45 protein-coding genes, 4 tRNA genes, 1 pseudogene and 1 riboswitch are annotated in these 46,641 nt (G+C 59.5%); of the genes and pseudogenes, 33 read left to right on the forward strand and 17 right to left on the reverse strand.

The features are described from left to right. Together INT12_RS25160 and INT12_RS25165 are read right to left on the reverse strand one after the other, a co-directional pair. Positions 1-180: pseudogene (locus INT12_RS25160) on the reverse strand (ribonucleotide-diphosphate reductase subunit beta); the annotation flags it as partial. Between the two features lie 509 nt (positions 181-689). Then, positions 690-959 carry a DUF2790 domain-containing protein gene (locus tag INT12_RS25165; RefSeq protein WP_017849219.1) on the reverse strand — a complete coding sequence of 90 codons (270 nt, stop codon included), beginning with the start codon at positions 957-959 and terminating at the stop codon, positions 690-692. A gap of 395 nt (positions 960-1,354) precedes the next feature. On the opposite strand from INT12_RS25165, the gene acs reads away from it, so the two are divergent. The 14 genes from acs to astE all read left to right on the forward strand — a co-directional run bounded on the left by acs (position 1,355) and on the right by astE (position 17,443). Continuing rightward, the gene (acs, locus tag INT12_RS25170) at positions 1,355-3,310 is read left to right on the forward strand and encodes an acetate--CoA ligase (RefSeq protein ID WP_017849218.1); all 1,956 of its coding nucleotides are present in this window, start codon (positions 1,355-1,357) and stop codon (positions 3,308-3,310) included. Between the two features lie 688 nt (positions 3,311-3,998). After that, positions 3,999-4,784, forward strand: a complete 786-nt coding sequence (locus INT12_RS25175; RefSeq protein WP_017849217.1) for an ABC transporter substrate-binding protein — start codon at positions 3,999-4,001, stop codon at positions 4,782-4,784. A 91-nt stretch (positions 4,785-4,875) separates the two neighbouring features. Then, on the forward strand, positions 4,876-5,565 hold the full coding sequence (locus tag INT12_RS25180) for an ABC transporter permease (RefSeq protein WP_010566615.1): 690 nt from the start codon (positions 4,876-4,878) through the stop codon (positions 5,563-5,565). Next, entirely contained in the window at positions 5,562-6,260 is a 699-nt protein-coding gene (locus INT12_RS25185) for an ABC transporter permease (RefSeq protein WP_017849216.1), read from the forward strand. Before INT12_RS25180 ends, INT12_RS25185 begins: the two co-directional genes overlap by 4 nt. A 1-nt stretch (position 6,261) precedes the next feature. After that, positions 6,262-7,374: a succinylglutamate desuccinylase/aspartoacylase family protein gene (locus tag INT12_RS25190; RefSeq protein ID WP_193039956.1), complete on the forward strand. Its 1,113-nt coding sequence runs from the start codon at positions 6,262-6,264 to the stop codon at positions 7,372-7,374. A 27-nt stretch (positions 7,375-7,401) separates the two neighbouring features. Beyond that, the gene (locus tag INT12_RS25195; protein ID WP_017849214.1) at positions 7,402-8,166 is read left to right on the forward strand and encodes an ABC transporter ATP-binding protein; all 765 of its coding nucleotides are present in this window, start codon (positions 7,402-7,404) and stop codon (positions 8,164-8,166) included. A gap of 209 nt (positions 8,167-8,375) precedes the next feature. Continuing rightward, entirely contained in the window at positions 8,376-9,356 is a 981-nt protein-coding gene (gene argR / locus INT12_RS25200; protein ID WP_193059063.1) for a transcriptional regulator ArgR, read from the forward strand. A gap of 267 nt (positions 9,357-9,623) precedes the next feature. Then, the gene (locus INT12_RS25205) at positions 9,624-10,844 is read left to right on the forward strand and encodes an aspartate aminotransferase family protein (protein WP_046382325.1); all 1,221 of its coding nucleotides are present in this window, start codon (positions 9,624-9,626) and stop codon (positions 10,842-10,844) included. A gap of 204 nt (positions 10,845-11,048) precedes the next feature. Continuing rightward, the gene (aruF, locus tag INT12_RS25210) at positions 11,049-12,068 is read left to right on the forward strand and encodes an arginine/ornithine succinyltransferase subunit alpha (RefSeq protein WP_017849211.1); all 1,020 of its coding nucleotides are present in this window, start codon (positions 11,049-11,051) and stop codon (positions 12,066-12,068) included. 50 nt (positions 12,069-12,118) lie between these two features. After that, positions 12,119-13,144 carry an arginine N-succinyltransferase gene (astA, locus tag INT12_RS25215; protein WP_193059064.1) on the forward strand — a complete coding sequence of 342 codons (1,026 nt, stop codon included), beginning with the start codon at positions 12,119-12,121 and terminating at the stop codon, positions 13,142-13,144. Continuing rightward, complete coding sequence (gene astD, locus INT12_RS25220) at positions 13,141-14,610, forward strand: succinylglutamate-semialdehyde dehydrogenase (RefSeq protein WP_193039958.1); 1,470 nt, start codon at positions 13,141-13,143, stop codon at positions 14,608-14,610. The genes astA and astD overlap by 4 nt, the downstream gene beginning before the upstream one ends. A 156-nt stretch (positions 14,611-14,766) precedes the next feature. Beyond that, entirely contained in the window at positions 14,767-16,113 is a 1,347-nt protein-coding gene (astB, locus tag INT12_RS25225) for an N-succinylarginine dihydrolase (RefSeq protein ID WP_193039953.1), read from the forward strand. Between the two features lie 23 nt (positions 16,114-16,136). Continuing rightward, the gene (locus tag INT12_RS25230) at positions 16,137-16,427 is read left to right on the forward strand and encodes a hypothetical protein (protein WP_017849207.1); all 291 of its coding nucleotides are present in this window, start codon (positions 16,137-16,139) and stop codon (positions 16,425-16,427) included. Positions 16,428-16,438: 11 nt separating this feature from the next. Beyond that, complete coding sequence (astE, locus tag INT12_RS25235; RefSeq protein WP_017849206.1) at positions 16,439-17,443, forward strand: succinylglutamate desuccinylase; 1,005 nt, start codon at positions 16,439-16,441, stop codon at positions 17,441-17,443. A 132-nt stretch (positions 17,444-17,575) separates the two neighbouring features. On the opposite strand, the gene INT12_RS25240 is transcribed toward astE, so the two are convergent. Beyond that, positions 17,576-18,085, reverse strand: a complete 510-nt coding sequence (locus INT12_RS25240; protein ID WP_017849205.1) for a 6,7-dimethyl-8-ribityllumazine synthase — start codon at positions 18,083-18,085, stop codon at positions 17,576-17,578. A 113-nt stretch (positions 18,086-18,198) separates the two neighbouring features. After that, positions 18,199-18,368, reverse strand: a riboswitch (FMN riboswitch). A gap of 190 nt (positions 18,369-18,558) precedes the next feature. Here INT12_RS25240 and ltaE point away from each other — a divergent pair. The 8 genes from ltaE to mgtE all read left to right on the forward strand — a co-directional run bounded on the left by ltaE (position 18,559) and on the right by mgtE (position 26,295). Further along, complete coding sequence (ltaE, locus tag INT12_RS25245; RefSeq protein ID WP_079444548.1) at positions 18,559-19,563, forward strand: low-specificity L-threonine aldolase; 1,005 nt, start codon at positions 18,559-18,561, stop codon at positions 19,561-19,563. Between the two features lie 146 nt (positions 19,564-19,709). Continuing rightward, positions 19,710-22,328 (forward strand): alanine--tRNA ligase, encoded by a 2,619-nt coding sequence (gene alaS / locus INT12_RS25250; protein WP_193059065.1) that lies wholly within the window; start codon positions 19,710-19,712, stop codon positions 22,326-22,328. 97 nt (positions 22,329-22,425) lie between these two features. After that, positions 22,426-23,667, forward strand: coding sequence for an aspartate kinase (locus tag INT12_RS25255; protein ID WP_017849202.1), 1,242 nt, complete (start codon positions 22,426-22,428; stop codon positions 23,665-23,667). 173 nt (positions 23,668-23,840) lie between these two features. Continuing rightward, positions 23,841-24,029 carry a carbon storage regulator CsrA gene (gene csrA / locus INT12_RS25260; RefSeq protein ID WP_003175645.1) on the forward strand — a complete coding sequence of 63 codons (189 nt, stop codon included), beginning with the start codon at positions 23,841-23,843 and terminating at the stop codon, positions 24,027-24,029. 62 nt (positions 24,030-24,091) lie between these two features. After that, positions 24,092-24,182: transfer RNA gene (locus INT12_RS25265), tRNA-Ser, on the forward strand. A 108-nt stretch (positions 24,183-24,290) separates the two neighbouring features. Next, positions 24,291-24,367 (forward strand) — tRNA-Arg (locus INT12_RS25270). 72 nt (positions 24,368-24,439) lie between these two features. Then, positions 24,440-24,516: transfer RNA gene (locus tag INT12_RS25275), tRNA-Arg, on the forward strand. Between the two features lie 336 nt (positions 24,517-24,852). Continuing rightward, complete coding sequence (mgtE, locus tag INT12_RS25280) at positions 24,853-26,295, forward strand: magnesium transporter (RefSeq protein WP_193039951.1); 1,443 nt, start codon at positions 24,853-24,855, stop codon at positions 26,293-26,295. A gap of 102 nt (positions 26,296-26,397) precedes the next feature. Here mgtE and INT12_RS25285 read toward each other — a convergent pair whose 3' ends face one another. The 3 genes from INT12_RS25285 to INT12_RS25295 form a co-directional block, all read right to left on the reverse strand. Next, a complete protein-coding gene (locus INT12_RS25285; RefSeq protein WP_017849200.1) occupies positions 26,398-26,724 on the reverse strand; it encodes an Arc family DNA-binding protein in 327 nt (108 codons plus the stop codon). A 389-nt stretch (positions 26,725-27,113) separates the two neighbouring features. Then, entirely contained in the window at positions 27,114-27,293 is a 180-nt protein-coding gene (locus INT12_RS25290) for a PA3371 family protein (protein WP_126587263.1), read from the reverse strand. An 11-nt stretch (positions 27,294-27,304) separates the two neighbouring features. Next, complete coding sequence (locus INT12_RS25295; RefSeq protein ID WP_017849198.1) at positions 27,305-27,532, reverse strand: hypothetical protein; 228 nt, start codon at positions 27,530-27,532, stop codon at positions 27,305-27,307. Positions 27,533-27,856: 324 nt separating this feature from the next. On the opposite strand from INT12_RS25295, the gene INT12_RS25300 reads away from it, so the two are divergent. Then, positions 27,857-27,933 (forward strand) — tRNA-Arg (locus INT12_RS25300). 263 nt (positions 27,934-28,196) lie between these two features. On the opposite strand, the gene INT12_RS25305 is transcribed toward INT12_RS25300, so the two are convergent. The 5 genes from INT12_RS25305 to INT12_RS25325 form a co-directional block, all read right to left on the reverse strand. After that, on the reverse strand, positions 28,197-28,562 hold the full coding sequence (locus INT12_RS25305; protein WP_017849188.1) for a YidH family protein: 366 nt from the start codon (positions 28,560-28,562) through the stop codon (positions 28,197-28,199). Positions 28,563-28,762: 200 nt separating this feature from the next. Next, entirely contained in the window at positions 28,763-28,951 is a 189-nt protein-coding gene (locus INT12_RS25310) for a DUF2892 domain-containing protein (protein ID WP_017849187.1), read from the reverse strand. A 13-nt stretch (positions 28,952-28,964) separates the two neighbouring features. Further along, on the reverse strand, positions 28,965-29,384 hold the full coding sequence (locus tag INT12_RS25315; RefSeq protein ID WP_017849186.1) for a DUF6691 family protein: 420 nt from the start codon (positions 29,382-29,384) through the stop codon (positions 28,965-28,967). Further along, a complete protein-coding gene (locus INT12_RS25320) occupies positions 29,381-29,821 on the reverse strand; it encodes a YeeE/YedE family protein (RefSeq protein ID WP_017849185.1) in 441 nt (146 codons plus the stop codon). Before INT12_RS25320 ends, INT12_RS25315 begins: the two co-directional genes overlap by 4 nt. Continuing rightward, on the reverse strand, positions 29,818-30,132 hold the full coding sequence (locus INT12_RS25325; protein ID WP_017849184.1) for an ArsR/SmtB family transcription factor: 315 nt from the start codon (positions 30,130-30,132) through the stop codon (positions 29,818-29,820). Before INT12_RS25325 ends, INT12_RS25320 begins: the two co-directional genes overlap by 4 nt. Positions 30,133-30,477: 345 nt before the next feature. On the opposite strand from INT12_RS25325, the gene INT12_RS25330 reads away from it, so the two are divergent. Together INT12_RS25330 and INT12_RS25335 are read left to right on the forward strand one after the other, a co-directional pair. Continuing rightward, on the forward strand, positions 30,478-31,608 hold the full coding sequence (locus INT12_RS25330; protein ID WP_017849183.1) for a DNA-methyltransferase: 1,131 nt from the start codon (positions 30,478-30,480) through the stop codon (positions 31,606-31,608). Continuing rightward, positions 31,605-32,477, forward strand: a complete 873-nt coding sequence (locus INT12_RS25335) for a NotI family restriction endonuclease (RefSeq protein ID WP_017849182.1) — start codon at positions 31,605-31,607, stop codon at positions 32,475-32,477. Before INT12_RS25330 ends, INT12_RS25335 begins: the two co-directional genes overlap by 4 nt. A gap of 63 nt (positions 32,478-32,540) precedes the next feature. On the opposite strand, the gene INT12_RS25340 is transcribed toward INT12_RS25335, so the two are convergent. Together INT12_RS25340 and INT12_RS25345 are read right to left on the reverse strand one after the other, a co-directional pair. Beyond that, complete coding sequence (locus INT12_RS25340) at positions 32,541-33,827, reverse strand: carbohydrate porin (protein ID WP_193059066.1); 1,287 nt, start codon at positions 33,825-33,827, stop codon at positions 32,541-32,543. Between the two features lie 138 nt (positions 33,828-33,965). Continuing rightward, positions 33,966-36,362 (reverse strand): membrane-bound PQQ-dependent dehydrogenase, glucose/quinate/shikimate family, encoded by a 2,397-nt coding sequence (locus INT12_RS25345; RefSeq protein WP_264294548.1) that lies wholly within the window; start codon positions 36,360-36,362, stop codon positions 33,966-33,968. A gap of 144 nt (positions 36,363-36,506) precedes the next feature. On the opposite strand from INT12_RS25345, the gene INT12_RS25350 reads away from it, so the two are divergent. Then, positions 36,507-36,659: a hypothetical protein gene (locus INT12_RS25350; RefSeq protein ID WP_193039948.1), complete on the forward strand. Its 153-nt coding sequence runs from the start codon at positions 36,507-36,509 to the stop codon at positions 36,657-36,659. A 571-nt stretch (positions 36,660-37,230) separates the two neighbouring features. Then, positions 37,231-38,616: an MFS transporter gene (locus INT12_RS25355; protein ID WP_046382338.1), complete on the forward strand. Its 1,386-nt coding sequence runs from the start codon at positions 37,231-37,233 to the stop codon at positions 38,614-38,616. A gap of 58 nt (positions 38,617-38,674) precedes the next feature. On the opposite strand, the gene INT12_RS25360 is transcribed toward INT12_RS25355, so the two are convergent. The 4 genes from INT12_RS25360 to flgA form a co-directional block, all read right to left on the reverse strand. Beyond that, positions 38,675-39,424, reverse strand: coding sequence for a flagellar brake protein (locus tag INT12_RS25360; protein ID WP_017849177.1), 750 nt, complete (start codon positions 39,422-39,424; stop codon positions 38,675-38,677). A 96-nt stretch (positions 39,425-39,520) separates the two neighbouring features. Continuing rightward, positions 39,521-39,991 (reverse strand): flagella synthesis protein FlgN, encoded by a 471-nt coding sequence (locus tag INT12_RS25365; protein ID WP_017849176.1) that lies wholly within the window; start codon positions 39,989-39,991, stop codon positions 39,521-39,523. 48 nt (positions 39,992-40,039) lie between these two features. Next, positions 40,040-40,363, reverse strand: a complete 324-nt coding sequence (gene flgM / locus INT12_RS25370; protein WP_017849175.1) for a flagellar biosynthesis anti-sigma factor FlgM — start codon at positions 40,361-40,363, stop codon at positions 40,040-40,042. A 142-nt stretch (positions 40,364-40,505) separates the two neighbouring features. Next, complete coding sequence (gene flgA, locus INT12_RS25375; RefSeq protein WP_032804943.1) at positions 40,506-41,270, reverse strand: flagellar basal body P-ring formation chaperone FlgA; 765 nt, start codon at positions 41,268-41,270, stop codon at positions 40,506-40,508. Positions 41,271-41,351: 81 nt separating this feature from the next. Between flgA and INT12_RS25380 the strand changes: the two genes are divergently transcribed. The 6 genes from INT12_RS25380 to flgE all read left to right on the forward strand — a co-directional run bounded on the left by INT12_RS25380 (position 41,352) and on the right by flgE (position 46,402). After that, positions 41,352-42,284, forward strand: coding sequence for a chemotaxis protein CheV (locus tag INT12_RS25380; RefSeq protein WP_026140310.1), 933 nt, complete (start codon positions 41,352-41,354; stop codon positions 42,282-42,284). A gap of 42 nt (positions 42,285-42,326) precedes the next feature. Further along, the gene (gene cheR, locus INT12_RS25385) at positions 42,327-43,154 is read left to right on the forward strand and encodes a protein-glutamate O-methyltransferase CheR (RefSeq protein ID WP_026140309.1); all 828 of its coding nucleotides are present in this window, start codon (positions 42,327-42,329) and stop codon (positions 43,152-43,154) included. 303 nt (positions 43,155-43,457) lie between these two features. Continuing rightward, positions 43,458-43,865 carry a flagellar basal body rod protein FlgB gene (gene flgB / locus INT12_RS25390; protein ID WP_003175633.1) on the forward strand — a complete coding sequence of 136 codons (408 nt, stop codon included), beginning with the start codon at positions 43,458-43,460 and terminating at the stop codon, positions 43,863-43,865. Between the two features lie 3 nt (positions 43,866-43,868). After that, on the forward strand, positions 43,869-44,312 hold the full coding sequence (gene flgC, locus INT12_RS25395; RefSeq protein ID WP_046382341.1) for a flagellar basal body rod protein FlgC: 444 nt from the start codon (positions 43,869-43,871) through the stop codon (positions 44,310-44,312). A 16-nt stretch (positions 44,313-44,328) separates the two neighbouring features. Then, positions 44,329-45,054, forward strand: coding sequence for a flagellar hook assembly protein FlgD (gene flgD, locus INT12_RS25400; protein ID WP_046482146.1), 726 nt, complete (start codon positions 44,329-44,331; stop codon positions 45,052-45,054). A 31-nt stretch (positions 45,055-45,085) separates the two neighbouring features. Beyond that, on the forward strand, positions 45,086-46,402 hold the full coding sequence (gene flgE / locus INT12_RS25405) for a flagellar hook protein FlgE (protein ID WP_193039947.1): 1,317 nt from the start codon (positions 45,086-45,088) through the stop codon (positions 46,400-46,402). The last annotated feature ends 239 nt before the right edge of the window (positions 46,403-46,641 follow it).

Consider the following 46,641-nt stretch of genomic DNA (forward strand, 5'->3'; position numbering starts at 1 on the left):
AGCCTTGGCGCGGATGATCGCGGCGGAGTCGTTGGCGGTGACGGCGCGGGCTTCGATGGCGGCAGCGGCGCCGGCACCGTCGAGGCGGTCCATGTTGGCTTCGGTGGCGTGGCCGGCGTTGGCGCCTTTGACGGCGACTTCGCCGTCTTCTTCTTTGTCGAATTCGTCCCAGCTCAGCATGACGTGTCGTCTCCTGCGTGAGGGCTCGAAGGTGCCCGTGTGAAACCGGATGGTTGGGGGTTCACACGGCCCTCGGGCCGCGGTGGATCTTAAGGAATCGTTTGTTGCAACAGCTAGCGCAGGCATTAAACGCAATGGGGTGAACGGGTGCTCTGCGTGAGGCTTGAGGGGCGGAGCGATAGATGCATGCTCCTGCGGAGGCCTCAGGTCGGCTCTTCATCCCAGTGTAAAGGGATATTGCAGGCCCGATTTACCCGCGCATTATAGGGAAAAAAACGGCTTTGTGTTGTGGCAGATGCGCTCGGATTGCTGACAAAACGCCTGGTATTCGAGCCAGAGCGAGGGTTTACAGGGGGTTGGTGCAGGAGGATTTTTTTGACGGACGGTGGGCTATTTATTGCGGGGGCTGGCGAGGTTTTTTGAGCGGGGGAGCGGGAGGCGGGTTTTTGGCCGCAAGAACAATTTCTTGCGGCGAATAAGATCACGGTCAATGTGAACTAACGAAGTTGTTATCCGTTAGAGCAACCGTTACCCATCACATGGTAGTTAAGAATGTGGCGCTGACCTTTGGAGTCTTCATATTCCATTTTTACCGGTACGACTTCGCATACATCTGGAATGGTGCTCATGGAGACTACTTTGGCGACGTCCAGGTGAGTGCTGTAGGTGTAGTCTTCAACAATCGGAGCGTTCTGGCCGGCTACGTCAGTCGGGGCTTCCTCGGCCAGGGCGGCGGTGGCGCACAAGCTGCTGAGGGCCATAACTAATAAAGCTTTCATTTCTCTTTTTACCTTCTTCAGTGCGAAAGGGGTCACGGGGCCCTTTGGAGGCCTCGTGTGTAACTTAGGGGTGTTTACTTCGGATTAACGTGCCTTCGTGGGGGCTGTTACGTTGTTAATCTGGTTGCCTTGTTGGCGGAGTCGATTTTAGGCCTGCGGGTTATATTCATATACCCGTGCTTTTGATAAACACTATTGGTGGTTTTTGTAATAATCCCCCCTCGCAGGTTTTTTTACGTGTCCGCCAAGCGCCGTAGGCTACGGGCTAGAGGGGGGAAGGAGATAACAGGGCAATTTGTAGGGTCTTGTTACTACCATCGTCGAATGGTTCTATAGGCTGACCCCGGCTACAACTGGGGTCATACAAAAACAACTATTTCACCGAGGTAAGAAAGATGAGTGCGGCTTCCCTGTACCCCGTTCGCCCCGAAACAGTAGCCAACACGCTGACTGACGAGGCGACCTACAAGGCCATGTACCAGCAGTCGGTGGTCAACCCCGATGGTTTCTGGCGTGAGCAAGCCAAGCGTCTTGACTGGATCAAGCCTTTCACCACGGTGAAGCAGACCTCATTCGACGATCACCATGTCGACATCAAGTGGTTTGCCGATGGCACCTTGAACGTTTCCTACAACTGCCTGGACCGTCACCTCGCCGAGCGCGGCGACCAGGCGGCGATCATCTGGGAGGGCGATGACCCTGCCGACAGCCGCACCATCACCTACCGCGAGTTGCACGAACAAGTCTGCAAGTTCGCCAACGCCCTGCGTGGTCAGGACATACACCGCGGCGACGTGGTGACTATTTATATGCCGATGATCCCCGAAGCTGCGGTCGCCATGCTGGCCTGTGCCCGCATCGGTGCGATCCACTCGGTGGTGTTTGGCGGCTTCTCGCCGGAGGCCTTGGCCGGTCGCATCATCGACTGTAAGTCGAAAGTGGTGATCACCGCCGACGAAGGTGTGCGCGCCGGTAAGAAGATTCCGTTGAAGGCCAACGTCGACGACGCTCTGACCAACCCGGAAACCAACAGCGTCCAGAAAGTCATCGTGTGCAAGCGCACCAGTGGCAGCATCAAGTGGAACCAGCATCGTGACATCTGGTACGAAGACCTGATGAAAGTGGCGGGCACCGTGTGCGCGCCGAAAGAGATGGGCGCTGAAGAAGCGCTGTTCATCCTTTATACCTCCGGCTCCACCGGCAAGCCTAAAGGCGTGCAGCACACCACTGGCGGCTACTTGTTGTATGCGGCCCTGACCCATGAGCGCGTATTCGACTACCGCCCGGGTGAAATCTTCTGGTGTACCGCCGACGTCGGCTGGATCACCGGCCATACCTATATCGTCTACGGGCCACTGGCCAATGGCGCGACCACGCTGATGTTCGAAGGCGTGCCTAACTACCCGGACATCACTCGGGTGGGCAAGATCGTCGACAAGCACAAGGTCAATGTTCTCTACACCGCGCCGACGGCGATCCGCGCGATGATGGCTTCCGGCACCGCCGCCTGCGAAGGCGTTGATGGCAGCAGCTTGCGCCTACTGGGTTCGGTGGGTGAGCCGATCAACCCGGAAGCGTGGGACTGGTACTACAAGAACGTCGGCCAATCCCGTTGCCCGATCGTCGATACCTGGTGGCAGACCGAGACCGGCGCCACCCTGATGAGCCCGCTGCCGGGCGCCCATGCGCTCAAGCCAGGTTCGGCGGCACGGCCGTTCTTCGGTGTGGTGCCGGCCTTGGTGGATAACCTGGGCAACATCATCGAAGGCCCTGCCGAAGGCAACCTGGTGATCCTCGATTCGTGGCCAGGCCAGGCCCGTACCCTGTACGGCGACCATGACCGTTTCGTCGATACCTACTTCAAGACCTTCCGGGGCATGTACTTCACCGGTGACGGCGCCCGTCGCGATGAAGATGGCTACTGGTGGATCACCGGCCGTGTGGATGACGTGTTGAACGTGTCCGGCCACCGTATGGGGACCGCCGAGATCGAAAGCGCCATGGTCGCCCACCCGAAAGTCGCCGAAGCGGCGGTGGTGGGTGTGCCGCACGACATCAAAGGCCAGGGCATCTATGTGTATGTCACCCTGAAAAATGGTGAAGAGCCGACCGAAGCGCTGCGCCTGGAACTGAAGAACTGGGTGCGCAAGGAAATCGGGCCGATCGCTTCGCCGGACGTGATCCAGTGGGCACCGGGCTTGCCGAAGACGCGGTCGGGCAAAATCATGCGACGTATCCTGCGCAAGATTGCCACGGCTGAGTACGATGGCTTGGGCGATATCTCCACCCTGGCCGACCCAAGTGTGGTGGCGCATTTGATTGAGACCCACAAGACCATGAACGTCGCGTAAGACGGGTAGGTGGGACAGAGCCCCATTCGGCGTGAGCCGGGTGGGGCTTTTTTGTGGTCTCTCAAAACCACTGAAGATCCCATGTTTGTGGTCTCTCAAAGCCACTGAAGATCCCATGTGGGAGGGGGCTTGCCCCCGATAGCGGTCTTCAGCCAACTGATCAGTGACTGATCCACCGCCATCGGGGGCAAGCCCCCTCCCACATGGGTCTACACAACCCGCAGTCCAATAAATATCGGTTTATCGCAGAGGACGTTTCTGAATGTTACCGAGCGGCGCAAATGTGTAACCCTTCGCCCGAACATGAGGCAAAGTGCTACGGGTTTGCACCGAAAAGCCGCGTTTTAGACAGCTCCCAGTATTAGATTAAACGCCACACTTGCCGTGCTAGAAGGGTTTGCGAATAATAGGCCCGCTATTTGCAGTATCAACAGGTTTAATATCTTTTGTCTCTGCATAAAAAACAGGGGCTGTCAATGTGCTGGAACCGCTTTCTCGGTGCTTCTGTAAATTGTTGTCGCATTGAGGAAATATCGGCTTCCGGCCTGTCGTTAGAATGCCGATCACTCGCTCGTCGTCGCCGCTGTTGAATCGGCGTAGGACGCAGCACCGCTATTCGGTTTCACTCAGTCGCATCGTGGGCCATGGCTCATACTGCTGTTTTGCCCTATACCGATGGAGTCCCAAGATGAAGAAACTCGTGCTGTTGGGCGCCCTGGCGCTGTCCGTGCTGTCCATGCAGGCTTTCGCTGAAGGCAAGCCTCTGAAAATTGGTATCGAAGCGGCGTACCCTCCGTTTGCCTCGAAGGCGCCGGATGGCAACATCGTCGGTTTTGACTACGACATCGGCAACGCTCTGTGCGAAGAGATGAAGGTCAAGTGTACTTGGGTCGAGCAAGAGTTCGACGGCCTGATCCCCGCGCTGAAAGTGCGCAAGATCGACGCGATCCTGTCGTCCATGTCCATCACCGACGACCGCAAGAAGTCCGTGGACTTCACCAACCGCTACTACCTGACCCCGGCGCGCCTGGTGTTGAAGGAAGGCACGACCGTCAGCGACAGCCTGGATGAGTTGAAAGGCAAGAAAATCGGCGTGCAGCGCGGTTCGATCCATGACCGTTTCGCCAAGGAAGTACTGGCGCCTAAAGGTGCCACGGTTGTTCCTTACAGCTCGCAGAACGAAATCTACCTGGACGTGGAAGCCGGTCGCCTCGACGGCACCGTGGCTGACGCCACCCTGTTGCAGGAAGGTTTCCTCGATACGGCTGCGGGTAAAGGCTACGCGTTCACCGGCCCGGCCTTTACCGATAGCAAATACTTCGGCGATGGCATCGGTATCGCGGTACGTAAAGGCGACAAGGAAAACCTGGACCGCATCAACGCTGCGATCACTGCGATTCGTGCCAACGGCAAGTACAAGGCTATCCAGGACAAGTACTTCAACTTCGATATTTACGGCCCAGACGCCAAGTAAATCGTCGCAGCGGTCTGTCCAGAATGGCGCAAGCAACAGAATTCCTGAGGTTTGCGCCATTTTTTCATCCCCCTTTTCGAGGACCTGAATCATGTTGAAAGGCTACGGGGCCGTCATCCTCGATGGCGCATGGTTGACGCTTCAGCTCGCCTTGTCGTCCATGGCCTTGGCCATCGTTCTGGGTCTGATCGGGGTCGCGTTACGCCTGTCGCCGGTGCGCTGGTTGGCCTGGCTGGGTGACTTGTACTCCACGGTGATCCGTGGGATTCCCGACCTGGTGCTGATCCTGCTGATTTTCTACGGCGGTCAGGACCTGCTCAACCGCGTCGCGCCGATGCTTGGCTATGACGACTATATCGACTTGAACCCCTTGGCCGCCGGTATCGGCACCCTGGGTTTCATCTTTGGCGCCTACCTGTCGGAAACCTTCCGCGGCGCCTTCATGGCCATCCCCAAGGGTCAGGCCGAAGCCGGCCTGGCGTATGGCATGAGCCCTTTCCAGGTGTTTTTCCGGGTGATGGTGCCGCAGATGATCCGGCTGGCGATCCCCGGGTTTACCAACAACTGGCTGGTCCTGACCAAGGCCACCGCGCTGATTTCGGTGGTGGGCCTGCAAGACATGATGTTCAAGGCCAAGCAGGCGGCGGATGCCACCCGCGAGCCTTTTACCTTCTTCCTCGCAGTGGCGGCGATGTACCTGGTGATCACCAGCGTATCGTTGCTGGCGTTGCGTCATCTTGAGAAGCGCTACTCGGTAGGCGTAAGGGCGGCTGATCTATGATCTTCGACTACAACGTCATCTGGGACGCCATGCCGCTGTACCTCGGCGGCTTGCTGACCACCCTGAAACTGCTCGCCATTTCGCTGTTCTTCGGTCTGCTCGCCGCCTTGCCCCTGGGCTTGATGCGGGTGTCCAAGCAGCCGATCGTCAACGGCGCGGCCTGGCTCTACACCTATGTGATCCGCGGCACACCGATGCTGGTGCAGCTGTTCTTGATCTACTACGGCCTGGCCCAGTTCCAGGCGGTGCGCGAGAGCTTCCTGTGGCCGCTGTTGTCCAGCGCCACGTTCTGCGCGTGCCTGGCCTTTGCGATCAACACCAGCGCCTACACCGCCGAAATCATCGCCGGGAGCCTCAAGGCCACCCCCAACGGCGAGATCGAAGCGGCCAAGGCCATGGGTATGTCGCGCTACAAGCTGTACCGCCGCATCCTGCTGCCATCGGCCCTGCGCCGGGCGCTGCCGCAGTACAGCAACGAAGTGATCATGATGCTGCAGACCACCAGCCTGGCATCCATCGTCACCCTGATCGACATCACCGGTGCCGCGCGCACGGTGAACGCACAGTTCTACCTGCCGTTCGAAGCGTATATCACCGCTGGCGCGTTCTACCTGTGCTTGACCTTCATCCTGGTGCGCCTGTTCAAGTTGGCCGAGCGCCGCTGGCTGAGCTACCTGGCTCCACGGAAGCACTGATATGGAACGTATCGATCACCTGTTGCCCTGGGGCCACCTGGGTTGCGAGCGCCAACTGAGTGTGTTCCGTTTCGGCAGCGGCGAGCGCAAGGCCTACATCCAGGCCAGCCTGCACGCCGATGAACTGCCGGGGATGCGTGCCGCGTGGGAGCTGAAAAAGCGCCTGACCGAACTGGAACAGCAAGGCGCGCTCAACGGCGTGATCGAGCTGGTGCCGGTGGCCAACCCGATGGGCCTGGGCCAGCTGTTGCAAGGCAGCCATCAAGGGCGTTTCGAGATTGGCAGCGGCAAGAATTTCAACCGCGATTTCGTCGAGTTGAGCGAGCCGCTGATCGCACAACTGCACGGCAAGCTCGGCGATGATCCCCATGCCAACGTGCGCGTGATCCGCCAGGCGATGCGCGATACGCTCGACGCGCTGCCCGCGCCGGCCAGCCAGTTGCAAGGCATGCAGCGGGTGCTGCTGGGCCACGCCTGCAGCGCAGACATCGTCCTCGACCTGCATTGCGACGCCGAAGCCGCGCTGCACATGTACGCGCTGCCCCAGCATTGGCCGCAGTGGCGGTCGCTGTCGGCGCATTTGAACGTGAAAGTCGGGCTGCTGGCGGAAGACTCCGGCGGCAGCTCGTTCGATGAAGCCTGCTCGCTGCCCTGGCTGCGTGTGTCGCGGGCGTTCCCCGAGGCGCAGATTCCGCTGGCGTGCCTGGCGACCACCCTGGAACTGGGCGGCCAGGCCGATACCGGCCGCGACGAAGCGATCTTCCACGCCGAAGGCATCCTCGCGTTCCTCGCCGAGCAGGGCCTGATTAAAGGTGAGTGGCCGGCGCCACGTCACGAACCCTGCGAAGGCGTGCCCTTCGAAGGCACCGAATTGCTGTTTGCACCCCACGCTGGCGTGATCAGTTACCTGCGTAAAGCCGGTGACTGGGTGGACGCCGGCGAGCCGGTTTTTGAAGTGATCGACCCTCTGGAAGACCGCGTGAGCATCATCTGCGCCGGCACTTCGGGGGTGCTGTTTGCCGTTGAACGGCTACGTTATGCCCAAGCGGGTTTCTGGCTGGCCAAGGTGGCGGGGCGCGAAGCGCTGCGTCACGGGCGCTTGCTCAACGACTGACCACCTGTTTTTGTGAGAACCGACCGCATGTACAAGCTTGAAGTCCAAGACCTGCATAAACGCTATGGCAGTCATGAAGTGCTCAAAGGCGTGTCCCTGGCCGCGGCGGCCGGTGATGTGATCAGCATCATCGGTTCCAGCGGTTCGGGCAAAAGTACCTTTTTGCGCTGCATCAACCTGCTGGAGCAGCCCCACGCCGGCAAGATCCTGCTCAATAACGAAGAGCTGAAACTGGTGGCCGGCAAAGACGGCGCCCTGCGCGCCGCCGACCCGAAACAGCTGCAACGCATGCGTTCGCGCCTGTCCATGGTGTTCCAGCATTTCAACCTGTGGTCGCACATGACCGCGCTGGAAAACGTGATGGAAGCCCCGGTGCATGTGTTGGGCATGTCGAAAAAGGACGCGCGGGAAAAGGCCGAGCACTACCTGGCCAAAGTCGGCGTGGGCCATCGTAAGGATGCGTTCCCCGGCCATATGTCCGGTGGCGAGCAACAGCGCGTGGCGATTGCCCGTGCGCTGGCGATGGAGCCGGAGGTGATGCTGTTCGACGAACCCACCTCGGCGCTGGACCCGGAGTTGGTCGGCGAAGTGTTGAAAGTGATGCAGGACCTGGCCCAGGAAGGCCGCACCATGGTGGTGGTGACCCACGAAATGGGCTTTGCCCGTGAAGTGTCCAACCAGCTGGTATTCCTGCACAAAGGCATCGTCGAAGAACGCGGCAACCCGCGCGAAGTGCTGGTCAATCCCCAGTCCGAGCGGCTTCAGCAGTTCCTCTCCGGCAGCTTGAAGTAGCCACTCCTTTTATGTGGGAGGGGGCTTGCCCCCGATAGCAGTCTGTCAGTTGATACATCTGGTGACTGATACACCGCTATCGGGGGCAAGTCGAATCGTCGCACCGCCCCTCCCACATTGGATGTTCATCGTTTTTGAGATTTGTGTTCGTTTACGGGCTAGCATTGGCCCACGGCTTCTTTCACTGTTTTTGCTTCGGATAGCCCTCCATGACTGCCCATCGAATTGGTTTCCTGATTTGGCCCAGCACAAAAGCACTGACGCTTGCGCTGGCTGAGGAGGCCTTGCGCGTTGCTCAGCGGGTGCATCCGGAGGTGGTCTATGAACTGTCGTTTCTGCAGGCCGAACCGCAGACCGATGGCGCCTGGCAACTGCCCGGCGGGCCGTGGGCCGGCAAGCTCGAAGGCTTCCAGAAACTGTTCCTGCTGGCCGACGAACCGCCCGCCGCGATCGCTTCGCAGCTCAGCACCGCGCTCAAGCAACTGGTGCGCGCCGGGTGTGTGATCGGCGGCTTGTCGGCCGGTGTCTACCCGCTGGCTCATCTCGGCCTGCTCGACGGCTACCGCGCCGCCGTGCATTGGCGCTGGCAGGACGATTTTGCCGAGCGCTTCCCCAAGGTCATCGCCACCAGCCATCTGTTCGACTGGGACCGCGATCGCCTGACCGCCTGTGGCGGCATGTCGGTACTCGACCTGTTGCTGGCGGTGCTGGCCCGTGATCACGGCGCCGAGCTGGCCGGTGCGGTGTCCGAGGAACTGGTGGTGGAGCGCATCCGCGAAGGCGGCGAGCGCCAGCGCATCCCTCTGCAAAATCGCCTGGGCTCGAGCCATCCGAAGCTGACCCAGGCGGTGCTGTTGATGGAGGCCAACATCGAGGAACCGCTGACCACCGACGAAATCGCCCAGCATGTCTGCGTGTCGCGACGACAACTGGAACGCATCTTCAAGCAATACCTCAATCGCGTCCCCAGCCAGTATTACCTGGAACTGCGCCTGAACAAGGCCCGCCAGATGCTGATGCAAACCAGCAAGTCGATCATCCAGATCGGCCTGTCCTGCGGCTTCTCCTCGGGGCCGCACTTCTCCAGCGCCTACCGCAATTTCTTCGGCGCCACCCCCCGCGAAGACCGCAATCAGCGACGCAGCAGCAGCCCGTTCGAGTTGTCGTCGGTGCCGTCCGAACGCGGTTGATCTCACCCGCGCGATCCCGGCGGTAGATAGATAGCCGACCGCCGGCCAAGTTACGCCTATCCTGCTCGACCACCTGCCGCTGTGCCCCGGTAGCGTTTAAACTGCGCCATTGCGATGCTATTTGTCGCATTGGCGTAAACCCGCCAAAATCGCGGGTTGGCGCTATAAGAAGTTGTCGCTTGGCGGCAAGGCCGCGCTGAAAACTGTCCTTACAATCCCTGCATCGCCCGCCAGTTCCAGGCAGGCGTTCCTCTTCAGGAGACTCCGATGTCCGTTGAGCAAGCCCCGGTGCAACGTGCCGATTTCGACCAGGTCATGGTGCCCAATTACGCACCTGCCGCATTCATCCCCGTGCGCGGCGCAGGTTCGCGCGTGTGGGACCAGGCGGGTCGCGAGCTGATCGACTTTGCCGGCGGCATCGCGGTCAATGTTTTGGGCCATGCCCACCCGGCGCTGGTCGGTGCGTTGACCGAACAGGCCCACAAGCTGTGGCACGTCTCCAACGTCTTCACCAATGAGCCGGCCCTGCGCCTGGCCCACAAGTTGATCGACGCCACTTTTGCCGAGCGTGTGTTCTTCTGCAACTCCGGCGCCGAAGCCAACGAGGCTGCGTTCAAGCTGGCCCGTCGCGTGGCGTTCGACCGCTTCGGCAGCGAGAAATACGAGATCATCGCCGCCCTCAACAGCTTCCACGGCCGTACCCTGTTCACCGTCAACGTCGGTGGCCAGTCGAAGTACTCCGACGGCTTCGGGCCGAAGATCACTGGCATCACCCATGTGCCGTTCAATGACCTGGCCGCGCTGAAAGCTGCCGTGTCGGACAAGACCTGCGCCGTGGTGCTGGAACCGGTGCAAGGCGAGGGTGGCGTACTGCCGGCCGAGCTCGCCTACCTGCAAGGCGCCCGCGAACTGTGCGACGCCCACGACGCGCTGCTGGTGTTCGACGAAGTGCAGACCGGCATGGGCCGCAGCGGCCATCTGTTCGCCTACCAGCACTACGGTGTGGTGCCGGACATTCTCACCAGTGCCAAGAGCCTGGGCGGCGGTTTCCCGATTGCCGCGATGCTCACCACGGAAGCCTTGGCCAAGCACTTGGTGGTCGGCACCCACGGCACCACCTACGGCGGCAACCCGCTGGCGTGTGCGGTGGCGGGGGCGGTGATCGATGTGATCAACACGCCTGAAGTGCTGGCCGGCGTCAACGCCAAGCACGACCTGTTCAAGGCCCGCCTGGAGCAGATCGGCAAACAATACGGGATCTTCAGCGAAGTGCGCGGCCTCGGCCTGCTGCTCGGTTGCGTGTTGAGCGACGCCTGGAAAGGCAAGGCCAAGGACGTGTTCAACGCGGCCGAGAAAGAAAACCTGATGATCCTGCAAGCCGGCCCCGACGTGGTGCGTTTCGCGCCGAGCCTGGTGGTGGAGGATGCGGACATCAATGAAGGCCTGGACCGTTTTGAGCGTGCTGTTAAAACACTGACCCAAGCCTGATACACATTTATCTGTCGGACTGGGTCGAATGTGGGAGGGGACTTGCCCCCGATAGCAGTCTGTCAGTTGATACATCTGGTGACTGATACACCGCTATCGGGGGCAAGTCGAATCGTCGCACCGCCCCTCCCACATTGGATATGTGTTGTTCCTGACCTGTCCGGTACTTTTTCCTATGAGTTTTTCGAGTTAAGGAGTGACACCATGCTGGTGATGCGCCCCGCGCAAATGGCTGATCTGGGCGAGGTGCAGCGTCTGGCTGCGGACAGCCCGATTGGTGTCACCTCCTTGCCGGACGATGTGGAGCGCCTGAGCGACAAGATCGCCGCCAGCGAAGCGTCCTTCGCTGCCGAGGTCAGTTTCAACGGTGAAGAAAGCTATTTCTTCGTGCTCGAAGACACCGAGACCGGCAAGCTCGTCGGCTGCTCGGCCATCGTCGCCTCGGCCGGCTACTCGGAACCGTTCTACAGCTTCCGTAACGAGACCTTCGTCCACGCCTCCCGCGAGCTGAAGATCCACAACAAGATCCACGTGCTTTCCCAGTGCCACGACCTCACCGGCAACAGCCTGCTCACCAGCTTCTATGTGGTGCCGGAGCTGGTCGGTTCGCCGTGGTCGGAACTCAATTCCCGCGGCCGCCTGTTGTTCGTCGCCAGCCATCCCGAGCGCTTCGCCGACTCGGTGGTGACCGAGATTGTCGGCTACAGCGACGAGAACGGTGATTCGCCGTTCTGGGACGCCATCGGGCGCAACTTCTTCGACCTCAACTACGCCGCCGCCGAGCGCCTGTGCGGACTGAAAAGCCGCACGTTCCTCGCCGAGCTGATGCCGCACTACCCGATCTACGTGCCGCTGCTGCCGGACGAAGCCCAGGAAGCCATGGGCCAGGTGCATCCGCGTGCGCAGATCACCTTCGACATCCTCATGCGCGAAGGCTTCGAGACCGATCACTACATCGACATCTTCGACGGCGGCCCGACGCTGCACGCACGGGTCTCGGGCATTCGCTCGATCGCCCAGAGCCGCGTGGTGCCGGTGAAGATCGGCGAGAGGGTCAAGGGTGTCGGCCGCCAGTACCTGGTGAGCAACGCGCAGTTGCAGGATTACCGCGCGGTGCTGCTGGAGCTGGACTATGCGCCCGGCAAACCGGTGACCCTGGACCTGGAAGCGGCCGAAGCCCTGGGCGTCGGCGAAGGCGCCAGCGTGCGTTTGGTTGCGGTTTAACGCAGAGTTTTGCGGGTGGCCTGAACGGGCGGCCCGCCTGAGGAGATAGCATGATCGTTCGTCCCGTACGCAGCAGCGATTTACCGGCCCTGATTGATCTGGCGCGCAGCACTGGCACCGGCCTGACCACCTTGCCGGCCAACGAAGAGCGCCTGACCCACCGGGTCGGCTGGGCCGAAAAGACCTTCCGCGGCGAAGCCGGGCGCGGGGATGCCGACTACCTGTTCGTGCTGGAAAACGACGAAGGCCGCGTGGTGGGGATTTCCGCCATCGCCGGCGCCGTCGGCCTGCGCGAGCCCTGGTACAACTTCCGGGTCGGCCTGACCGTCAGCGCCTCCCAGGAGCTGAATATCTACCGTGAGATCCCGACGCTGTTCCTGGCCAACGACCTCACCGGCAACTCCGAACTGTGTTCGTTGTTCCTGCACGCCGATTACCGCAACGGCCTCAACGGCCGCATGCTGGCCAAGGCGCGCCTGCTGTTTATCGCGGAGTTCCCGCAGTTGTTCGGCAACAAGATCATCGCCGAGATGCGCGGCGTGTCCAATGAAGCCGGGCGCTCGCCGTTCTGGGAAAGCCTGGGCCGACACTTCTTCAAGATGGAATTCAGCCAGGCCGACTACCTCACCGGCGTGGGCAACAAAGCCTTTATCGCCGAGTTGATGCCGAAATTTCCGCTGTACAGCTGCTTCCTGTCCGAGGATGCGCGCAACGTGATCGGCAAGGTTCACCCGGATACCGAGCCGGCGCTGAGCATGCTCAAGAGCGAAGGGTTCAGCTACCAGGGCTATGTCGACATTTTCGACGCCGGCCCAGCGGTGGAATGTGAGACCAGCAAGATCCGTGCGGTGCGCGACAGCCAGTCGCTGGTGTTGGCCATCGGCACGCCAGGCGACGACGCCACGCCGTTCCTGATCCATACCCGCAAGCGCGAAGAGTGCCGCATCACCGCCGCACCGGCCCGCCTGGCGGCAGGCACACTGGTGGTCGATCCGTTGACCGCCAAGCGCCTGCAACTGGTGGTGGGCGATCAAGTGCGTGCCGTACCGTTGTCTGCTGCTCGGGAGTCGAAATAATGAATTCGCTGTATATCGCAGGTAGCTGGCTGGCTGGCCAGGGTGAGCTGTTCGAATCGCGCAACCCGGTGACCCAGCACGTGCTGTGGGCCGGCAATGGCGCCAGCGCCGAACAGGTCGAATCCGCCGTGCAGGCGGCGCGCCAGGCGTTTCCGGCATGGGCCCGGCGCTCGTTGGAAGAGCGCATCGGCGTGCTCGAAGCCTTCGCCAATACCTTGAAAAGCCGCGCCGATGAAATCGCCCGCTGCATCGGTGAAGAAACCGGCAAGCCCCTGTGGGAATCGGCCACCGAAGTCACCAGCATGGCCAACAAGATCGCGATCTCGGTGCAAAGCTACCGCGAGCGTACCGGCGAGAAGAGCGGCCCGCTGGGCGACGCCACCGCTGTGTTGCGCCACAAGCCCCACGGCGTGGTGGCGGTGTTTGGCCCTTACAACTTCCCCGGTCACCTGCCCAATGGGCATATCGTCCCGGCGTTGCTGGCGGGCAATACCGTGCTGTTCAAACCCAGCGAGTTGACCCCGAAAGTCGCCGAGCTGACCGTGCAATGCTGGATCGAAGCCGGCCTGCCGGTGGGCGTGTTGAACCTGCTGCAAGGTGCGCGGGAAACCGGGATCGCCCTGGCGGCCAACCCGGGTATCGACGGGTTGTTCTTCACCGGCTCCAGCCGCACCGGCAACCACCTGCACCAGCAGTTCTCCGGGCGCCCGGACAAGATCCTGGCCTTGGAAATGGGCGGTAACAACCCGTTGGTGGTGGATCAAGTGGCCGACGTGGATGCGGCGGTCTACACCATCATCCAATCGGCGTTTATCTCGGCCGGCCAGCGTTGCACCTGTGCCCGTCGCTTGCTGGTGCCCGAAGGCGCCTGGGGCGATGCACTGCTGGCGCGGCTGGTGGCGGTCAGCGCGACGATTGCGGTCGGTGCGTTCGACCAGCAACCGGCGCCGTTCATGGGCTCGGTGATTTCCCTGGCGGCCGCGAAGGCCTTGATGGACGCCCAGGAACTGCTGTTGGCCAACGGCGCCGTGGCGCTGCTGGAAATGACCCAGCCGCAGGCTCAGGCCGCGTTGTTGACCCCGGGCATCATTGACGTGACCGAAGTGAGCGAGCGCGCCGATGAGGAGCTGTTCGGCCCGCTGTTGCAGGTGATCCGCTACGCTGATTTCGCCGCGGCGATTGCCGAGGCCAACAACACCCAGTACGGCCTGGCCGCCGGTTTGTTGTCGGACTCCGAAGCGCGCTACCAGCAGTTCTGGCTGGAAAGCCGCGCCGGGATCGTCAACTGGAACAAACAACTGACCGGCGCCGCCAGTACCGCGCCGTTCGGTGGTGTCGGGGCTTCGGGCAACCATCGCGCCAGCGCCTATTACGCAGCGGATTATTGCGCGTACCCGGTGGCGTCCCTGGAGACCCCGAGCCTGGTGCTGCCAGCCACACTCACCCCCGGCATTACACTGATCTAAAGGTGGGAGGGGGCTTGCCCCCGATAGCGGTGGATCAGTCACCTGATTCATCAACTGGCAGACTGCTATCGGGGGCAAGCCCCCTCCCACATTAGGTCGGTGGTGTATTCAAGTCATTAGATGCCTATAAAAACAGATGTTCGTGGAGCCTCGCCGATGAAATCCTATGAAGTCAATTTTGACGGTCTAGTGGGGCCGACCCATAACTACGGCGGTTTGTCCTACGGCAACGTCGCGTCCCAGAGCAACAGCCAGCAAGCTTCCAACCCTAAGGAAGCGGCGTTGCAGGGCCTGCAGAAAATGAAAGCGCTGATGGACATGGGTTTTGTGCAAGGCGTGCTGGCACCGCAGGAACGCCCGGACGTGGCTGCCTTGCGCAACCTCGGCTTCAGCGGCAGCGATGCCCAGGTCATCCAGCACGCGGCCAAGCACGCCATGCCATTGCTGGTCGCCAGCTGCTCGGCGTCGAGCATGTGGGTGGCCAACGCTGCCACCGTCAGCCCGAGCGCCGACACGGCGGATGGCCGCGTGCATTTCACCGCCGCCAACCTCAACTGCAAATACCACCGCAGCATCGAACACCCGACCACCAGCCGCGTATTGGGGGCGATGTTTGCCGATGCGAAACACTTCGCCCACCACGCCGCGTTGCCGGCGGTGGCGCAGTTCGGCGACGAAGGCGCGGCCAACCACACACGTTTCTGCCGTGACTATGGCGAGGCCGGCGTGGAGTTTTTCGTGTTCGGCCGCAGCGCGTTCGACACCCGTTACCCGACACCGCAGAAGTACCCGGCGCGCCAGACCCTCGAAGCCTCCCAGGCCGTTGCCCGCCTGCACGGCCTGAAGGAAGCTGGTGTGGTCTTCGCCCAGCAGAACCCGGCGGTGATCGATGCCGGCGTGTTCCATAACGACGTGATCGCGGTGGGCAATGGCGAAATGCTGTTCTATCACGAGGATGCGTTCCTCAACACCGAGACGATGCTTGCCGAGTTGCAGGCCAAGTTGGGCAAACTGGGCGGCAACTTCCAGTCGGTGTGCGTGCCGCGTGCCCAGGTCAGCGTCGAAGACGCGGTGCGTTCCTACCTGTTCAACAGCCAATTGTTGACCCGCGCCGACGGCTCGATGCTGTTGATCGTGCCGGAAGAGTGCCGGGCCAACGCACGTGTCTGGCAGTATCTGCAAGGTCTGACCGCTGCCGGTGGTTTGATCCGCGAGGTCAAGGTCTTCGACCTCAAGCAAAGCATGCAGAACGGCGGCGGCCCGGCGTGCCTGCGTTTGCGCGTGGCGTTGAACGAAACCGAGCTGGCGGCGTTGAACCCAGGGGTTATCATGACCGCGCCGCTGTATGAAACGCTGACCCAGTGGGTCGACAAGCACTACCGCGACAGCCTGCGCGAAAGCGACCTGGCTGACCCGCAATTGCTGCTTGAATGCCGGACGGCATTGGATGAACTGACGCAAATCCTTAAACTGGGCGCGGTATATCCTTTCCAGATCAATTAACGCCACACGGCCGAGAGCTATTTATGAGCACCGATACCCTGCAACTGATCCTTGAAGACACCGACGGCACCCAGCTGCAAACCTCCTGCACCCGCGTTGCCGTGATCTGGCAGGGCAAGGAAGTCTGGATTCAGCACGACGGCCGTGGCCAACTGCTGATCGGTGTGGACGTGGAAGAAGGCGACGCCGAGTACGCCAACCTGCTGATGCGCCCACTGGCCACCAACCTGATGAGCCTGCAACTGGAAATGGAACCGGCCGACGTTGAGGGTGATGACGACGATCACGTCCACGGCCCAGGCTGCAACCACTAAGGAAGCTGCTTATGCTCGCCCTCGGCAAACTCCTTGAACTGACCCTCGCCGGTCGTGAACCGGCGCAAAAAATTCAACTGACTGTCGACGGCGTGCAGATGCGCTGGCTCAGCGAAGGCGCGCTTGAAGTGCGCCCGCCGCAAGCGCGGGACAACGGCAGCGACGTGCTGCTGTCGTCCGGCATCCACGGCAACGAGACCGCGCCGATCGAACTGCTCGACCGCCTGTTGCATGGCATCGCCCGTGGGCAGATCAAACCCCGCACCCGTATTCTGTTCCTGTTCGGCAACCCCGAGGCCATGCGCCGCGGCGAGCGTTACCTCGAACTGGACGTCAACCGGCTGTTCAACGGCCGTCACGAAAAAAATATCGGCCCTGAAGCCATGCGCGCCGCCGAGCTGGAACAATTGGCCCGCAGCTTCTTCAGCCTGCCTGGCCGCTCGCGCCTGCATTACGACCTGCACACCGCCATTCGCGGTTCGAAGGTCGAGCAGTTCGCCCTCTACCCGTGGAAGGACGGGCGCCAGCATTCGCGCCACGAACTGGCCCGCTTGCGCGCCGCCGGTATGCAGGCGGTGCTGCTGCAGAACAAAGCTTCGATCACCTTCTCCGCCTTTACCTATGAACAACTGGGCGCCGAGGCCTTTACCCTGGAATTGGGCAAGGCGCGGCCATTCGGGCAGAACCAGGATGTGGACGTGTCGCGCCTGGAAACCCGGCTGACGCAGATCATCGAAGGCACCGAGCCGGACACCGGCAGCCTGGATGGCCTGCAGCTGTTTGCCGTGTCCCGCGAAGTCATCAAGCACAGCGATGCATTCCTGTTGCACCTGCCGGCGGACGTGGAAAACTTTTCGCCGTTGGCCCAGGGCTATCTGCTCGCCGAAGACGTCGCCAAGACCCGCTGGGTGATCGAGGAGGAGGGCGCGCGCATCATCTTCCCGAACCCGAAGGTGAAGAATGGCTTGCGCGCAGGGATATTGATCGTGCCGACCACGGACGCCGGGCTGGCATAGATCTCAGCCTTAACCGGATCCAAATGTGGGAGGGGGCTTGCCCCCGATTGCGGTGTAACTGTCAGAAAATTTTTAACTGACAGACCGCCATCGGGGGCAAGCCCCCTCCCACATTTTGTTTTGCGGTGTTGCTTAAACTGCTACGGCACGCGGCTCGCTGCGGCGGATCGCACGCACCTTGTGCAAGGTGTCGGCACAGGTACGCGCCGCTTCCTGGCCTTTGTGTACGAAGTGATCATGGAAGAAGGCGTGGTGCTCGCTGCCGGCGTGGAAGTGGTGCGGGGTCAGAGACACCGAGAACACCGGCACTTCGGTTTCCAGCTGAACCTGCATCAGGCCGCTGACCACCGATTGGGCGACGAATTCATGGCGGTAGATGCCGCCGTCCACCACCAGGGCCGCGGCGACGATGCCGGCGTAACGGCCGGTCTTGGCCAGCAGTTTGGCGTGCAGGGGCATTTCAAAGGCGCCGCCGACTTCGAAGAAATCGATGTCCGATTCCTGGTAACCCAGGGCGATCATTTCGCTGAGGAAGCCTTTGCGCGATTGGTCGACAATATCCTTGTGCCAGCAGGCCTGGATAAACGCGACGCGCTCGCCGTGATGGTTTTTGCTTTTGCTGTCGATTGCGGTGGGTTGCATGTTCTGACTCCTGTTTAAGAAAAAAACAGGGCGTTATGAATCGAATGGGATTTAAGGGTACGAACAGCTGGGTCATGCAGGCATGAACTCAGCGCGCGGCCCTTTTGCGCCAATCCCGTTCTCTCTTCATCCGGACTATGACCGTCGGCCCCGGGATCACACCGGGTCTGCTGACCTTGTCGCCGTCCTGCCGGAGCAGTTCGAGGCGCCAAGCGCTCGCGGGCTATGCACATTGCGCGCAATTACCGCCGGTGGGGAATTGCACCCCGCCCTGAGAACGTTGCCGCCAGAACCCTGGCGGCGGAGAGTTTTTAACATGGTTTTTCAGAAACTGCACGATTGCCGTATCGATAGCCTATATCGGTTTGTTTGATTGATATTCGATTGACGCAGCATAGGGCTTGATATTCCGTGGCTTTACCCGCAGTAATCGTCAGTACGAAAAAACGCCCAACCCATCAGAGGCCAGTTTGATGACCGTGATAGACCTGCGCAGCGACACCGTGACCCAGCCCACCCCCGGCATGCTCGATGCGATGGCCAGCGCCGTCAGCGGCGATGACGTGTATGGCGAAGACCCCAGTGTCAACCGCCTGGAGGCCGAACTGGCCAAGCGCCTGGGGTTCGCCGCGGCGTTGTTCGTGCCCACCGGCACCATGAGCAACCTGCTGGCGTTGATGGCCCACTGTGAGCGCGGCGAGGAATACATCGTCGGTCAGCAGGCCCACACCTATAAGTACGAAGGCGGCGGCGCGGCGGTGTTGGGTTCGATCCAGCCGCAACCACTGGAAGTCCAGGCGGACGGTTCCCTGGACCTGGATCAGGTGCTGGAAGCGATCAAGCCCGATGATTTCCACTTCGCCCGCACCCGCCTGTTGGCGCTGGAGAACACCATGCAGGGCAAGGTGCTGCCGCTGGAGTACCTGGCCAGGGCACGTGCGTTTACCCGTGAACATGGCCTGGCCCTGCACCTGGACGGCGCGCGGCTCTACAACGCGGCGGTCAGGCTCGACGTGGACGCGCGGGAGATCACCCAGCATTTCGATTCGGTGTCGGTGTGCCTGTCCAAGGGCCTGGGCGCGCCGATTGGCTCGGTGTTGTGCGGCTCCACGGCGCTGATCGCCAAGGCGCGGCGTTTGCGCAAGATGGTCGGCGGCGGCATGCGCCAGGCCGGTTCCCTGGCGGCGGCGGGGCTGTACGCCCTTGACCATCAGGTGCAGCGCCTGGCCGACGACCACGCCAACGCCCAATGGCTGGGGGATGAACTGCGCAAGGCCGGGTATGCGGTGGAGCCGGTGCAGACCAACATGGTCTACGTGCAGCTCGGCGACCGGGCGCAGGCCCTGAAGACGTTTGCCGCCGAGCGCGGCATCAAGTTGAGCGCCGCACCGCGCCTGCGCATGGTCACGCACCTGGACGTGAGCCGTGCGCAGATCGAGCAAGTGGTGCAGGCATTCGTCGAGTTTTCTCGGAAATGACCGTGCAGACTGTCTAATTGACTGTTTCTATCACATAAACACGCTGTACCACCGGCAAAGGGCCGATATAATGCGGCCCTTTGCCGTCGCTCCGTCTGATGATGTTGCGCACTGGCCTTTGGCCTCAGACTCCGTGGAAGAACCTAATGAAAAGCGCAGAAATCCGTGAAGCCTTCCTTCGCTTCTTCGAAGAGCAAGGCCACACCCGTGTCGCCTCCAGCTCCTTGATCCCAGGCAATGACCCCACCCTGCTGTTCACCAACGCGGGGATGAACCAGTTCAAGGACTGCTTCCTGGGCCAGGAAAAGCGCGCCTATACCCGCGCGGTCAGCAGCCAGAAATGCGTGCGCGCCGGTGGCAAGCACAACGACCTGGAAAACGTCGGCTACACCGCCCGTCACCACACGTTTTTCGAAATGCTCGGCAACTTCAGCTTTGGCGACTATTTCAAGAAAGACGCGATCAACTTCGCCTGGACCTTCCTCACTGGCGTGCTGAAACTGCCGAAGGAAAAGCTCTGGGTCACCGTCTACGCCAGCGATGACGAGGCCTACGACATCTGGACCCAGCAAGTCGGCGTGCCGCCTGAGCGCATGGTGCGTATCGGCGACAACAAGGGCGCGCCTTACGCCTCCGACAACTTCTGGACCATGGGCGACACCGGCCCGTGCGGCCCATGCACCGAGATTTTCTACGATCACGGCGCCGATATCTGGGGCGGCCCACCGGGTTCGCCGGAAGAAGACGGCGACCGTTACATCGAGATCTGGAACAACGTGTTCATGCAGTTCAACCGCACCGCCGATGGCGTGTTGCACCCGCTGCCGGCACCGTCGGTGGATACCGGCATGGGCCTGGAGCGGATCAGTGCGGTGATGCAGCACGTTCACTCCAACTACGAGATCGACCTGTTCCAGAGCCTGCTGGCCGCTGCGGCCAAGGCCATCGGTTGTGCCAATGAAGACCAGGCATCGCTCAAAGTGGTGGCTGACCACATCCGTTCCTGCGGTTTCCTGATTGCCGACGGCGTGCTGCCGTCCAATGAAGGCCGCGGCTACGTGCTGCGCCGTATCATCCGTCGCGCCTGCCGCCACGGTAACAAGCTGGGCGCCAACGGCAGCTTCTTCTACCAGATCGTCGCGGCGCTGGTCGCCGAGATGGGCGCAGCTTTCCCGGAACTCACCCAGAACCAGGCGCACATCGAGCGCGTGCTCAAGGCCGAAGAAGAGCAGTTCGCCAAGACCCTGGAACAGGGCCTGAAAATCCTCGAGCAAGACCTCGCCGGCCTGCAGGGCAGCGTGGTGCCGGGCGATGTGGTGTTCAAACTCTACGACACCTACGGTTTCCCGATGGACCTGACCGGCGACATCGCCCGTGAGCGCAACCTGACCCTCGACGAGGAAGGTTTCGAACGCGAGATGGAAGCCCAGCGCGTGCGCGCCCGTTCCGCCAGTTCCTTCGGCATGGACTACAACAGCCTGGTCAAGGTTGACGTGGCCACCGAGTTCACCGGCTATAAGGCCACCCACGGTTCGGCCAAAGTGATCGCGCTGTATAAAGACGGCCAGTCGGTTGACGTCCTGAATGAAGGCGATGACGGTGTGGTGGTCCTGGATCGGACGCCGTTCTATGCCGAATCCGGTGGCCAGATCGGCGACTGCGGTTTCCTCAAGGCGTCTTCCGGTCGTTTCGATGTGCGTGATACCACCAAGACCGGCGGCGCGTTCCTGCACCACGGCGTATTGGCGTCGGGCAGCCTGATCGTCGGTTCGCCGGTGGACGCCCAGGTGGACGCCGACGTGCGCCACGCCACTGCGCTGAACCACTCGGCCACCCACTTGCTGCACGCGGCACTGCGCCAGGTGTTGGGCGAGCACGTCCAGCAGAAGGGTTCGTTGGTCGACAGCCAGCGCCTGCGTTTCGACTTCAGCCACTTCGAAGCGATCAAGCCTGCGCAGATCAAGGCCCTGGAAGACATCGTCAACGCCCAGGTGCGCAAGAACACCCCGGTGGAAACCGAGGAAACCGACATCGAGACCGCCAAGGCCAAGGGCGCCATGGCGCTGTTCGGCGAGAAATACGGCGACAACGTGCGCGTCCTGAGCATGGGCGGCAACTTCTCGGTGGAACTGTGCGGTGGGATCCACGCCAACCGTACCGGCGACATCGGCCTGCTGAAAATCATCAGCGAAGGCGGCGTGGCGTCCGGTGTGCGTCGTATTGAAGCGGTGACCGGTGCTGCGGCCCTGGCCTACCTCAATGCGGCCGAAGAGCAACTCAAGGAAGCGGCCAGCCTGGTCAAGGGCAGCCGTGACAACCTGATCGACAAACTGTCCGCCGTGCTGGAGCGCAACCGCGCCCTGGAGAAACAGCTGGAACAGTTGCAGGCCAAGGCGGCCAGCGCGGCAGGCGACGATCTGTCGGCTTCCGCCCAGGACGTCAAGGGCGTGAACGTCCTGGCGGCGCGCCTGGACGGCCAGGACGGCAAGGCGTTGTTGGCCTTGGTCGATCAGTTGAAGAACAAGCTCGGCCGCGCAGTGATCCTGCTCGGCAGTGTCCATGAGGATAAGGTCGTTCTGGTTGCCGGTGTACCCAAAGACCTGACTGGCCAACTCAAAGCCGGTGATTTGATGAAACAAGCCGCTGCGGCAGTGGGCGGGAAGGGCGGTGGTCGTCCGGACATGGCACAAGGCGGTGGTGTAGACGCCGGTGCCCTGGACGCGGCCCTGGCCCTGACCGTGCCGTTTGTCGAGGCTGGCATTTAAGGCGCTGTGAATGAGCCCGTGGTCTAGTCGCGGGCTCGCTCGGTTGCTGGAAGATTGGTTTATTGGGCGCCCCTTTACGGGCTGAGGCGGCTTAGAAATGGCTTTGATCGTACAGAAATTTGGAGGCACCTCGGTCGGCTCTGTCGAAAGAATCGAGCAGGTCGCCGACAAGGTTAAGAAATTCCGCGATGCCGGCGACGACCTCGTCGTGGTGCTGTCGGCCATGAGCGGCGAAACCAATCGCCTGATCGAACTGGCCAAGGCTATCAGCGGCGATCAACAACCGCTGCCGCGTGAGCTGGATGTGATCGTGTCCACCGGCGAGCAGGTGACCATTGGCCTGCTGGCCATGGCGCTGAACAAGCGCGGTGTGCCGGCAGTGTCCTACACTGGCAGTCAGGTGCGTATCCTCACCGACAGCGCGCACACCAAGGCGCGCATCCTGCAGATCGATGATCAGAAGATTCGCGCTGATCTGAAGGCCGGTCGTGTGGTAGTCGTCGCCGGTTTCCAGGGCGTCGATGAGCACGGCAATATCACCACCCTCGGGCGTGGCGGTTCGGACACCACCGGTGTGGCCCTGGCGGCCGCGCTCAAGGCTGACGAATGCCAGATCTACACCGATGTGGATGGCGTCTACACCACCGATCCGCGCGTGGTATCCGTGGCCCAGCGCCTGGACAAGATCACCTTCGAAGAGATGCTGGAAATGGCCAGCCTCGGTTCCAAGGTGTTGCAGATCCGTGCGGTTGAATTCGCCGGCAAGTACAACGTTCCGCTGCGCGTATTGCACAGCTTCAAAGAGGGTCCGGGCACCCTCATTACTATTGATGAAGAGGAATCCATGGAACAGCCGATCATTTCCGGCATCGCTTTCAACCGCGATGAAGCCAAGCTGACGATCCGTGGCGTGCCAGACACCCCGGGCGTGGCATTCAAGATCCTCGGCCCGATCAGTGGCGCGAACATTGAAGTCGACATGATCGTGCAGAACGTTTCGCACGATAACACCACCGATTTCACCTTCACCGTTCACCGCAACGAGTACGAAGCGGCCGAGCGTATCCTGCAGAACACTGCGAGCGGGATTGGCGCGCGTGAAGTGGTCGGCGATACCAAGATCGCCAAGGTGTCGATCGTGGGTGTGGGCATGCGTTCCCATGCCGGCGTTGCCAGCCGCATGTTCGAGGCCCTGGCCAAGGAAAGCATCAACATCCAGATGATCTCCACCTCGGAAATCAAAGTCTCGGTGGTGATCGAAGAGAAGTACCTGGAACTGGCTGTACGCGCACTGCATACCGCTTTTGAGCTGGACGCTCCGGCCCGACAGGGCGAGTGATGCAAGGCCAGGAAGGCGCGGTTTACCGCGCCTTTCATTTTTTTGTAGGGCGCATGTTGTTTTGCGTGGGCTCGACAATACTTAGCTGGTAGGGCTATGGCCGATGAGCCGTAGGTCGAAGGCCTTTTTTTGCAGACTGTTGTTCCTGAACTGAAGTGCGTGAGGTGAAAGGTATGTTGATTCTGACTCGTCGTTGCGCAGAAAGCCTGATTATTGGTGATGGAGAAATCACCGTGACCGTGCTCGGCGTCAAAGGCAATCAAGTGCGTATTGGGGTAAATGCTCCGAAAGAGGTAGCGGTTCACCGCGAGGAAATCTATCTGCGGATCAAGAAAGAGAAGGACGAAGAACCAAGCCTTTAATTTTTATCGTTTTTTATGTTTGCAAACGGGGATGAACGTGGTTAATATACGCCCCGTGTTGCGGAGAGCTGGCCGAGTGGCCGAAGGCGCTCCCCTGCTAAGGGAGTACACCTCAAAAGGGTGTCGGGGGTTCGAATCCCCCGTTCTCCGCCATTATTTGCTTAGTACGTTGCAATCTGGATTTATCGATAAGTTGTTGAAATTAATCGAAAAAATCGCTTTACATAGAGATTGAACGGCCTATAATGCGCGGCAACAAATGCACTCGTAGCTCAGCTGGATAGAGTACTCGGCTACGAACCGAGCGGTCACAGGTTCGAATCCTGTCGAGTGCACCATTTAAGAGTCAGTTGCAGCAATGCAGGTGATTCGGTTACAACCAGTTGTGATCTGGTCTAAAAACACAATCTGCACTCGTAGCTCAGCTGGATAGAGTACTCGGCTACGAACCGAGCGGTCACAGGTTCGAATCCTGTCGAGTGCACCATACAAACAAAAAGCCCGCCTAGTGCGGGCTTTTTGCCGTCTGGGGTTTGTAGGATTTAACCTTTTCTTCCCGCGCCATGTGTTTTCCAGTCGCGTGGCAGCGTCGCAATTCATAGATGCGGCCAATTCTCAGCTTTGGCGCGCAAGCGCTTGTTCTTACCAGTTTTTTGACGTTAAAAGCGGCGGGCGGTGTATCATTGCGCCCGTCAGCCCCGCCGGGGCTTGTGGAACACCTCCATGGACTTACCCAGTAGTTACTCAGTACCCCGTTTTACCAATCATGAATTGACTGATTGATCCTTCCGGCGTGCCCCGCTGCTGGGAGTGGAGTTCGCCTATGACCGAAGTAGAAGTAAAGAAAACACAAGAAAGCCTGCAGGATCGCCTGGCTCAAGTCATTGAGCTGCTGCAGCGCCAGCGCGTGGTCGAAGAGCTCACGCACCGCCAGGAAGGTCCGCACCACGACCGCGTCGAAAACCTGGTTCATCGGCAAAACCTCGTCGAGTTGCAACGCAAGCTCGATGATCTGCACTCCGCCGACGTCGCTTATATCCTTGAAGCCTTGCCGCTGGATGATCGACTGACCCTCTGGCAGTTGGTCAAGGCCGACCGCGACGGCGACATCCTGCTCGAAGTATCCGACTCCGTCCGTGAAACCCTGATCGCCGACATGGATGATCACGAGCTCCTGGCCGCGGCCCGGGAGATGGACGCCGACGAACTGGCCGACCTGGCCCCCGAACTGCCCCGTGATGTTGTCCATGAGCTGATGGAAGCCCTCGACAGCCAGCAGCGTGAGCGCGTGCGCTCCGCGCTGTCCTATGACGAGGATCAGGTCGGCGCCCTGATGGACTTCGAGATGGTCACCATCCGCGAAGACGTCAGCCTGGAAGTGGTACTGCGTTACCTGCGCCGCCTGAAAGAGCTGCCAGGGCACACCGACAAGCTGTTCGTGGTCGACTACGAAGGCATTCTCAAGGGCGTGCTGCCGATCAAGCGCCTGCTGGTCAACGACCCGGAGAAGAAGGTTGCGGACGTGATGGCCAGCGATCCGGTGGGTTTTCATCCGGATGAAGACGCCTACGACGCCGCCCAGGCCTTCGAACGTTACGACTTGATCTCGGCCCCGGTGGTCGACAAGAACGGCAAGCTGATCGGCCGTCTGACCATCGATGAAATGGTCGACCTGATCCGTGAAGAAAGTGAAACCGAAGTCCTCAACATGGCGGGTCTGCGTGAAGAGGAAGATATTTTTGCCTCGGTCTGGCGCTCCCTGCGTAACCGCTGGGCGTGGCTGGCCGTAAACCTGATCACCGCGTTCATCGCTTCGCGGGTGATCGGGCTGTTCGAAGGTTCGATCGAAAGGCTGGTGGCACTGGCGGCGTTGATGCCAATCGTTGCCGGGATTGGCGGTAACTCCGGCAACCAGACCATTACCATGATCGTGCGCGCCATGGCGCTCGACCAGGTCAATACCGGCAACACCTCGCGCCTGATGCGCAAGGAATTGGCGGTGGCGCTGATCAATGGCGTGGTGTGGGGCGGGGTGATCGGGATCGTGGCCTACTTGCTGTACGACAGCTGGTCGCTGGGGGTGGTCATGACTGCCGCCATGACCCTCAACCTGCTGTTGGCGGCCTTGATGGGGGTGCTGATCCCCATGACCCTGGCACGCCTTGGGCGCGACCCAGCCATGGGCGCCAGTGTGATGATTACCGCCATGACCGACAGCGGCGGCTTCTTCATCTTCCTTGGCCTGGCGACGATCTTCCTGCTCTGACCCCTCGCGGCGGGGGCAGCCCAGCCCCCGCCCAGTACCGCCTTCCCGAATTGCGCGCAAAAAAAAGCCAGCACATGGCTGGCTTCGGCTTTCAGGAACAGATCATTCGGCTTCTGCGGCCGCCTCAACGTCGTGCGCAATAAGCGAGACAAGGGCATTTTGCTGGCGGTGGGAGAGCTGACGAAAACGCTGCAGCAGTTCGCGTTCGTGCAGTGACAGCTCTGGGCTGTCCAGGCGCATGCTTAGCTCTTCGCCCAACGCACCTTCCTGAATGAGGCTCTGCTCCAGGCGCGCGATGATTTCGGAGTTCATGCTGCGGTGATGATTGCGAGCCACCTCGGCAATGCGTTCCCGCATTCCGTCTGGCAGACGTACGACGAACTTGTCAGCCGTGCGGCTGGAATAAATTGCCTGTTTCAATGGGCGCATATATTTAACCGGTTAGTTCAGGGGAGCGGTTATTGGAATTGGCCGCAAGATGAGTGTTAAGACAAGGCTCACGACCAAAGTTCAACCTGAATTGCAAAGAGGCCGCATCATGCCTCAGTTTTGCCGGTTCCTTGGCGTCAATTCTGTGACAAATATTGAACTGCCTAAAGGCTTTATGCCAGTACTGATTTGCTTTTTTGCGGACTGGTTGGAAAACTTTTTTGCGAGTGATCGTCACAATTCATCGTCCCGCAAGCCGTTGCTGCCAAGGGGTTTGGGGCGCATATCGTATCGTGATATGGCCTTTTGCCCTTGTTTTTAAGACTAGTGGCAATTTGCCGATTTACTAGTGCGAGGCGACATAAGGTAGGTGTGCCGGCGAGCGAAAATCAGCGCAGCACGGGGTCGAATCTGATTCGGCGGCCGACGATCAGCGTCAACAGCAGGAAGCTGCCGAACACGACGCTGGTGATGAGGGCGGTGGTGCGAGCGTCCTGGGACGAGGTAGACATGCCCAGCACGGCAGTCATGACGGTCAGGCACAAAAACAGCCAGGCGGCTTTGGACATGGAAGGCTTCCTCAGAAAACCCAGTGTTCAGTTGCGGGCGCGGCCTGAGTGCTTTGGGCCAGGCGCACGGGCGATTGCGGGTTGGCCGTCATCACCGCCAATTGCGGACGTTGTTGCAGATGATGCGGCACGGGCTGGCGGATCTGCGCGGTGTCATCGCTACCGTTCGACTGAAAATGAAACATCACCAGTGCGGCCAGGGCGACGGTATTGAGAGCCAACAGAAGGGTGCTGTTCATCGTCATCTTCTCCGCAACGGGTCCAGCCGAATGGTTTTGTAGGAGAAGTATTGCAGATGCCGTGCCAATGTTTTATTTCAATAAAATCAATGGTTTGAGTTTAATCTAAACAGCGCTCGGGTTGCAATTTGCAATGCTGGCATTTTGGTGTAGTGCATTTTGCACGATGGCCTCGGATGCCCGGGTTTGCTGGGCGAAACCGTGATCCGTGGCGCAAGCATTGGCTTACACTCAAAAAGCCCACGGATGACATGACAAAACCCACCTCGGCCGTTAACATGCACGCCGTCCGTCGCAGCGCCGTTGGCCCGATGGTTGTCATTTGTCCCAGTAGCTCAATTGGATAGAGCATCCCCCTCCTAAGGGGAAGGTTGGCCGTTCGAACCGGCCCTGGGACACCATACAAATAGAGCCTCTCGCGCCGATCCACTGCCAGCTCATTTTTCCCCGTGACAGCGGTGTGCAACAGACAAGGCCAACAAAAAAGCCCCGCCGGGTATTGCTCCGGCGGGGCTTTTTTGTTTTTGAATGGGCGACTCACTTAATCAGGGTCCAAAGGTGAGCCAGGGTCACACTCGTTCGTTTGCTCGTCGAGAGATGCTCGACTGCACGCGTCTATCGCCCACCGAGCATGGTCGAGTGAGGTCACGCAGGCCAGTCTTGCTCACATCATGAACAAATAGGCCATGAGCAAAACGCCAAGAATTGCAGTGATGACATTAATGCCAGGGCCGGTATTGACGCTGTAGCCAAGGGGGATCTCAACGGGTTTGAGGGTCTTGACCACCTTTTTGTATTGCCAGGATGACCAGCAGGCAACCCAGGAGCCCAGCATCAGAAAGGTCAGCCCGATCCAGAATGAAAAATGTTTTCCGGGAGAGCCCGAAGCGTCCGGTTTCAGCATCTGGAGCAGTAGCCCGGATCGTTCAATCACAAAGCCAAATGCCATCAGCGAAAGGCTGGTTCGGTTCCATGCCAGCAACGTGCGCTCGGCGGCAAAGAACACGCGCGGATCGTTCAGGTCGGACATTGAGATTTCCTTGTTCACACAGCTTTTGAAACGACGCCACGCAGAATAGCTTTAAACAAAACCACTCGAGGTGTCCGTTGATAGATCCAGCTGTTGGGATCAACGCACATATGCCCAGCGTAGCGTCCCGTGCTTGGCGCATAGCCACAAAATCGGCTGCGCCAATGCCCTCGTGCACGTGAACGCTATGGTTTTTTTGCTCAGCAACGGTTACAGGTTTGGATGCCCAGCAACCTGTACAAAGGGCAGAAACGGAAAATACCGGTAGCCAATGGCACTAAGCCGATCCAGCCCCACCAGCCGATCACGCCCGACAGACTGAGGCCAATGAGAACCAGGCCGACGACAATGCGCAGGCTACGGTCAATGGTTCCAAGGTTCGCTTTCATGACGATCTCCCGATCAGTGGTTGCGCCGGGTCTCCAGCGCAGTAAACAACAACATGCCGGCCAGCATGGCCAACATGAACACGATTGCTTGCCAGCGTCCTGTCAGCAGAATTGCCACCGCAGGGCCTGGACAGATGCCTGCTATTCCCCAGCCGATGCCGAACAGCAGGCTGCCGCCGATCAGGCGCGGGTCCAACTCACGCTTGGTCGGCAGTTGCATTGGCTTTCCCAGCAGCGAGCGGGATTGGTGGCGCGCCCAGGTCAGCGGGCCAATGGCGACGCCAATCGCCCCGATCATGACCAGCGCGAGGGAAGGGTCCCAGGCACCGGCCAGATCCAGGAAAGCCAATACTTTGCTCGGGTTGGCCATGCCTGCCAGCAGCAGTCCCAGGCCGAACAGCAGGCCAGCAATGAATGCGGTCAGTTTGTTCATATCCAGGCTCCCAGCAGATGACGCAGGACAAATACGCTAAGGAAACCGCTGAACATAAAGCAGGCAGTGGCGACCATCGATCGCGGCGAAAGGCGCGATATGCCGCACACGCCGTGGCCGCTGGTGCAACCTGAACCGTAGCGTGTACCGATACCCACCAATACCCCGGCGACGATCAGCCCGACCCCGCCGCTCTGGAATTCAATCGGCGGCAGCGCGGCGAACAAGCCCCATAGAAGCGGCGCGACGAGCAGGCCGAGGAGAAACAGCGCTTTCTCACCCGCACCTTCGCTGCCCCGTTGTAAAAGACTGCCGATCAAACCGCTGATGCCGGCGATACGCCCGTTGGCGACGACGAAAAGGCTGGCCGCCAGGCCAATCAATGCGCCGCCTGCAAGGGATGACCAGGGAGTGAAGTTGAGCCAGTCGATATTCATGAGGCTTCTCCAGCGCAAAATTGTTGATACAAGGTTTGGATGACTGCCAATGCCGCCGGGCTGCTGATGCGATAGAACACCTGCTTTCCTTCTCGGCGCGTATCCACCAGGCCTTCGCGGCGCAGCACCGCCAACTGCTGAGAAAGCGTCGGTTGTTGTATCCCGAGCAGCGACTCCAGATCGCCGACATTGCGCTCGCCTTGGGATAGCTGGCAGAGCAGGATCAAGCGATCCGGATTGGCCAGAGCCTTGAGGAATTGGCTGGCAGCATCGGCGTTGGCGTGAAGCCGCTGGAGATCTGATTCGAGCATACGATTGATCACTAACTGGTCAGTTTGTTAAATTATAGTATATAAAAACAATAAGTGTATGTCAGCACCGATCTGCGTTCGTCGCTAGCAGGAGAGGTCGGGGGCTAAAGGCGAAGCGAAAGAGAGTGGTGCAGCTTTGCTGATCCGATGAGGTCGCTCTGCGCCATCGCAAGGCGACCGAATTGACCGAGCCCTGGGAGTCGACACCCCGCGGCTCAACGTCTGTCCCTTCAGTACGGTTTGGCTTGCCCGGCTTTCCTCAGGCTCTGTACCATCCGGGTCTGATCAGGACAGCGTTAGAAGGCCATCCTGTAGCCATTACCGCCGTTCCCGTTTGGACACCTCATGACCTACACAGAACTTAACGACCCCGCACTATTTTCTGCGCAGGAGAAAGACGCGTTTGAACCTTCGACCATCGTCCAGAATGATTTTTCTTCTGCACTTCTGAAGTACGGCCAGTCATCTTCTACACGCCCCCTCCTTCTGAACGGGGATTGCCTCGACGTATTGAAGTCGCTGCCGGACGAGTCGGTTGATTTTGCAATGACGTCGCCGCCGTACTGGGGGAAGCGGGAATATCAAAACGGCGGGATAGGCCTGGAAAAAGACTATCGGGATTTCGTAGCAGATCTTTGCGCTGTGTTTCTGGAACTCAAGCGCGTGCTGAAGTCGACGGGGTCGTTCTGGCTCAATCTCGGTGATTCTTATAGCGGTAAGGGGCTGCTCGGGATTCCTTGGCGAGTGGTTTTCGAGCTTACCGACAATCAAGGCTGGATACTTCGAAACAGCATCATATGGAACAAACTGAAAGGCGGCATGGACAACACCAAAGACCGGCTTGGCAATGTTCATGAGAACTTGTTTCACTTTGTGAAGCAGTCAAAAAACTATTATTACAATGCTGATGCCGTCCGGTCCAAGCCCAGAGAATCCAAAGTGGTAAATGGCTCGATAGTTTCCGCCACGGGCGTTTCGGGCGTGCGTTACAAGCGCCAGATCGAGTTGTCGACCGCGTTGAGCGACGCAGAAAAATTATCCGCACATGCCGCCCTGGCCGGCATCCTCGCAGATTTGTCTTGCGGTAAAGTATCAGACTTCCGGATGATCATTCGTGGCCAGCAAAGAGCGACGCACTCCGACAGTGAAAAAGTATCGGGACGAGCGAAGGAACTCAGGGATAAAGGTTATTACTTTCTTAAATACCACCCGAAGGGGAGTAAACCGTCTGACGTCTGGGACATTCTCCCGGAAGATTCGCAGGGCCGGGAAGCCCACTTTGCCCCCTATCCGGTCGACCTGTGCCGTATACCTTTATTGGCGACCTGCCCACCAGGCGGTATTGCAATCGACCCTTTCTGCGGTACGGGAACAACGATGGTCGCGGCGCAACGCTTAGGCTTGAAGTCGATCGGGATAGATATCTCCGAGCAGTATCTTGAGATGACCAAAGACAGGTGCAATACGCTGTTATGAGCAAAATAATAGAGTTGTTCGGGAAGGGTACGCATAATCGCTCCGTCGACTGGCAAGGCGTGATTGGCGCTCAACGCTGCGCCTATACCAACAAGCGTTGCTATAAAGTCAGGAAGTCCAACCCCGACATTTCTATCGGTACGTGCAGCGTGCTGTACGGAAAAGTGCCGGAACCGGTAATCATCTGTCCTGTCCGGCTAATCGAGCGCCGGCAGATTTTTACCGACTGTTTTCATCTATTGACGACCCATGAACCGGGGAACGAGCTTCACATCATCCCCGAAGTGTCGATCCCGGGGGGAAGTGTCGATTATTTCTTGGTGTCGGTAAAAGATGGAAAGGTGAAGGACTTCGTTGGCATCGAGCTGCAGACCCTCGATACGACCGGAACGGTCTGGCCAGAACGCCAGAGAATGCTGGAAACGCTAGGGATTTCCAGGTCGGACAGTGCTGAAGAGTCCAATAAAACCTTCGGCATGAACTGGAAAATGACCGCAAAAACCATCTTGGTTCAAATGCACCACAAAGTGCAGACATTTGAACACCTCAACAAGAAGCTGGTGTTGGTGGTCCAGGACAAGCTGCTGAGCTACATGACCAAGGAATTTAAATTCGACCATCTTGAAACACCGGCATTGATTGGCGACTCAATGCATCTTCATGCCTATAAAATGGATAATGCAGGTGCCGGCGACTATAAGATCTCGATGTCATCCCGACTCAGTACGGATGCGGACGGAATCGGTATGTGCCTGGGGCTCCAGGCAGAGGCCCGGGTAGAGCTTGAGCAAATATTGATTGGGCTGCAGACCAAGCTATCCGACCGCACGTTGTTCCAGGCAGTGGGGACGCCCGACAGTTTGGTGTGATACCGCCTGCGTGTGCGATTGCAAGAGGGCACCGAGTGGATGCCCCCTGTGCAGACGACGCTTTTAAAACGTCGCCTTGACCTGTAACCCCGCCGCCAGCGCGTTGTCACGTTTTTTGCCGGAAAACGCGCCGGGCTCGATGTAGTACTGCAGATCGGGGCGCAGCAGCAGCCAAGGTGTGACCTGTGCGCCGTAGTTGAGCTCAAGCATCTGCTCGCCGTTGTCGAGGTTGGCGATCATCTCGGCGTCTTCGAGGTTGGTCGCCTTGGCTTCTTGCACATCTCGTGTGCGTGAGTTGAGCACGGCGCGCCCATAGCCAAAAGAGATGGAGTCGTTCGGGCGGCTCGCGAAAGGCTTTTGTTTGACCAGGCCCACCGAATACCAGCGGCGCATCGGCGAGGTCGCCGCGTTGCTGCTGGCCGCTTGGCCGAAGAGGCGCAGTACGCTTTGCGGGTCTTGCTCATCCCGCCAGATGGCTTGGTCAATCAACACATAGGCGCCGGTACGGTTGTTGCTCTTTTGCGTACTGCCGATCTTGGGGGCGTTGGAGGTGTCGTAGTACCAACCGACTTTGTATTGGCCGTTCAGGAAGGCGTTGTTATTGAAGATCGCCTCCAGTGGCAAAATCGCTCCCGTAGTGCCGTTGCTGGGCATGGAGAACGCTTTGGACGAGCGCGTGTTGTATTCCGGGTTGACCTGGAACACGGCGGTTTGCAGCGTCAGTGACGGGTTGACGTCGTAACGCAACTCGCCGCCCCAATGTGCTGTCGGGTAGTTGCCCCAGCCACTGCCGCTCGACATGGTCAGTGGGTGTGCACAAAAACCGGCGCTCACAAAGTTGGTCAAGATGGGCATACCGCCGAAATCGGTGCCCATCACCATGAAGCCGAGTTTGGTGGAGAGGTCCGGCGAAAACAGGTTGCGTTGATAACTGAACTCGGTCAGCCGGGTGTATTCGCCGCCATAGTTTTCTTGCGACGACAGGCGGTTTCCAAGCAAGTCTTCGGTGGCGCTGTGGCCGCGACGGTCGTTAACGAGTACTTGCACCCGTCCCGCATCGGGGCTGTCGAGCAACTTACTCAGATCAAACTGGGCGCCTATGCGTATTTGTTGCGAATAGCGGGTGCCGCGCTTGATCCCGCCATGCAAGTTGGAAATCGTTTCGGAACTGTAGTCACCGGTCAGTTTGATGCCCTTGTCGGTCAACTTTTGGCGTTCACCGCCCCAGTCGCCAGTGAGTGTAGAGCGGTTCATCAGATCGTCGGCCAGTGCCGGGGATGGGGCGAAAAGGCATAGGGACAAACCGCTGCACAGGCTGCTGGTCAGCATGGCGCGGAAAGAAAAAAGCATTTGGATGTGCTCCGTTACAGAGAAAGTGGGGGAATAGCTCAACGGCCCGCGTTGTTTATCGGTTGCACCGTTCTTTTGTGACTTGGAAAAATAACCCCCGTAAACGGGGGTTATTTTCATGCAGTGGCAACTAACGCATTACGGCTTGATGTTGTCCGGCAATGCATAAGCAATGATGTAATCACCGACGTCAGGCGAATGGCTCATGCCACCGGCGGAGATGACCACGTACTGCTTCCCGGTGGTGGGCGACTGATAGATCAGTGGGGCGGCAACTGCGCCAACCGGCAGGCGGGCTTTCCAGACTTCTTTGCCGGTGGCCGAATCGAGCGCGCGCAGGTAGTAATCCTGGGTGCCCGCAAAGAACACCAGGCCAGAGGCTGTCGACGTCGGACCGCCGAGCGTCGGCATGCCCAGCGGAATCTGCAGGTGCGTCTTGATCCCCAGCGGGCCGGTGTCCTGCACGGTGCCCATGGGAACCTGCCAGAGCAGTTTCTGCGTATTGAGATCAATCGCACTCATGCTGCCGAAGGGCGGTGAGTTGCACGGCACGCCCAGTGGCGACTGGAGAATGTCGATTTTCACGCCGCCATAGATACCGGCGACTTGCGGGCGAATGGTGCCCATGAAACCCGGCACTTCATCGGTCGACACCTTGAACTTCTTGGTTTCTTCCTTGGTCACCAATGACATCCGCAGCGGCATCCGCATGTCGTTGACGAACATCGTGCCGGTGTTCTCATCGATGGAGATGCCACCCCAGTTCATCCCGCCCAGCAAGCCAGGCCATTCGATGTACGGCTTTTCGGTTGGCGGCGTAAACGGCCCCGCGTAAACCGAATCTTTGAACATGATCCGGCAATACAGTTGGTCGAATGTCGACACGCCCCACATCGACTTTTCAGTCAGTGGGTCGGCCCCGATCACCGGCATGCCGGCCGAGTACGGTTGCGTCGGCGACAAGTGTTCGCCTTCTGCCGCAGGAGAAGTCGGAACGGCACGCTCCTGCACCTCGGTGACCGGCTGGCCAGTACGACGATCCAGCACAAAAATCTGGCCGGTCTTGGTGGTCTGGATCAAGACGGGGGTTTTCACGCCTTGGGCATTCTTGATGTCATAGAGAACCGGCTGCGATGGCAGATCGTAATCCCATACATCATGGTGAATGAGCTGGTAGACCCATTTGGCTTTGCCGGTCGAGGCATCGACTGCCACGACGGCCGAACCAAATTTTTCTTTGACGGCGTTGCGATCACCGCCCCAATAGTCGGGCGGGCCATTGCCGGTCGGCAAGTAGACCAGGTTCAGCTCTTTATCGTAGGTCGGGATCGTCCATACGTTAGGTGTTTCCAGCGTGAACGGGTGATCGGCCGCGGTCGGGTCGGTGCCTTCGGGCGCGCCGACGTCCCATGCCCACACCAGCGCACCGCTCAGCACGTCGAAGGCACGCACGGCGCCGGAAGGCTCGCCTGCCACAATGTCGCGTACCCAACCGCCCACCACCGTCAGGTGGCCCATGACCACAGGCAGGGAGGTCGGGTGATAGCGCTTGCTGTTCTCGGTCGGGCCCATGCCTTTCTTGAGATCGACGTAACCGTTGTCACCAAAACTCTGGCACAGGTCGCCGGTGTGCGCGTCAAGTGCAAACAGGCGGGCATCCACCGACGACACCAGAATACGCTGGCGACATTGCTGCTGATCGGTATACGAGGCTTTGACCGCCGCGCTCAGGCTGTCGTCTTTATCGATGTCGTAATAGCCCACGCCGCGGCACGTCACATGCTCTTCGCTTTTGGCGTGAGGGTCGAACGTCCAGATCGCCTTGCCCGTATCGCCATCCAGCGCGGTGATCAGGTTTTCCGGGGTGCACGAATACAGCACGTTGCCGATCTGCAGCGGGGTGTTTTCATCAACGCCAGCGCCGGCGCCGGTGGTCCTACGTCCGGTTCTGTAGGTCCAGGCTACTTGCAGGTCCTTGACGTTTCCCGGCGTGATCTGCGTGTAAGGCGCAAACCGCGTCCCTGACGCATTGCGCCCGAAGAACTCCCAGTTTTCAGGCGCGCTGGCGGGGCTCGTGGCCTTGCTCGAGTCAGTCGCGGCCACAGGGTTCGAGATCCCGCCGTGCGGGTAGAACGCCGCAATGAAGGTGGCGATCAAGGCCAGGAATACGGCGAAGCCGAATCGGTTCGCCGTGCGCCGGGTGCTCAAGGCTGTTTCCGGGAATGCGGCACCGACCCACAAGCTGAGGGTCAGGATGATCGCCGGCACCACCAGGCGCGGCAGCAGTTGCCAGTAGCTGAACTGACCCACTTCGTAGAACGCCCACACACAGGTGGCGAGGAATATGACGACGGAGAGGGCGATGCTGATAGGTTTACGCAAGACAAACAGTGCCGCCAACAACAGATAGGCGAGGCCAGCCAGCAAGTAATAACTCGACCCGTCGAGTGCTACCAGCTTGAATCCGCCATAAATCAACGCCAGTGCCACGGCAAAAACAAGCAGGGAAAACAGTCCCCTTGCAATAGTGCTCATTGAGGATCTTCCAGAGTGAGATCGATGATCGTCTGTCATATTTGTATATGCTCAGTTGGGGAAATACGTAACGGTTTGCGCTATTTACCAACAACTTGGCCGAATATTGAGTTCGGCCTTTAGTTGGCCGGGTGCGGTTCTTCCATGATCCCGATAGGCTGGCTTGCCGACGGCAAGCGAGCTTTGGAAATCAGCGTAATAATTGGCCATCCCCGTATTCATGGTCTGGATGCCGACACTCTTTCGCCCCAGCCCTCCACGTTGAAAGCGCCGTTCGATAACGAACTGGATGCTTAATAGAGGCTGATTGAGTTTCGGCAGGAGGGATAACGAAAACGTTGGCGGCTGTATTACGCCCGCTTGACGACTGTCCACGTGCTCAGTCGCGAGTGAATCGTTCCGAAGGCTCTGTCGGCCTTGTTCGGGTTACATGCTTTACTCCGACTGATTCGCTGGTTAATCGCGGTGGATTAACGCGTAGACCAGTCTATAGCGCTGGTTTTTTGGATAAATCCATAAGACTGGAAAACAATGTTGATAAAACAGTAACAATTAGCGGCGATACGCATCGGCGACGCCGGCGTGCGGGTAATCATGTGCTGGCGCGGCGGGGGGGGCTTTTGGGGCGTGCTCGGTCTTTTCAACACTCGGTCGAACCTTGCGCGTGATCGAGGTTCACAGGTGGTGCGGCGAGTATTTCGCGCAACCTTGTACCTTGTGTGTCACCCAGTAGCGTCTGAGCTGTAGTCCATCGTTTTCACACAAAATATTCCCCGGAAACAGCGCCTGGTGCCTGTCCGGACCCGACCCCCGGGACTATCATGCCGGTAGCCCTGACCCTCACTGCAAGGAGCCGCTCGGAACGCCGATGCGCCAGATCTGGAAATCTTTTCGAGCCCTTTATTTCGCCTCCTTGATGATGCTGATCGGCTCCGGCCTGCTCAGTACGTACCTGGCCTTGCGCCTGGCGGCCGACAACGTCGACAGCCTGTGGGTCGGCGCGCTGATGGCGGCCAACTATTCCGGCCTGGTACTGGGCGGCAAGATCGGCCACCGCCTGATCGCCCGGGTCGGGCATATCCGCGCGTATGCCACCTGTGCCGGGATCGTCGGCGCGGCGGTGTTGGGCCATGGCCTGATCGACTGGCTGCCGGCCTGGATCGTGCTGCGGGTCATCGTGGGCCTGGGGATGATGTGCCAGTACATGGTCATCGAAAGCTGGCTTAACGAGCAGGCGGATGCCAAGCAGCGTGGCGTAGTGTTCAGCGGCTATATGATTGCGTCCTACCTTGGCCTGGTGCTGGGGCAGTTGATCCTGGTGATGCATCCCCAGCTCGGCCCCGAGTTGCTGATGCTGGTCGCGCTGTGCTTCGCCCTGTGCCTGGTGCCGGTGGCGATGACCCGGCGCATTCACCCGGCGCCCCTGCGTCCGGCGCCGATGGAGCCGCGTTTCTTTATCCAGCGGGTGCCGCAGTCGTTGAGCACGGTGCTGGGGGCGGGGTTGATCGTCGGTTCGTTCTACGGTTTGGCGCCGCTCTATGCGTCCCAGCAGGGGCTGAGCACCGAGCAGGTCGGTCTCTTCATGGGTAGCTGCATTTTTGCCGGGTTGGTGGTGCAGTGGCCGTTGGGCTGGCTGTCGGACCGTTACGATCGCGCACTGTTGATTCGCTGCTTCGCCCTGTGCCTGGCGGTGGCGGCATTGCCGTTGGCGATCCTGAGCAAGGTGCCGCTGGAAGTGCTGTTCGTGGCCGGGTTCCTGTGTTCGCTGGTGCAGTTCTGCCTGTACCCGCTGGCCGTGGCGTTTTCCAACGACCACGTCGAAGGCGATCGTCGGGTATCGCTGACGGCCATGCTGCTGGTGACCTATGGCGTGGGCGCCAGTATCGGGCCGTTGCTGGCTGGTGTGGTGATGAAGCTGTTTGGCAGCCAGATGCTGTACGCGTTTTTCAGCCTGTGCGCGCTGATCCTGGTGTGGCGTATCCGGCCTAAAGCGGTGACCAACCTGCATCAGGTCGACGATGCACCGCTGCAGCACGTGGCAATGCCTGACAGCATGTCCAGCTCGCCGCTGGTGGCGGCCCTCGATCCGCGGGTCGATGAGCAGATGGTGCAGGAGCAGATGCAGACGGCGGTTGTCGAGCCCGAGCCTGAAACCGACGCGGAATCACCGGCGGATGAGCCGCTCTTCGAAGGGCCGCCGGAACCACCGGGCCCGGATGAGCATCCCCACGGCCTGAGCAGGGCGCGCCCCTGAATGCAAAAACGGGCAGATCCCCAAAGGGTCTGCCCGTTTTTTATCGCGATCTGAATGCTTAAAAATCGTCGTCTTTGTCGAAGCGTCGTGCTTCGCGTTGCAACTGGTACACAAAACGCTCGACCTGGCGCTGCACCAGGCCGCTCATGTTGTGGAAGCGCACGCCGGCGAAGGTGGTGTTGATCTTCTCTTCGAAGTGCAGGTAACGCAGTTCGACCGAGGTGGTCATGCTGCCAAAGGGCAGTGCGGCGATAAAACGGTCGTAGACCTGGCCCAACTGCAGGCGCTCGGAAATATCGCCTTCAAAGCGCAATTTGCAGCCGGTGGCGGAGATATCCAGCAGCTTACCGCTGACCGGCGCCTTGAGTTTCTCGCCGCCCAACTCGATATTCACCAATTGCGCGAGTTTCAGCGCGGCGCGGAACGCATTGCGGCGCTGATGGTAGACCACTTCGTCCGGCATGTTGCCGCTGTAGATACGGTGGCCGCCTTTTTCGCTGATGCTCAGGGTGCCGTTGCTTTCCCAGGCAACGCGCACGCCGTCGTGAAAGCCTTCGATGCGGAAGGGTTCGCCATTCTCAAGGTAGCGTTCGCCATCGCGGGGGATCATTTCGTCCAGGGCCAGGGTCTTGCTGTCCCGGTCGACGTCGACCAGGTAGCTTTGAAAGCGCTGGCTGCGTTCATGGAAGGTGATGATCAGCGGGTCATGGCTTTCTTGCAGCATGCGCAAGGTGCCAGCGATTTCCAGAGGCGTGGTGAACACCTTGGGTGGCTGCGGAGCTTCTTCCGCATTAAGGGCGTTGAACACGGTTCTTCCATCTCCTGACAAAATACGACTACACGCAAGAACCATCATTTTGCCAGTATGTCGCACGCCTTGGATAGGGCGCACGTTAAACCGACGTCAGGCTTGGCTGCGGGTGCTTGGCTTGACCAGGCGCGAGGTAGAGCCTTGGGCGTTATACAGGGCCGGAGGTTCGCCGCCATGGAGTATGCGCAACTGATTGGCGGTCGTGGCTTGCTGAAGCTGGATCGACTGACCGTTGAGCAGGTTGGCTTCCTGACACTGGGTGAGTAATTGATTGAGTTCTTTGCTCTGGGCCAGCAACCGATCGCCGACCGAGGAATGACTGGCCAACTGAGCGAGGCCGTCTTGATCTGCCGGTAGGCCGAGGCTGACGAGAATCTGGCTACGCTTCTTGCCGTGCTGTTCCAGCAGGACAATCAGCGACTGCTTACGCGCCAGGATTTCTTCCAGCAGCGGCATATCCCGGCCATAGAGGGCCAGGGATTCTTCTTTGAGCAGCTCGAGCAATTGTTGCGTCGGCGCCAGATCATCAATGATCAGTTGAAGCAGATTTTCGTCGTGGTGCATGGCTGGCCTTGGGTTTTAAGCGTCCAAAAGCCTGGCGCAGGCCTTTGCCTAGCGCTCGGCTTCGAAGTTAAGCAGCTTGCTGGCTACACGGTTGCTGTCGACTTTATAGCTGCCATCGGCGATTGCCTGTTTCAATTCGGCCACACGGGCTTGATTGACGACGGGTTGATCGCGCAGCGAGTCAGTGACCTTCTGCAACTGTTGAGCCTCATTGCTCAGGTGTACGGATTCCCCGCTTTGGCTGGCGCCGGCCTGTTCCGCTTTGGCGGGCAGAGGCTGGGCCTTGGCGTCTACGCTGTCCTTGGTGCCGCTGGTGCGCGTAGTGCCTGGCAAAGCCGGGGCGTTATTCAAACGGCTGAAATCGATGACCATGATAAAAAAACCTCTGGGTATTTGGACGCTTGCCATGGTTTCGGCCATACCCGGACAAACTTTAGGCGCGATTGACAATAAACCTGCATGCACGAACGTCAGGCGTACAGTGTAGGAAAAGCTGGCGTCCTATTCCAGTGATCTATAAAGCCACCTCGACTTGGCCCGGCGCGGTGACCCGTGCCTTGATGACGCGGTTGGAGTTGAGGTTCTTGACCCGGATCTGTTCGCTCATGCCGCCGTTGGACAGCGCTTCGCCCGGCATCTTCACATTCAACCCGCCGCTGCTGGCGGAAATGATGACCTGGTCGCCCTTGCGAATGACTTCTGCCTGTTCAAGATGGACCAGGGTGATGACCTGGTCGGCGACCATTGGTCGGGTCAATCGTTGCCCGACAGCCTGGTCCACTGACGTCAGGTAACCCTGGTTGATCAGGCTGATGTCCCGTTCGCGCAAGATGACATCCTCATAGCCGATGATTCCGCTGCGTTTGAGCGGCCGCGACACCACGACGACATCACGGAACAGTTTGACCTGGGCGGGCACGAACACGGTCCAGGGCGAGGTCCCTTCACAGCGCACCTTGACCGTCACGCGACCAATGGGCTGGGCCGGGCTTTCCAGGCTGGCTGTCAATTCCTTGTCGCACATCGGCATGCGCAGGCGCGGATCCAATTGGTTGACCTGGATTTCATAGCGTCCTGGCGTCTGGGTGGTTGCCAGATAATCTTCTACAGTGAATTCAAGAAAGCCTTGGGTGACGCCGATAAGTAGATCAGGCAAGGTGACGTCGGCGGCGCGGGCAGTGATGCCTGCGCCCACGGCAAACAACGCCATCCAGGCGCAGAGCAATCTGCGATACCGTGAGTGGCGAGTGCGTCGGGAAACTGTCGTTTTCATATCCATAGCCAATAAAAAGCAAAGCTCGTGCCGTTTAGTGTTGGGTGCGCGTCGTACCCCCAAAGGTTTTAGCGTAGGAGTCTGGGCATGGCAGGTGTAATGGATTCAGTAAACCAGCGTACACAGCTGGTAGGGCAGAATCGCCTGGAGTTGTTGCTTTTTCGCCTGGACGGCAAGCAGCTCTATGGCATCAACGTGTTCAAAGTGCGGGAAGTGCTGCAGTGTCCCAAGCTGACGATCATGCCCAAGTCGAGCCCGGTGGTGTGTGGCGTAGCCAACATCCGTGGCGCGACCATCCCGATTCTCGACCTGGCATTGGCCACGAGTTCGGCCGGCCTGCAAGACCGCGAGAACCCGTTTGTGATCATTACCGAATACAACACCAAGACCCAGGGTTTCCTGGTGCGCTCGGTGGAACGTATCGTCAACATGAACTGGGAAGAGATCCATCCGCCGCCCAAGGGCACCGGTCGCGATCACTACCTCACGGCGGTGACGCGAGTAGACAACCAGTTGGTCGAAATCATCGACGTGGAGAAAATCCTCGCCGAAGTCGCACCGACTTCCGAAGCGATTTCGGTTGGCGTCGTCGATGCCGAAACGGCGCACAAGGCGGTTTCGCTGCGGGTGCTGACGGTGGACGACTCCTCGGTGGCGCGCAAACAGGTGACCCGTTGCCTGCAAACCATCGGCGTTGAGGTGGTGGCGCTCAACGATGGCCGCCAGGCGCTGGATTACCTGCGCAAACTGGTGGATGAAGGCAAGAAGCCGGAAGAAGAATTCTTGATGATGATTTCCGACATCGAGATGCCGGAAATGGACGGCTATACCCTCACGGCTGAAATACGCAACGATCCACGCATGCAAAAATTGCATATCATCCTGCATACTTCGTTGTCGGGCGTATTCAATCAGGCGATGGTCAAGAAGGTCGGTGCTGACGACTTCCTGGCTAAGTTCCGCCCTGATGACCTGGCATCCCGGGTAGTCGACCGGATCAAGGCAGCAGATCACGGCTAGGGGAATTTCCCTGGCGGTCACACGATTTAAGAGGCGGTATCATTGTCTACGGGTAATTTGGATTTCGAACAGTTCCGGGTCTTCCTGGAAAAAGCCTGTGGCATATTGCTCGGTGAAAACAAGCAGTATCTGGTATCCAGCCGTCTCAACAAACTGATGGAACAGCAGGGCATCAAGTCCCTCGGTGAGTTGGTCCAGCGGATTCAGAGCCAGCCGCGCAGCGGGCTCAAGGAAATGGTGGTCGATGCCATGACCACCAACGAAACCCTATGGTTTCGCGACACCTACCCCTTTGAGGTACTCAAGAGCAAAGTGTTGCCCGAGGCGATCAAGGCCAGCCCGGGTCAGCGTTTGCGGATCTGGTCGGCAGCCTGTTCCTCGGGGCAGGAACCGTACTCGATTTCGATGGCGATCGACGAGTTCGAACGAACGAACATGGGCCAGTTGAAGGCCGGCGCGCAAATTGTCGCCACCGATCTGTCGGGCACCATGCTCACCAACTGCAAGACCGGCGAGTACGACAGCCTGGCCCTGGGCCGCGGTTTGTCCCCGGAACGCCTGCAGCGTTACTTCGACCCGAAAGGGGCGGGGCGCTGGGCGGTCAAGGCGCCGATCAAGAACCGGGTGGAGTTTCGCTCGTTCAACCTGCTCGACAGCTACGCCAGCCTGGGCAAGTTCGACATGGTGTTCTGCCGTAACGTGCTGATCTACTTCTCGGCCGAAGTGAAGAAAGACATCCTGCTGCGCATCCACGGCACGCTCAAGCGCGGGGGGTATCTGTTCCTCGGTGCATCCGAGGCGCTGAACGGCCTGCCGGATCATTTCCAGATGGTGCAGTGCAGTCCTGGGATCATTTACCAGGCCAAGTAAGTCACACGCAGTCAAAGTGTGGGAGGGGGCTTGCCCCCGATAGCGGTGTGTCAGTCTCAGCATCTATGACTGAACCACCGCTATCGGGGGCAAGCCCCCTCCCACATTTGTTTTGCTGCAAGGTAAAAGCGGCAACTCCCGATTGCCGCTTTACTGGCGCCACGCGGAAGCCGCTTGCCGCTTTTCTGGCATTGCCGCCGGCAATCTCTGCGTAACCCCTTGATATATGGGCTTTAGCCAGATTGGCATGCACCTTGCTATAACCCTGTTAACGAACAGCAGGTCAGCCTAAAGGTTTCCGCCATGAGCATCAGCTTCGATAAAGCGCTCGGTATCCACGAACAAGCCCTCGGCTTTCGCGCCCAGCGTGCCGAAGTCCTGGCCAACAACATTGCCAACGCCGACACCCCGAACTACAAGGCTCGGGACCTGGACTTCTCCGCCGTGCTCGCCGCACAGCAGGACAAGACCAAGAACGGCACCTTCGCCTTGAACATGACCAACAGCCGTCATATCGAAGCGCAAGGCCTGAGCAGTGGCGACGAATCGCTGCTGTATCGCACGCCGATGCAGCCTTCGATCGACCAGAACACCGTCGACGCGCAGTTGGAGCAATCGGCCTACGCCGAGAACTCGGTGAACTTCCAGGCCAGCTTCACCCTGCTCAACAGCAAATTCAAAGGGCTGATGTCAGCCCTGCGTGGAGAGTAAGCCATGTCCTTAGCCAGTGTTTTCAATATTGCCGGTAGTGGCATGAGCGCGCAGACCACGCGCCTGAATACCGTCGCCAGTAACATCGCCAACGCCGAGACGGTGTCTTCGAGCATCGACCAGACCTACCGCGCCCGTCACCCGGTGTTCGCCACCATGTTTCAGGGCGGCCAGAGCAGCGGCGGCGATTCGCTGTTCCAGAATCAGGACGCTGCCGGGCAAGGCGTGCAGGTACTCGGCGTGGTTGAAGACCAGAGCAATCTGGAAGCGCGCTATGAGCCTAATCACCCTGCGGCGAACGAAAAAGGCTACGTGTACTACCCGAACGTCAACGTGGTCGAGGAAATGGCTGACATGATCTCTGCCAGTCGCTCGTTCCAGACCAATGCGGAAATGATGAACACCGCCAAAACCATGATGCAGAAGGTCCTGACCCTGGGTCAGTGATAAGGGGCGCCAAACAATGGCCATTGTTGATACGACGAACAACTCGGCAGTCCAGGACCTGTTCAACAGCAAGGTCAAGACTGCGACGGACAACAGCAGCCTCAGCACCGCCACCAAGACGGCAACGGGCAACCAGTCGCTGGGCAAGGATGCGTTCCTGCAACTGTTGGTGACCCAACTGAAGAACCAGAACCCGCTGTCGCCTCAGGACAACGGTGCGTTCGTGGCTCAGTTGGCGCAGTTCAGTAGCCTGGAAGGCATCAACACCCTGAACGACTCGGTAAACAGCATCTCCAGCAACTTCAGCTCGTCGCAAGCATTGCAGGCTTCGTCGCTGGTCGGTCGCTCGATCATTACCCAGACCGACAAGGCGCTGGTGGACACCAGCAAGAGCATGACCGGCTCGGTCGCAGTGACGGCGGCAACGGGCAACGTCTCGGTCAAGATTACCGACAAAGACGGTGTCGTGGTGCGTACCCTCGATATGGGCGCACAGAGCGCGGGCAGTTCCGACTTCATCTGGGATGGCAAGAACGCCAACGGTGAGGTCGCCCCGGCAGGGACTTACACCTTTACGGCCACCACCAAGAATGACGCGGGCGACGCAGTGGCTCTGGCCACTTCGCTGCCGGCGACGGTCACCAGCGTGACCCTGAGCAAGACCGGCGGCGAAATGCTGCTCAACCTTGCGGGCGGCATGGGCAGCGTCAAGCTGTCGCAAATTCAGACTATCGGTACATAGAGCCGGCTAAATACGGCAGAGGGAGAGAAACATGTCTTTTAACATCGGCCTGAGCGGCCTCTATGCAGCCAACAAACAACTGGACGTGACCGGCAACAACATCGCCAACGTCGCGACCACTGGCTTCAAATCGTCTCGTGCGGAATTCGCGGACATCTACGCGGCGTCCAAGCTGGGCACCGGCCAGAACAGCATCGGTAACGGTGTGAACCTGGCGGCCGTGTCCCAGCAATTCACCCAGGGCGACGTCAACAACAGTGGCGGTATCCTGGACATGGCGATCCAGGGCGGTGGCTTCTTCGTACAGAAGGGCAGCGACGGTTCGCTGGAATACACCCGTAGCGGTGCTTTCCGTGCGGACAAAGACGGCTACATCACCAACAACACCGGTACTTCGCGCCTGCAAGGCTACGCGGCGGATGACAACGGCAAGATCGTCAAGGGCGGCTTGGTCGACCTGCAACTCAACTTGTCGAACCTGCCGCCAAAAGCCTCCAGCACCGTCGATTCCAGCAGTAACCTGAACTCCTCGGAGCCGGTGATCGACCAGGTGGCCAAGCCATTCAACCCAACCGACACCAAGACCTTCACCACCCAGTACAGCACCACCTTGTACGACACCCAAGGCAACGCTCACCCGATGGTGCAGTACCTGGTGAAGACGGACTCCAACCAATGGAAGTCCTACACCTTGATCGACGGGCGTAACCCTGACGGTACCCCGATCAGTGGCGCAGGCGCGGTGGCACCTGTCGCGTCGACCCTGACGTTCGACACGGCCGGTAAGCTCGCTGGCGTGGTCACCCCGCCCAGCATAGTCTCCAACACCACCCTGACCATTTCAAACTGGAAACCGGGCACCGTGACCGACGGTGTATGGACGGCTAACGGCGCCGCGGCCAACACCGGCGGTATTGCGGTCAACATGGCGAATATCACCCAGTACAATTCGGCCAGCTATCGCAACCCGCCGGTCACCGATGGCTATGCCACCGGCCAGATCACCGGGCTGAAAATCGACGGCAGCGGTGTACTGTTCGCCACCTTCAGCAACCAGCAGAGCAAGGCCATTGGCCAGATCTCCCTGGCCAGCTTCAACAACGAACAAGGCCTGCAACCGGCAGGCGGCACGGCCTGGAGAGAGACGTTTGCCTCGGGCCAACCGGGATACGACACCCCTCAAGCCGGCACCCTCGGTTCGATCGTGGCCAACTCCCTGGAGAACTCCAACGTCAACCTGACCAACGAGCTGGTGGACCTGATCAAGGCCCAGAGCAACTACCAGGCGAACGCCAAGACCATCTCCACCCAGAGCACCATCATGCAGACCATCATCCAGATGACCTGATGCGCTAACGCTGCACAAGAAGCCCCTCGATCGAGGGGCTTTTTTTTGCGTTTTATTTGGCATCAGGACCTTTTCCCACCCCCGATGCGGTTACGAGGTGACACGCCTTTGTTGGAACGCACCACACCTGTCTTTCCACCTATCAAGCCGAGAAGCGTTGGGTTGTTTCATTACCTGGGAGAGGCGGTATGTGGAATTCATCGATATCCGGCCAAGGGGCTGGGGGGATGCGTTACGAG

Origin of the sequence: Pseudomonas sp. K8 (assembly GCF_014889455.1) — a bacterium.
GTDB lineage: Bacteria > Pseudomonadota > Gammaproteobacteria > Pseudomonadales > Pseudomonadaceae > Aquipseudomonas > Aquipseudomonas veronii.

Coding starts and splice junctions, on each gene's coding strand:
- INT12_RS25165 (WP_017849219.1), bottom strand. CDS start 959: ATGAAAGCTTTATTAGTTATGGCCCTCAGCAGCTTGTGCGCCACCGCC.
- acs (WP_017849218.1), top strand. CDS start 1,355: ATGAGTGCGGCTTCCCTGTACCCCGTTCGCCCCGAAACAGTAGCCAAC.
- INT12_RS25175 (WP_017849217.1), top strand. CDS start 3,999: ATGAAGAAACTCGTGCTGTTGGGCGCCCTGGCGCTGTCCGTGCTGTCC.
- INT12_RS25180 (WP_010566615.1), top strand. CDS start 4,876: ATGTTGAAAGGCTACGGGGCCGTCATCCTCGATGGCGCATGGTTGACG.
- INT12_RS25185 (WP_017849216.1), top strand. CDS start 5,562: ATGATCTTCGACTACAACGTCATCTGGGACGCCATGCCGCTGTACCTC.
- INT12_RS25190 (WP_193039956.1), top strand. CDS start 6,262: ATGGAACGTATCGATCACCTGTTGCCCTGGGGCCACCTGGGTTGCGAG.
- INT12_RS25195 (WP_017849214.1), top strand. CDS start 7,402: ATGTACAAGCTTGAAGTCCAAGACCTGCATAAACGCTATGGCAGTCAT.
- argR (WP_193059063.1), top strand. CDS start 8,376: ATGACTGCCCATCGAATTGGTTTCCTGATTTGGCCCAGCACAAAAGCA.
- INT12_RS25205 (WP_046382325.1), top strand. CDS start 9,624: ATGTCCGTTGAGCAAGCCCCGGTGCAACGTGCCGATTTCGACCAGGTC.
- aruF (WP_017849211.1), top strand. CDS start 11,049: ATGCTGGTGATGCGCCCCGCGCAAATGGCTGATCTGGGCGAGGTGCAG.
- astA (WP_193059064.1), top strand. CDS start 12,119: ATGATCGTTCGTCCCGTACGCAGCAGCGATTTACCGGCCCTGATTGAT.
- astB (WP_193039953.1), top strand. CDS start 14,767: ATGAAATCCTATGAAGTCAATTTTGACGGTCTAGTGGGGCCGACCCAT.
- INT12_RS25230 (WP_017849207.1), top strand. CDS start 16,137: ATGAGCACCGATACCCTGCAACTGATCCTTGAAGACACCGACGGCACC.
- astE (WP_017849206.1), top strand. CDS start 16,439: ATGCTCGCCCTCGGCAAACTCCTTGAACTGACCCTCGCCGGTCGTGAA.
- INT12_RS25240 (WP_017849205.1), bottom strand. CDS start 18,085: ATGCAACCCACCGCAATCGACAGCAAAAGCAAAAACCATCACGGCGAG.
- ltaE (WP_079444548.1), top strand. CDS start 18,559: ATGACCGTGATAGACCTGCGCAGCGACACCGTGACCCAGCCCACCCCC.
- alaS (WP_193059065.1), top strand. CDS start 19,710: ATGAAAAGCGCAGAAATCCGTGAAGCCTTCCTTCGCTTCTTCGAAGAG.
- INT12_RS25255 (WP_017849202.1), top strand. CDS start 22,426: ATGGCTTTGATCGTACAGAAATTTGGAGGCACCTCGGTCGGCTCTGTC.
- csrA (WP_003175645.1), top strand. CDS start 23,841: ATGTTGATTCTGACTCGTCGTTGCGCAGAAAGCCTGATTATTGGTGAT.
- mgtE (WP_193039951.1), top strand. CDS start 24,853: ATGACCGAAGTAGAAGTAAAGAAAACACAAGAAAGCCTGCAGGATCGC.
- INT12_RS25285 (WP_017849200.1), bottom strand. CDS start 26,724: ATGCGCCCATTGAAACAGGCAATTTATTCCAGCCGCACGGCTGACAAG.
- INT12_RS25290 (WP_126587263.1), bottom strand. CDS start 27,293: ATGTCCAAAGCCGCCTGGCTGTTTTTGTGCCTGACCGTCATGACTGCC.
- INT12_RS25295 (WP_017849198.1), bottom strand. CDS start 27,532: ATGAACAGCACCCTTCTGTTGGCTCTCAATACCGTCGCCCTGGCCGCA.
- INT12_RS25305 (WP_017849188.1), bottom strand. CDS start 28,562: ATGTCCGACCTGAACGATCCGCGCGTGTTCTTTGCCGCCGAGCGCACG.
- INT12_RS25310 (WP_017849187.1), bottom strand. CDS start 28,951: ATGAAAGCGAACCTTGGAACCATTGACCGTAGCCTGCGCATTGTCGTC.
- INT12_RS25315 (WP_017849186.1), bottom strand. CDS start 29,384: ATGAACAAACTGACCGCATTCATTGCTGGCCTGCTGTTCGGCCTGGGA.
- INT12_RS25320 (WP_017849185.1), bottom strand. CDS start 29,821: ATGAATATCGACTGGCTCAACTTCACTCCCTGGTCATCCCTTGCAGGC.
- INT12_RS25325 (WP_017849184.1), bottom strand. CDS start 30,132: ATGCTCGAATCAGATCTCCAGCGGCTTCACGCCAACGCCGATGCTGCC.
- INT12_RS25330 (WP_017849183.1), top strand. CDS start 30,478: ATGACCTACACAGAACTTAACGACCCCGCACTATTTTCTGCGCAGGAG.
- INT12_RS25335 (WP_017849182.1), top strand. CDS start 31,605: ATGAGCAAAATAATAGAGTTGTTCGGGAAGGGTACGCATAATCGCTCC.
- INT12_RS25340 (WP_193059066.1), bottom strand. CDS start 33,827: ATGCTTTTTTCTTTCCGCGCCATGCTGACCAGCAGCCTGTGCAGCGGT.
- INT12_RS25345 (WP_264294548.1), bottom strand. CDS start 36,362: ATGAGCACTATTGCAAGGGGACTGTTTTCCCTGCTTGTTTTTGCCGTG.
- INT12_RS25350 (WP_193039948.1), top strand. CDS start 36,507: ATGATCCCGATAGGCTGGCTTGCCGACGGCAAGCGAGCTTTGGAAATC.
- INT12_RS25355 (WP_046382338.1), top strand. CDS start 37,231: ATGCGCCAGATCTGGAAATCTTTTCGAGCCCTTTATTTCGCCTCCTTG.
- INT12_RS25365 (WP_017849176.1), bottom strand. CDS start 39,991: ATGCACCACGACGAAAATCTGCTTCAACTGATCATTGATGATCTGGCG.
- flgM (WP_017849175.1), bottom strand. CDS start 40,363: ATGGTCATCGATTTCAGCCGTTTGAATAACGCCCCGGCTTTGCCAGGC.
- flgA (WP_032804943.1), bottom strand. CDS start 41,270: ATGGATATGAAAACGACAGTTTCCCGACGCACTCGCCACTCACGGTAT.
- INT12_RS25380 (WP_026140310.1), top strand. CDS start 41,352: ATGGCAGGTGTAATGGATTCAGTAAACCAGCGTACACAGCTGGTAGGG.
- flgB (WP_003175633.1), top strand. CDS start 43,458: ATGAGCATCAGCTTCGATAAAGCGCTCGGTATCCACGAACAAGCCCTC.
- flgC (WP_046382341.1), top strand. CDS start 43,869: ATGTCCTTAGCCAGTGTTTTCAATATTGCCGGTAGTGGCATGAGCGCG.
- flgD (WP_046482146.1), top strand. CDS start 44,329: ATGGCCATTGTTGATACGACGAACAACTCGGCAGTCCAGGACCTGTTC.
- flgE (WP_193039947.1), top strand. CDS start 45,086: ATGTCTTTTAACATCGGCCTGAGCGGCCTCTATGCAGCCAACAAACAA.